The sequence below is a fragment of the Marinovum sp. genome, assembly GCF_048263515.1.
GTDB lineage: Bacteria > Pseudomonadota > Alphaproteobacteria > Rhodobacterales > Rhodobacteraceae > Marinovum.
Genome location: NZ_JBLXEC010000011.1, coordinates 54,758 through 110,986 on the forward strand (window position 1 = coordinate 54,758; position 56,229 = coordinate 110,986).

The window sequence follows — 56,229 nt, forward strand, 5'->3', positions numbered from 1 at the left end:
GCGCCGCCAGCCCACCGTCTCGCCCAGAAACAGCGCCGCGCCCAGCGTCACCAGAAGTGGCGTCGTCTGCATGATCGCCGCCACCATCGGCAGCGGCGTCCAGGCGATGCCGGTCACCATGCCCAGCGCCGCCAGCACCTCGGCCAGATTGCGCGAGATCACGGTGCGATTGAAAAAGGCGCGGTTGAGCAGGGGGATGCCGCGAATTTTTGCCACCAGCATGAACAGCAATGTCCCGCCGAGGCTGAGAAAGAACATCACCTGACCGGGAGGCAGGCTTTGCGAGGCGAGCTTGATGAAAAGGTCACTGAGCGCGAGGCAGGCCATCGACGCCGTCATGAAAAGGATCGCGCGCAGCACCTGCATCGGTTTTCTTTCGATGTGAAGTATCTCGCCCTGAGTAGCGCGCGGCGGACGGGATGCCAAGGTGCCTATTTCTTGATCGGCACACCGTAAAGCTCGAGCCTGTGGCCCTTGAGCCGGTAGCCCAGCTTCTCGGCAATACGCTCCTGCAGTTCCTCGATCTCGGGGTCGACGAATTCGATCACCTCGCCGGAATTCATGTCGATCAGGTGGTCGTGGTGGTCGCGCTCGGCGTCTTCATACCGCGCGCGGCCGTCGCCGAATTCATGCTTGTCGAGAATGCCGGCCTCTTCGAACAGCTTCACCGTGCGATAGACCGTGGCGATGGAAATCGCCGCGTCGCGGGCCGAGGCGCGGGCATAAAGCTCTTCGACATCGGGGTGGTCGTCGCTGTCCTCGAGCACGGCGGCGATCACCCGGCGCTGGCCGGTCATGCGCAGGCCCTTGGCCTCGCAGCGTTCCAGAATGGTGTGGTTCATGATCTCGCCCGGTTGTCGTCCGCGCAGCGAGGTCTAGGCGATTTGCCCCGCGCCGAAAAGACCCGGATCGGAATTCTGCCGCCTTCCGCTGCGCCGGCCCGAGCATTGGACAAAAATGTCTAGACGGAATCGCAGGCCCGTCCTACCGTCGCGGTGACAGCCATCAAAGCCCGGGGAGCGCCTGCCATGAAATCGCACTATCGCGTGGTGGTGATCGGCGGCGGTGTCGTCGGCGCCTCGGTGCTCTATCACCTGGCGCGCTACGGCTGGACCGATGTCTGCCTGATCGAGCGCAACGTGCTGACCGCAGGCTCCAGCTGGCATGCCGCAGGCGGCTTTCACGCCCTGAACGCCGACCCCAATATCGCAGCACTGCAGGGCTATACCATCGACCTGTTGTCAGAGGTCGAGGCCGAGAGCGGGCAGTCGATCGGCATGCACATGACCGGCGGCATGCATCTCGCCGGCACGCCGGACCGCTGGGAATGGCTGCAGGCCAATTACCGCACCTTTCAGTCGATCGGCATCGACGATGTGCACCTCATCACCCCGGAGGAGGCGGCGCAGCTTTCGCCGGTGCTCAACACCGAGGGCATCCTCGGCGGCATGTGGGCCGACCGCGAAGGCTATGTCGACACCACCGGCACCGTGCATGCCTATGCGATTGCCGCGAAAAAGCGCGGGGCCGAGGTGATCGAGCACAACCGCGTGCTCGAGCTGCACCAGACCCCGGACGGCTGGCAGGTGGTGACAGAGAAGGGCACCGTGACCTGCGAACACGTGGTCAATGCCGGCGGGCTCTGGGCCAAGCAGGTCGGGCGGATGGCGGGCATCGAGCTGCCGGTCTCGCCCTTGGCGCATCACTACCTGATCACCGAGGCGATCCCCGAGCTCAAGGACCTCGACGTCGAGCTGCCGATGACCGTCGATCTCGAAGGCTTCACCTATTCCCGCCAGGACCAGCAGGGGATGCTGGTGGGGATTTACGAGTTGAACCCGAAACACTGGATGATGGACGGCGCGCCCTGGGAATACGGCTTCGAGCTGCTGCAGGAGGAACCCGACCGGATCGAGAGCGAATTGTGCCATGTCTTCAACCGCTTCCCGGTGCTGGAAAGGGTCGGGGTCAAGACTTGGGTGCATGGCGCCTTCACCTTTTCGCCCGACGGCAACCCGCTGGTCGGCCCGGTGCGCGGCAAACCCGGTTACTGGTGCGCCTGCGCGGTGATGGCGGGGTTCCTGCAGGGCGGCGGCGTCGGCAAGTCGCTGGCAGAATGGATGATCCACGGCGAGACCGAGGCCGATGTCTTTGGCATGGATGTGGCGCGCTACGGCGATTACGCGGCGAACAAGAGCTATATCCGCCAGACCACTGGCCAGTTCTACGCTCGCCGCTTCGTGATGACCTATCCCAACGAGCAACTGCCCGCCGGGCGGCCGCTCAAGATGGCACCGGCGCATGACGCCATGACCGCTGCCGGCGCGCGCTGGGGGGTGAGCTTTGGCCTCGAGGTGCCGCTCTATTTCGCGCCAGAGGGGTTCGAGGAGACGCCCTCGCTGCACCGCTCCAACGCCTTCGATCTGGTCGCCGCCGAGGCCCGCGCCACGCGCGAGGCGGCGGGACTGCTTGATATTTCGGGCTTTTCCCGCTTCGAGGTTTCCGGCCCAGGGGCGCGCGACTGGCTCGACCGGATGATGGCCTGCACATTGCCCGGCCCGGGCCGCGCGCGTTTGGCGCCGATGCTCAGCCCGTCGGGGCGGCTCAAGGGTGATCTGACGCTGTTCAACTGGGGCGACGGCACCTGGTGGATCATGGGCAGCTATTACCTGCGCGACTGGCACATGCGCTGGTTTGCCGATCATCCCGCGCCGGGCGTTCATGTCGGCGATATCTCCGACACCATCGTCGGCTTCAGCCTGTCTGGGCCGAACGCGCTGAAAGTGTTGGAAAAACTTACCGATGGGCCGGTGGCGGACTTGAAATTCATGGGCTGCGGCGACTTCGACATCGGGCTGATCCGCGCCCGCGTCGCGCGGCTCTCGGTCACTGGCGAGCTGGGCTACGAGATCAATTGCCACGCCGCCGATCACATCGCCCTGCGGCGCATGCTGATGGCGGCGGGGGCCGATCTGGGGCTGCGCGAGATCGGCTACGAGGCGCTCGACAGTCTACGGTTGGAGAAAAGCTTCGGCATCTGGTCGCGCGAATTCACCCAGATCTACACGCCCCGGCAGACCGGCATGGACCGCTGGATCGACTGGGGCAAGGAGTTCGTCGGGCGTGCGGCCGCGCTGGCCGAGCGCGATGGCAATGGCCCGGCGCGGCAGATCACCCCGCTGGTGATCGACGCCGAGGACGCCGACGCCAGCGGCTACGAGCCGATCTGGCAAGGCGAGCGGCTGGTGGGCTACGTCACCTCGGGCGGGTACGGCCATACCCTGGGTCAATCGCTGGCATTGGCGATGCTCGACCGGGAGGTGACAGAGGTCGGCACAGAGCTGACGGTGCATGTGGTGGGCAAGGCGCGGGCGGCGCGGGTGGTCGCGCCGTCACCTTATGACCCGCAGGGCAAGGCGATGAGGGCGTGATGAGCGACGACACCAGACAGCGCCGGCGCAAACGCGCGCCCCGCGGCACCGAGGCGCACCAGAGACAGGTGAATTACACCGAGCTGCGCAGCCCGTTCCCGATCATGAAGGCCTTTTCCGACGACCGGATCGAGGCCATTCACGAAGCCGCGCTGACCCTGCTGGAGACCGTCGGGATCAAGGTGCTGCTGCCCGAGGCGCGGCAAATCCTGCGCGCGGCCGGCGCCTTGGTCGACGAAAACAGCCAGATGGTGCAGATCGGCCGCGAGATCGTGCGCGCCGCGCTGGCCACCGCGCCGCGGCGGGTGGTGGTCAAGGGCGGGCGGCCCGAACGCGACGTGACGCTGGAGCTGGGCCGGCTGGTGTTTCAGCCCGGCGGCGGCACGCCGCATGCCTCTGACCTTCTGCGCGGGCGGCGGCCCGGCACGGGCCGGGATTTCCGCGAGCTGGTGCAGCTGACCCATCATTTCGACGCGCTGCAGATGGTCTCGGCGCTGCTCGAACCGCAGGATGTCGCGCCGGCGCTCCGGCATTACTTCATGATCGAGGCGCAGCTGACGCTGATGGACAAGGCGCCCTTCGTCTATGGCCGGGGGTCTCCGCAGGTCCGTGAGAGTTTCGAGATGATACGTGATTTCAGGGACTTGTCTGACGAAGCTTTTGCAGAACATCCACATTCCTACACCGTCATCAACACCAACTCGCCGCGCCAGATCGACATTCCCATGGCCCAGGGGCTGATCGATTTCGCCCGCCACGGCCAGATGGTCATCGTGACGCCCTTTACCCTGATGGGGGCAATGGCGCCGATCACCGTGGCCGGTGCGATGACTCTGAGCCATGCCGAGGCGCTGGCTGCGATCACCCTCAACCAGCTGGCAAAGCCCGGCGCGCCGGTGCTCTACGGCACTTTCACCTCGAACGTCGACATGAAGTCCGGCGCGCCAGCCTTTGGAACGCCTGAACATTTTACCGCCTCGCTGGTCGCCGGTCAGCTGGCGCGGCACCTCGGGCTGCCCTGGCGCTGCGCCAGCGGCGCTGCGGCGGCGGCCTCGGATGCGCAGGCGGCCAACGAGACGCAGTTCGGGCTCTGGGGCTGTCTGCTGTCGGGCGCGACCGTGGTGATCCATGCGGCGGGCTGGCTGGAGGGCGGGCTGACGCTGGGCTACGAGAAGCTGATCACCGACATGGAGGTGCTGCAGATGGTGGCCGAGCTCTGCACGCCGACCTCGGCCGAGGACGCCGAGCTGGCGATGGACGCCCTGGCCGAGGTGCAGCCGGGCGGGCATTTCTTTGGCTGCGACCACACCATGGCGCGCTACCAGACGCAGTTCTATGCGCCGTTGGTGGCCGATTGGTCGAACTACGGCCGCTGGCAGGAGACCGGCGCCCTGACCGCCACCGAGCGCGCCACCGGTATCTGGCAGAACATCCTGAAAGCGGATAGACGCCCCGAGGTCGACCCCGCGCGGCTCGAGGCTCTGCATGGCTATATCGACCGCCGCAGCGCTGCGGGCGGGGCGCCACCGGAAAGCTGAAGGACGCTGACAAATGCCAAACGGCCCGCTGCTGCACCGCGACGACCCGGACAAGGAACCGCTGGTCGGCCATGTCAAGGTGACCCGCGAAGACTGGCTCAACGTCGCACGAGACATCCTCGTCACCGATGGCGTGGGCGAGGTCAAGGTGCTGGCCATCGGCACGCGGCTCGGCGTCTCAAGGTCCAGTTTCTACTGGTATTTCAAGAGCCGCAAGGACCTGCTGACCCAGCTGCTCGACGATTGGGAGGCGCGTAATACCGCCCGGATCGAGGCCCATTGCGCGCAAGAGGCCGCGACAATCACCGGTGCGGTCTGCAACTTCTTTCGCTGTTTCCTCGACCCGGCGCAATTCGACCAAGGCCTCGATTTCGCGGTCCGGGAATGGTCGCGCCGTGATGGTCAGGTGCGTCGCCGTATCGACTTGGCCGACAAGGCGCGGATTGCCGCCGTCACCGCGATGTTCCGGCGCTATGGCTATGACGCCTACGAGGCCGACGTCCGCGCCCGCATCCTGTATTTCATGCAGCTGGGCTATCACGCGCTCGACCAGACCGAGCCGATGGCCGACCGGATGGCGCGCACCCGAGGCTACCTGCTGGGCTTTACCGGGCAGGAGGCCGACCCGGAAGCGTTGGAGGACTTCCTCGCCTTTGCCGCACGGCTGGCCTGAGCGCATTTCCTGCGAGACGCCACTGCCGCTTCGGGGTAGACCCCGCCCGAGGCAAGGGAGCAGGGCAGATGACACAGGCCGCACGGCTGGCAGGCATTTTCGCGGTGATCGCGGCGGCGGCGCTTTGGGGCACCACCGGCACGGTGCAGGCGCTTCTGCCCGAGGGCAAGCAACCGCTGATCGTCGCCGCCCTGCGGCTGGGTTTCGGCGCGCTGTCGCTGATCGTGCTGGCGCTGGCGCGGACCGAGAGCCGGCGGGCCTTTGGCGCGTTGCCGCTGGGCGGCGTGCTCTTTGCCGGGCTGTCGATCGGGCTTTATAACCTTTTGTTCTTCTGGGCGGTTCTGGAAACCGGCGTTGGGGTCGGCACCGCCATCGCCATCGGCTCGGCGCCGCTCTGGGTCACCGCTTACGAGATCGTCGTCAAGCACCAACTGCCCGCCGGGCTGCGGGCGCTGGGGCAGGGCGTCTCGATCCTCGGCGCGGCGCTTCTGGTGCTGTCTGATGCCAGCGGCGCGGGCGGCTCGGTGTTGGGCGTTACCCTCGCGGCGCTGAGCGGCGCGGCTTACGCCGCCTATTCGCTGGCCACCAGCCGCATCAGCCAGAGCGCGCCTTCGGCCACCGTCGCCGCCGCGACCTTTTCGGTTGCAGCATTTGCGGTGCTGCCGGTGTTCCTCTTCGTGCCCATCGGCTGGCTGGCCGCGCCGCAGGTCTGGCCGGCGCTGATCTTCCTCGGCGTCTTTGCCACCGGGCTGTCTTATGCGCTCTACACCTGGGGGCTGGGGCGGGTCGCGGCCTCGACCGCGGTGACGCTGGCGCTGATCGAGCCGCTGACCGCCTGGGTGCTGGCGACGCTGGTGGTGGGCGAGCCCTTGAGCGCGGTCAAGCTCGCCGGCGCCGCACTGCTGATTGCCGGATTGGCAATCGTGACGATCTTTCCGCGGCGCTAGGCCTCAGGCGAAATCGACGAACTTGGCGAAAGGCATTTCGCGTAGCCGGGTGCCAGTGGCGGCAAAGATCGCGCCGGCCAACGCCGGGGCTGCGGGGGGCACCGGCGGCTCACCGATGCCGCGGATTTTCTCGCCGTTCTCCAACCCGCGCACCTCGATCTCGGGCGTCTGATAGAGCCGCATCGCCGGGTAGCTGTCGTAATTCGACTGCTCGGCGATGCCGTCCTCATAGGTGATCTCGGCGTTGATCGCATGGCCCAAGGCAAAGATCACGCCGCCCTGGACGAGGTTCTCAAAGTTCACCGGGTCGAGCACCCGACCGACCTCGGCCGCGACCCAGACCTTTTCCAGCTTGATGCCGTCGTCGGTCTGGCGCACCTCGATCACCTCGGCGCAGCGCACGCCGAAACTGGTGGTCAGCGCCACGCCGCGGCCGCGACCGGCGCCAAGCATGCCCTGCCACGAGGACATTTCGCCCACCGCTTCGAGCACCTTGCGCGCCAGCGGATCGTTGCAGAGCCTGAGCCTTTCCTCCAGCGGATCGGCGCCGGCGGCATGGATCAATTCGTCCAGCGCGGCATTGTGGAAGAAGCCTGCATGCGAGGCCCCGACCGAGCGCCAGGATGAGATCGGCGCCAGCGGCGCGGCGCGGTAGCCGGTCACCCGGTGGTGCGGGATGGCAAAGGGCGCGTTCCAGGCGCCAGAGACGATCTGGCTGTCGGGACCGGGCACCGAGATGCCCTGACGACCCATCTGGGAAACCATGACCGAGGGGCTGGCAATGGCGAGATCAAGCGCCGTGACCTGGCCGTTGTCCACCGCGCCGCGCAGCCGTGCTATGGCGATCTGGCGGGGAAAGTCATGGGTCATGTCCTCCTCGCGCGAATAGGTCAGCTTGATTGGCGTGCCCGGCATCTGCACCGCGATCTCGGCGGCGCGTTTGACCACCTCGTCCTCGAGCCTGTGGCCGAAGGAGCCGCCCATCATCTGCACATGCAGCGTCACGTCTTCGGGGTCGATCCCGGCGATGCGGGCGACGTTTTTCTGAACGAAACGCGGGACTTGCGTGCCAGTCCAGACCTCGACCTTGCCGCCCTGGATGCGCACCACGGCGCTGATCGGTTCGAGCGGCGCATGGGCGAGGTAAGGCGCGCGGTATTCGGCCTCGATCACCTCGGCATTGTCGAGCGCGTCGTCCACGTCGCCGTCATCGCGCTGTCGGCTGTCCTGTTGGTCGTCATTGAAGGCCTGTGCCAGCGCCTGCCAATGCTCGTCCATCGTGGCCGGCATCTCGGCCGGTCCCCAGGTGGCCTCGACGGCCTGCGCCGCCTGAAAGGCGCGCCAGGTGTTGTCGGCCACCACGGCGACGCCGCCGGTGACCGGCAGCACCGCCTTGACGCCGCGCATCTGTTCGGCGGTGCTGCCGTCGAAATCCACCAGTGCGCCGCCCTGCGCCGGGTTCAGAACCACGGCGGCGTGCAGCATGCCGTCGATCTCGACGTCGATGCCGTAGGTCTGCGTGCCGGTGCATTTGGCCAGCATATCGATGCGCTGCATTGGCTGGCCAAGATAGCGCCATTCGGACGGTGCCCGCAGGGGCACGTCCTGCACCACGTCGACCTCGGCAAGCGCTGCGATCAGCGTTTCGTAGGGCAGGGCGGTGCCGTCGGGCAGGATCACGGCGCCGGCCTCGGTGCGCAGGTCAGCGGCGTTGTGGCCGGTCTGCTGCGCGGCAGCCAGTTTCAGCGTTTCGCGGGCAGAGGCGGCGGCGGCGCGCAGCTTGTCGAACTGGTCGGGCACGGTGGTCGAGCCGCCGGTGATCTGCATGCCCATCATCTTCATCACCGCGCCGACGGCGGTTTCCGCCACGCCGCGCATCAGGCCTTCGGAGGGGACCGAGAATTCGGCCGCCTCTTCGGCCAGGGCGGTGTTCCAGTAGGCCGCGCCCGGCGGGCCGGGATCAACCCGAACCTGTGCGAGGTCGAGGTCGAGCTCTTCGGCCAGCAGCGCCGCCTGGATGTGATAGGCGCCCTGGCCCTTGTCGGCGCGCGGGGTGATCAGGGTCACGCCCTCTGCGTCGAGCCGGAGGTAGGGGGTGAGCGCGGATTCACCCTCAGCGAGCGCCTGTTCCAGCGGATTTTCGTGAGGCTTGCGAATGGCGTAGACGCCAAAGGCAATGCCACCGGCTGCGGCGGCGGTACCCACCAGAAAGGCGCGGCGGGTGAAGGTCTTCAGGCGGCCCATTTCAGCTCTTCTCCAGCGCGGTGGCGGCGGTATGGATCGCGGCGCGGATGCGCGGATAGGTGCCGCAGCGGCAGAGGTTGCCCGACATCGCCTCGTCGATCGCCTCGTCGGTGGGGCTTGAGTTTTCCGCCAGAAGCGCCGCGGCCTGCATGATCTGGCCGGATTGGCAGTAGCCGCATTGCGCCACCTGGTGCGCGACCCAGGCCGCCTGCACCGCGTGCAGGGCGTCCGGCTGGCCGAGGCCCTGGATTGTGGTGATCTCGGTGCCTTCGGCATCCGCCGCCCAGACCTGACAGGAGCGCACCGGCTCGCCGTCGAGATGCACGGTGCAGGCGCCGCATTGCGCGATGCCGCAGCCGTATTTCACGCCCTTGATCTTGAGTTCGTCCCTCAGGACCCAAAGAAGCGGCATGTCGTCCTCGACATCCACCTCATGCGCCACGCCATCCACGGTCAGTTTCATGTGCCCTCCGGCGTTGTTTGCGGTGAAGGTAAGGGCTGGGCGGGGGCGGTGCGAATGTGACGTGGCGTTAGGTGTGTGTGTCGGTTGGGGTCAGGTGCTGTGTCGCGTTAACAGCGGCCAGAGGCCGCCGCGGATCGCCGGGCCGCCTCCACGGCACGGCGATTTGTCTGCCATCAGCGCGCCGATCCGATCTTCTTCGGACTTGGCCGGGATAAAGCACTGCCGAACTCAGGTCAGGTCGCCGCACCGCGGCCCGACAATGCACGGCTTGTACCCGGCGTCACGGGAATTAGCGCTCCGGCGCGTTAACAGCGGCCAGCGGCCGCTGCGCATCGCCGGGCCGCCCCCCGGCACGGCGATTTGTCTGCCATCAGCGCGGCGATCTGTTCATCTTCGGACTTGGCAGGGATAAAGCACTGCCGAACCAAGTGAGGATCGCCGCACCGCGGCCCGACGATGCGCGGCTTGTTCCTGGCGCAACGGGGACGAGCCCCAAGCGCTGCAACCGCGTCCAAACGGCCCGGGCATCGCCGCACCGTGGCCGGACGATGCGCGGCTTCCTACCACGTCACAACCGGTTCAACAGCTCCCGCGTCGGCCAGGCGTCCGCCGGCATCCCCAGCTCCTTCTGCACCTCCTGCACCGCATTGCGGGTGCCGGAGCCGAGAATGCCGTCGATCTCGCCGACGTCATAGCCGCGCGCCTGCAGCTTGCGCTGCAGTTGCTTCATCTCTTCACCTTCAAGTCCGGGCTCGGGGTTGCCGGCATCGAACACCGCCGATCCTTCCAGACGATTGGCGAAATAGGCCGCCGTCAGAACGTAGACAAAGCTCTTGTTCCACTCGAAGTAGACGTTGAAGTTCGGATAGGCAAAGAACGCCGGACCCTTGCGCCCCTGCGGCAGGATCAGCGCGGCGGGCAGGTCGGCGGCGCGGCCTTCGCGCACCTTCACGCCCATCGCCTCCCACTCAGAGGTCGGGCGCGGCTGGTCAAGACCGGTGAGCGACCAGTCGAGGTCGGAAGGCACCGTGACCTCCTGCAGCCAGGGTTCACCCGCCCGCCAACCCAGATCGCGCAGCATGTTGGCGCCCGACAGCAGCGCATCGGGGGCCGAGGTCTTGAGGGTGACCTTGCCGTCACCATCGCCGTCGACACCGTTGGTCAGGATGTCCTCGGGCAGCATCTGCACCATGCCGATCTCGCCGGCCCAGGCGCCGGTGGTGGTGCGGGGGTCGAAGCTGCCTTTTTCGTAAAGCTCGAGCGCGGCAAAGACCTGCGGCCGGAACAACTCGGGCCGGCGGCAGTCATGCGACAGGGTGACCAAGGCGTTCAACGTATTGAAATCGCCTTGAACCTGGCCGTAATCGGTCTCGAAGGCCCAGAACGCCAGAAGCACGCCGGGAGAGACGCCGTAATCGCGCTGCATCCGGTCGAAGATCTCGGAATAGCGGCGCTGGTTGGCCTTGCCATTGTCGATGCGGTTCTGGCTGATCAGCCGGCGGGCGAAATCGACGAAGGGCATCTGGAACACCCCCTGCCGCTGGTCGGCGCGCAGCACCGCCGGGTCCTGACGAACGCCGGCAAAGAAGCCATCGACGGCACTGGCGGAATGGCCCTTGGAGAGCGCTTCGGATTTCAGCCCGTCGACAAACTGCGAAAAGCCGCCGCCGCAGGCCTGGGCCAGGGCAGAAGTGGAAAAGGCGGGCGAGGACAGGGCGAGCGCGCAAGCCAGAACGGAAGCGCTGCGAAAGACGGTCATGAGAGATCCTCTGATGAGCAAGTGTCCAGCGCAACCTAGCAGCCATCGGGCAGGGGACAAGCGCTTAGCCGGCGCGCGGGCGGCCGGGCTGAGCACGAAATCGTGGGCAGAGAGTTACCGACTGGCTTGGGGAAATTAACGGGTTGTTAATAAAATGGGCAGAGGCTGCAGGTCGGGGAGCGCAGTGAACTGTCAGAAGCTGGAACCGGTGGCCCGATCAGGGCCGCCGGCGATTTAGGTCGGGATCATGCACGTACTCATCGTCGAATCCAATCCGTCGCTCGGGCTCTTGTGGACCCGGCATCTCGAGCGTTTCGGCGCCAGGGTCGTGCTGGTCGACAGCGACGCCGGCGCCATTCAGGCGCTCTGCGACACGGTCTTCGAGGTGATCATCCTCAACCTCGTGGTGGGCGACGGGGCGGCGCTGACGGTGGCGGATTTCGCCTCTTACCGACAGCCCGCCGCCCGGATCATCTTTGTCACCAATGCCGGCTTCTTCTCGGATGGCTCGATCTTCCAGTTCTTCGCCAATGCCGCCGCGCTGGTGCCCTCGACCACGCGGCCAGAGGATCTGGCCGCGCTGGTCGAACATCACGCCGCTTTCGGAACCGCCGCGTCGCGCCCGTGAGGCGCATCGAAGTCGATCTCGGGGCCGATCGGGATGATCCGGTGCGGATTGATGGTGTCGTGGCTGTAGTGGTAGTGGCGGCGGATGTGGTCGAAGTTCACCGTCTCGGCCACGCCGGGCATCTGGTAGAGCTCGCGCGTGTAGGCCCAGAGGTTGGGGTAATCGACGATCCGGGCGCGGTTGCACTTGAAGTGGCCGTGGTAGACGTGATCGAACCGCACCAGCGTGGTAAACAGCCGCCAATCCGCCTCGGTCAGCCTGTCGCCCATCAGGTAGCGCTGCGAGGCGAGGCGTTTCTCCAGCCAGTCGAGCGTGTCAAAAAGCGGCGTGATCGCGGCGTCATAAGCCTTTTGCGTGGTGGCAAAGCCGGCCTTGTAGACGCCGTTGTTGACGGTGTCATAGACCCGCGCGTTGACTTCTTCGATCTCGGCGCGCAACCCTTCGGGCCAATAGTCGTCGTGGTTGCCGGTGATCTCGTCGAAGGCGCTGTTGAACATGCGGATGATCTCGGCGCTTTCATTGCTGACGATGGTCTTCTGCACCTTGTCCCAGAGCACCGGCACGGTCACCCGGCCGGACACCTTAGGATCGGCCTTGGTATAGAGATCGCGCAGGAAGGGCAGGTCGTAGAGCCGGTCGCCGGTGGCGGCGGGGTAGTCGTCATCGAAGCTCCAGCCGTCAGACAGCATGTCGGGGTGGACGACGGAGACGCCGATGAACTCTTCCAGCCCCTTGAGCTTGCGGAAGATCAGCGTGCGATGGGCCCAGGGGCAAGCGAGGCTGACATAGAGGTGATAGCGCCCGCATTCCGCCGGAAAGCCGCCGTTGCCAGTGGGGCCGGGGCTGCCGTCCTTGGTGATCCAGTTACGGAATTTCGCGGTCGAGCGCTTGAAGGCGCCGCCGGTCTTGTCGGTGTCATACCATTGGTCGTGCCACTCGCCGTCAATCAGAAGTCCCATGTCAATCTCCTTGAGTTGTGACGGGATATAGCTCTGATCTGCGCACAGAACACCGGTATGACCGCGCATGACCTGCGCATGAGCGAACAGTGGGTGAAGGTCCAGGTGCAAGCCGGGCCAGCGGCTGCCCGCGGGGTGCCGCTGAAACGGGTGTTCGACGGCGCTTTATGGTTGCCTAATCCGGAGAAGACCGGGTCGACGCGTTTACGTCGACAAAGCGGCAGCCCGTTGGGGCGGGCAGCCGCTGGCCCGGCGGCCTGCGGCCTTGATTCCGGGCTTGGGGGGCTCGGATCAGGGGTTGGCAAAGGGGCAATGGCGAAACGTTGATCCGAGGGTCAGCGGCTGCCCGCGGGGTGCCGCTCTGCCAGGTGTTCGGCAGCAATTTATGTTTGCCAAATCCGGAAAGGATCGGATCGACGCGCCTACGTCGACAAAGCGGCAGCCCGTTGGGGCGGGCAGCCGCTGGCCCGGCGGCCTGCGGCCTTGTTCCGGGCTTGGGGGGCTCGGATCAGGTGTTGGCAAAGGGGCGTTGGCGAAACGTTGATCCGAGGGTCAGCGGCTGCCCGCGGGGTGCCGCCCAGCCGGGTGTTCGGCAGCGCTTTATGGTTGCCAAATCCGGAGAAGACCGGGTCGACGCGTTTACGTCGACAAAGCGGCAGCCCGGGGGGCGGGCAGCCGCTGGCCCGGCGGCCTTGCGGCCTTGTTCCGGGCCGGGGGCGCGTCGATCAGGCGTAGAGGCGCCTGCAAAGCCCTACTGCAAATCCCCGAAGGCCAATTGCAGACGTTCCACCGCCGCGATCACCCGGGATCTCGGCGTTGCAAAGTTGAACCGCAGGAAGGTCTCGCCGCCCTTGCCGAAGGTCGGTCCGTGGTTGACGGCGATTTTCGCCTCCTTCTCGACCCGGCGCAGCAGTTCCTCGTGGTCCATCCCGGTGCCCTTGAAATCGGCCCAGGCCAGGTACGTGGCCTCCAGCGGTACCGACTGCACCCCGGGCAAGCTGTTCAGACCCTCGTCGATCACCCGGCGATTGCCGTCGAGATAGTCGACCAACGCATCGACCCATTCAGCCCCCTCGGGGCTGTAGGCCGCCTCGATCATGTTCATGCCAAAGGCATTGGCGCCGATCCCCAGCCCGCCCATCGCGGCGGTATACCGCGCGCGCAGCCGGTCGTCGGGGATGATCGCGTGGCCCACCAGATGCGCGGCCAGGTTGAAGGTCTTGCTGGTGGCGCCCAGCACGATCAGCCGGTCGCGGGCCTCCGGCGCGGCCACGTCGGCGGCGACGAAGCTGTGACCGGGAAAGACGATGTCCTGATGAATCTCGTCAGACACAAGGATCAGGTCGTGGCGCTGGCAGAAGTCGGCCACCGCGCGCAGTTCCTCGGCCGACCAGACCCGTCCGCCGGGGTTGTGCGGCGAACAGAGCAGCAGCACCTTCTCGTGGCCGGTCATCTGCGCGTCCCAGGCCTCGAAATCCATCTCGTAGCGGCCGCCGCGATTGGCCAGCTCGCATTCCACCGGCACCCGTCGGGCGGCGCGGATGATCCGGCCAAAGGCATGATAGACCGGCGACATCACCACGATGCCGTCGCCGGGATCGGAAAAGGCATGGATCGCCAGGGCGGCACCGGTCACCACGCCGGGGGTATAGCGGATCCAGCTCTCCTCGATCTCCCAGCCGTGGCGCTCTTTCATCCACCAGGCAACCGCTGCATTGGTGGCCGAGGCATCGCCGAAATAGCCATAGACACCATGCGCCACCATTGCCTCGAGCTTGTCCTGAACGGCCTGCGGCGGGCGGAAATCCATGTCGGCGACCCACATCGGGATGCCATCCTTGGGCGAGACGCCGTAGTGCCCCTCCATCGCGTCCCATTTCGAGGAATGGGTGCCGCGCCGATCGATGATCTCGTCGAAATTTGTGCTCATTGGCGAACTCCTGTTCTTTGCCCGGACGCTAGCAATTTGCCGGCCGGATGCAAGACCGGCCCCGGCGTGGATTGCCCCCGTGCAGGAGCCGCGCTAGAGGGGGCGCATGCAACTCTCCGATTTCGATTTCGACCTGCCGCAAAGCCATATCGCCACCCGTCCAGCCCGCCCCCGGTCCTCGGCCCGGTTGCTGGTGGCCCAAGGCGAAAAGGTCACCGATGCCCATGTCTTCGACCTGCCGGACTGGCTGCGCCCCGGAGACCGGCTGGTGCTGAACGACACCCGGGTGATCCCGGCACGGCTGGTGGGTACGCGGGCCCGCCAGGGCGCTCAGGGGCTGACCGAGGCGCGGATCAACGTGACCTTGCTGGAACCGCAGGCCGATGGCACCTGGTCGGCGCTGATCAAGCCGCTGAAAAAGGTGGCCGAGGGCGAGGTGATCCGCTTTTCCGAGGCGCTTTCAGCAGTGATGGAAGGGCGGGCTGACGGGCAGGGGCGCTTGCGCTTCAACCTCGAAGGCGAGGATTTCGACGCCGCCCTGGCCGAGGCCGGCGCCATGCCGCTGCCGCCTTATATCGAGGCGCTGCGCCCGGCGGACGAGCAGGACCGCGAGGATTACCAGACCGTCTGGGCCGAACGCAAAGGCGCCGTGGCCGCGCCCACCGCATCGCTGCATTTCGATGCGCCGCTGCTGGCGGCGCTTGAACAGCGTGGCGTGCAGTTCACCAAGGTCACGCTGCACGTGGGGGCCGGCACCTTCCTGCCGGTCAAGGTCGACGACGTGACCACCCACAAGATGCACGCCGAATGGGGCGAGGTCAGCGAAGCGGCCGCCGCCGAGATCGCCGAGACCAAGGCCCGGGGCGGTCGCGTGATCCCGGTAGGCACCACCGCGCTGCGGCTGATCGAAACGGCGGCACGGGACACCGGCGCGATCCGGCCCTGGCAGGGCGACACCGACATCTTCATCTACCCCGGCTTCACCTTCAACGTCACAGATGCGCTGATAACCAATTTCCACCTTCCGCGCTCGACCCTGATGATGCTGGTGGCGGCGCTGATGGGCCGCGAGCGCATCTTGCGGGTCTACGATCACGCGATCCGTGAAGGCTACAGGTTTTTCTCCTACGGCGATGCCTCGCTCTTGATCCCGCAAAGTTAATCTGAGAGGCGTCAGGTCCAGCCCGGATTGAGTCGCAATCGGGCCAGCGTTGACACCGGTCTGGCAGTAGCTTGCCCGAAGATAGAGGGATTAGACGCATGATGGCCGTGGTTTCAAACGCCTGGGCGTTGCTCTTGGGCATTATGCTCCTGATGGTCGGCAACGGTCTGCAAGGCACGCTTCTGGGTGTGCGCGGCGAGATCGAGGGCTTCACCACCCTCGAGATGTCGATCGTGATGTCGGCCTATTTCGTGGGCTTCCTTGGCGGATCGCGCATGGCGCCCGAGATGATCCGCCGTGTCGGTCACGTGCGAGTGTTTGCTGCGCTGGGCTCGTTCATCTCTGCCGTGCTGATCCTCTACCCGGCGCTGACCCATCCGATCGCCTGGACCGTCGGGCGGGTGATCATCGGCTTCTGTTTCTCCGGCGTCTACGTGACTGCCGAAAGCTGGCTCAACAACGCCGCCACCAATGAAACCCGGGGCCAGACGCTCTCGGCCTACATGATCGTCCAGATGGTGGGCATTGTCGCGGCGCAGGGCCTGCTGCTGGTGGCCGATCCTTCGGGCTACGGCCTGTTTGTCATCATCTCGGTGCTGGTTTCGATCTCCTTTGCGCCGATCCTGCTGTCGATCTCGCCGACACCGGCCTTCGACACCACCAAACCACTGAGCCTGCGCGAGCTTTACGGCATCTCGCCACTGGGCTGCATCGGCATGTTCCTGCTGGGCGGGGTGTTCTCGGCGCAGTTCGGCATGGCGGCGGTCTATGGCGCCGAGGCGGGGCTGAAACTTGGCCAGATCTCGATGTTCGTCGCCGCCTTCTACATCGGCGCGCTGGTGATACAATATCCGCTGGGCTGGCTGTCTGACCGGATGGACCGGCGGATGCTGATCCTGGCCGCAGCGCTGATCTGCGGGTTGGGCGCCTTTCTCGGGGCCCTCACGGGGGGCTATTTTCCGGCGCTGCTGGTCGCTGCCTTCATCATCGGCGGCATGTCGAACCCGCTCTATTCGCTGCTGATGGCCTATACCAACGATTACCTCCAGGTCGAGGACATGGCCGCGGCCTCTGGCGGGATGATCTTCATCAACGGCGTCGGCGCGATCTCCGGCCCGCTGATCACCGGCTGGGCGATGGGATTCTTCGGCCCTCCGGGCTATTTCCTCTACATCGGATCGCTGATGGTACTGATGTCTGGCTATGCCGCCTATCGCGCAATGGTGCGGCCGTCGCTGGAAATCGAAGACACCACCAGTTATGCGCCCGTGGCCCCCTCGGCCACCATGGTCGCCGTCGAATTCGCGCAGGAATATGCCGTTGCCGAGGCGGAAGAGAATGAAAAACCCTGATAAAGTGTTAACTCTGTCGCAATTTGTGAAGATCATTTTATCTAAACATTATGTAACGTGAATATAACGGGGGTGAATTTGAGGAGACCAATGATGGTTGCACCCGAAGATATCCTGGCCTTCTGGCTGGACGAAATCGGTCCCGACGGCTGGTACGCCGCCGATGAGGCCCTTGACGCGCAGATCCGGGAGAAGTTTCTTTCGGCCTGGACCAGCGCGATGGAGGGGCGTCACGCGCTCTGGCTGACTTATCCCAGCGGCACGCTGGCCTACCTGATCCTGCTGGATCAGTTCCCGCGCAACATGTTCCGCGGCGAGGCCCGGGCCTTCAGTTCCGACCGGATCGCCCTGGCGGCCGCCAAGGGCGCGATCGACAAGGGCTATGATCTCAAGATCGACCCGCCGGCGCGGCAGTTCTTCTACCTGCCGCTGATGCATTCGGAGAACCTCTGCGATCAGGAACGCTGCGTGCGGCTGATGGCCGACCGGATGCCCGACGCCGAAGGCAACCTGCTGCACGCCCGTGTCCATCGCGAGATCATCCGCAAGTTCGGCCGCTTTCCCTATCGCAACGAGGCGCTGTCGCGCCGGCACAGCCCGTCCGAGCAGGCCTTTCTGACCGAAGGCGGCTATGGCGAGACCCTGCAGGAGCTGCAGCAGGCCAGCTGAGCCTGCGCGCCCCAAGCGGCGATTGAAGCCCGGCCAGCCATCGGCTAGCGTTTCCCGACAACAGACCGGGAGGCGCAGCAATGGCAGGCCAGAGCTTTGACATGATCGTAATCGGGGCGGGGCCTGGCGGCTATGTCTCCGCCATCCGCGGCGCGCAGCTGGGGCTGAAGGTCGCCATTGTCGAACGCGAGCACATGGGCGGCATCTGCCTCAACTGGGGCTGCATCCCGACCAAGGCGCTGCTGCGCTCGTCGGAAGTCTTTCACCTGATGCAGAACGCCAAGGCCTATGGTCTCAAGGCCGAGACGGTGGACTATGATCTCGACGCGGTGGTCAAACGCTCGCGCGGCGTGGCCAAACAGCTCAACGCCGGCGTCGGCCACCTGATGAAGAAGAACAAGGTGACCGTGGTCATGGGCGAGGCGACGCTGCCTGCGCCGGGCAAGGTCACGGTCAAGACCGCCAAAGGCGGCGAAGAGCTGACAGCCAGGAACATCGTGCTCGCCACCGGCGCCCGCGCGCGGGAACTGCCGGGGCTCGAGGCCGACGGCGAACAGGTCTGGACCTACAAGCACGCGCTGCAACCCCCTCATATGCCCAAGAAGCTGCTGGTCATCGGCTCCGGCGCCATCGGCATCGAATTCGCCAGCTTCTACAACACCCTGGGGGCAGAGACGACAGTGGTCGAGGTGATGGACCGCATCCTGCCGGTCGAGGATGCCGAGATCTCGGCCTTCGCCAAGAAGGCCTTCGAGAAACAGGGCATGACGATCCGCGAGGGCTGCATGGTCAAGCAGCTCGACCGCGCCAAAGGCAAAGTCACCGCGCATCTGGACCAGGGCGGAAAGGTCACGAAGGAAGACTTCGATACGGTGATCTCGGCTGTGGGCATTGTCGGCAATACCGAGGGGCTGGGGCTCGAAGACCTCGGCGTGAAGGTCGAGAAGACCCATGTGGTCACCGACAGCCACTGCCGCACCGGTGTCGAGGGGCTTTATGCCATCGGCGATCTCGCCGGCGCGCCCTGGCTGGCGCACAAGGCCAGCCACGAGGGCGTCATGGTGGCCGAGCTGATTGCCGGCGGCGACCCCCATGCCGTTGACCCCGCGGCCATCGCCGGCTGCACCTATTGCCAGCCGCAGATCGCCTCTGTCGGGCTGACCGAGGCGCAGGCGAAAGAGGCCGGTCACGAGATCAAGGTCGGCCGCTTCCCCTTCATCGGCAACGGCAAGGCCATCGCATTGGGCGAGCCGGAGGGCATTATCAAGACGATCTTCGACGCCAAAACCGGCGCTCTGCTGGGGGCTCATATGGTCGGGGCCGAGGTGACCGAGCTGATCCAGGGCTATATCGTCGCCCGTCAGCTCGAGACCACGGAAGAAGACCTGATGAACACCGTCTTCCCGCATCCGACGTTGAGCGAGATGATGCACGAAAGCGTGCTGGATGCCTTTGACCGGGTCATTCACATGTAGGCGTTGCGCCCGCCGCCGATGTGGTGTGGCGTATTTAAGAAAGAGAAGAAGCAGCAGGGTCTTCTTCTCTTTGGCAAATACGCCAAACCGACCGTGACGCCGGGTGCTCCGGTCACGAAAAAGGCGCCCCCGGTGAGGGAGGCGCCCTTGAATTTCCTGGAAAAGCAGATCAGCGCTTTTCGATATCCACGTAGTCGCGCTGGGTCTCGCCGAGGTAGAGCTGGCGGGGCCGGCCGATCTTGTTCTGCGGATCGGTCAGCATTTCCTTCCACTGGCTCACCCAGCCGACGGTGCGCGACAGCGCGAAGATCGGGGTGAACATCGAGGTCGGGAAGCCCATCGCCTCGAGGATGATGCCGGAGTAGAAGTCGACGTTCGGGAAGAGCTTCTTCTCGGCGAAGTAGGGATCTTCCAGCGCCTGACGCTCCAGTTCCTTGGCGGTGGCCAGGATCGGGTTGTTCTCGACGCCGAGCAGGTCGAGCACCTCGTCGGCGGACTGCTTCATCACCGTCGCGCGCGGGTCGAAGTTCTTGTAGACGCGGTGGCCGAAGCCCATCAGGCGGAACGGATCGTTCTTGTCCTTGGCGCGGGCGATATACTCGGGGATATTCTCGGGCGAGCCGATTTCCTTGAGCATTTCCAGGCAGGCCTGGTTGGCGCCGCCGTGGGCCGGGCCCCAGAGGCAGGCAATGCCGGCCGCGATACAGGCGAACGGGTTGGCGCCGGAGGAGGAGGCGAGGCGCACGGTCGAGGTCGAGGCGTTCTGCTCGTGATCGGCGTGCAGCGTGAAGATCCGGTCCATGGCGCGGGCGAGGATCGGGTTGACCTCGTATTCCTCGGCCGGGACCGAGAAGCACATGCGCAGGAAGTTCGACGCATAGTCGAGATCGTTGCGCGGATACACGAAGGGCTGGCCGGTGTGGTACTTGTAGGCCCAGGCGGCAATCGTCGGCATCTTGGCGATCAGCCGGATCGAGGCGACCTCGCGCTGCCAAGGATCGGAGATGTCCGTGGAGTCGTGGTAGAAGGCCGACATCGCGCCGACCACGCCCACCATGATCGCCATCGGATGGGCGTCACGGCGGAACCCGCGGAAGAAATACTGCATCTGTTCGTGCAGCATGGTGTGGTGGGTCACCCGGCTCTCGAAATCCTCGAGCTCGGTGGCGGTGGGCAGGTTGCCGTAGAGCAGCAGGAAGCAGACCTCGAGGTAATGCGATTTGCCGGCCAGCTGGTCGATCGGGTAGCCGCGGTGCAGCAGCACGCCTTCTTCGCCGTCGATATAAGTGATGGTCGAGTCGCAGGCCGCCGTCGAGGTGAAGCCCGGATCATAGGTAAAGACACCCGCCTGGCTGTAGAGCTTGCGGATGTCGAGCACGTCCGGACCCACGGTCGGGCTGTGGATCGGGAGCTCATAGCTCTGATCGCCAATCGTGAGGTTCGCGGTCTTGTTGCTGTCTGCCATGGTCATCCCTTCGTCCTTGTGCCGCGCAATCCTGCAGCGGCCATCTATAAAGTCACGTGACGGTCAATCGGTTAACGAAATCTCAACCGGTGCCTTCAGCGGCCTGGGTCAGGCGCAGGATCGTTTCGTCCTTGCCCAGAACCAGCATCATGTCAAAGACGCTGGGGGTCACGGCGCGCCCGGCCAGAGCGGCCCTCAGGGGGCCTGCCATCTTCCCGAATTTGATCCCGAGCGCCTCGCCAACCTCGGCTGTGGCCGCCTCCAGCTCTTCCCGTGACCAGCTAACATTTTGCAACTGCGGCGTCAATCTCGCCAGTATACCACGGGATACATCGTCGAGGTTTTTCGCGGCCTTCTCGTCCGGCCGGACCGGGGTGTCGGTGAGCGCAAAGTGTGCTTTTTCAATCAGTTCCGGGAATGTCTTCGCGCGTTCCTTGAGGCAGTACATCGCGCTCAGCATTTTTGTTTTCTGCGCCTCGGTCAGCGGGGCGTTACCGGTAACATCGAGATATGCCTGCAATTCTTGCAGCAGCGCAGCATCGTCGGCCACGGCGATGTGCTGACCGCAGAGATTTTCCAGCTTCTTGAAGTCGAAGCGCGCCGGCGATTTGCCGATGCCGTCGAGGCCGAACCACTGGATGGCCTGGGCATCGGTAAAGAATTCATCGTCGCCATGGCTCCAGCCCAGCCGCGCGAGATAGTTGCGCATGCCGGCCGCGGGATAGCCCATCGCCTGATATTCCTCGACCCCGAGCGCGCCGTGGCGCTTCGAGAGCTTCTTGCCGTCGGGCCCGTGGATCAGCGGGATATGCGCCCAGACCGGCACGTCCCAGCCCATTGCCTCGTAGATCATCATCTGCCGCGCGGCATTGTTGAGGTGATCATCGCCGCGGATCGCATGGGTCACGCCCATGTCGTGATCGTCGACAACCACCGCCAGCATGTAGACCGGCGTGCCGTCAGAGCGCAGCAGCACCATGTCATCGAGCTGATCGTTGCGGATGGTGACATCGCCCTGCACCTGGTCGCGGATCACTGTCGCGCCCTCCTGCGGCGCCTTGATCCGCACCACGAAAGGCGCCTCGGGATGGGTCGCCGGATCGGCGTCGCGCCAGGGCGAGCGGAACAGGGTCGATTTGCCCTCGGCCTTTGCGGCCTCGCGGAAGGCGGCGATCTCGTCCTGGGTCGAGAAGCACTTGTAGGCCTTGCCCTCGGCCAGAAGCTGGTGCGCCACCTCGGCGTGGCGGTCGGCGCGGGCATGCTGGCTGATCACCTCGCCGTCGTGGTCGAGCCCGAGCCAGTCCAGCCCGCGCAGGATCGCATCGGTGGCCTCGGGGGTCGAGCGTGCGCGGTCGGTGTCTTCGATGCGCAGCAGGAACTTGCCGCCACGGCCGCGGGCAAAGAGCCAGTTGAACAGCGCGGTGCGGGCGCCGCCGATGTGAAGGAAACCTGTGGGCGAGGGGGCGAAACGGGTCACCACCGGAGAGACGTCGGACATGGGGGCCGTTAACCTTTCGATAACCATGGCGGGATAGCTTGGGGCCTGATTACCCTCCGCAGCGGGCGGGAACAAGCATGAGGATTTTGCAGGCGATCGGCATGGGGGTGCTGGCCCAGCGGGGGGCGCTGATGCCCTGGTCGCCGGTGATGCTGGGCCTGGGGATCGGGGTCTACTTTGCCTTGCGGGTCGAGCCGCCGATCTGGCTGCTTTTCGGCCTCGGCCTTTGTGCCGCGGGGTTTTTTCTGGCGGCGTGGAAGGCCGGGCCTCTGCTCGGGCCCGGCCTTCTGGCGCTGGGGCTGGTGGCGGCGGGTGTGGCGCTGGCCGGGGCGCGGGCCCATGCGGTCAAGGCGCCGGTACTGGATTTTCGGTATTACGGCCCGATCGAAGGGCGCATCGTCGGGATCGACCGCTCGGCCTCCGGCGCCTTGAGGTTGACGCTGGACGAGGTGCGCCTGCGCCGGGTCCGCGACATTCCCGAACGCGTGCGGATTTCCCTGCATGGCCCTCCGGGTGCGGCGCCCCGGCCCGGCATGCGGGTGATGACCACTGGTCACCTTTCGCCGCCGCAGGGCCCGGTCGAGCCCGGCGGCTTCGACTTTCGCCGCCACGCCTGGTTTCTGCAGATCGGCGCGGTGGGCTACACCCGCGTGCCGCTCTTGGTGAGCGCCGAGGCCGACGGGCGCCAGCCGGTCTTTGCCCTGCGCATGCGCCTGTCGCAGGCGGTTCAGGCGGCGCTGCCGGGCGAGGTCGGCGCTTTCGCCGCCGCGATCACCACCGGCGACCGCTCCGGCATGGGGCTGGCGACGCAGCAGGCGCTGCGCGACACAAACCTTGCCCATCTTCTGGCCATCTCCGGCTTGCATATGGGGCTGCTGGCGGGATTTGTCTTCGGCGCGGTGCGGCTGGCGCTGGCGCTGGTGCCGGTGGTGGCGCTGCGCGTCCCGGTCCGCAAGATCGCGGCATTGGCCGCCCTGGCTGCCTCGGCCGGTTACCTCGCGCTCTCCGGCGGCAATGTCGCGACAGAGCGCGCCTTTGTCATGGTCGCGGTCGCCCTGGTCGCCGTGCTCTGTGACCGCCGCGCCATCAGCCTGCGGGCGGTGGCCGTGGCGGCGCTGATCGTTCTGGTCCTGCGGCCAGAGGCCATGCTCGGCCCCGGTTTCCAGATGTCGTTTGCCGCCACGACCGCGCTGGTGGCGGTCTTTTCCCGATTGCGCAGCGCCCCGCAAAGACTGCCACGCTGGCTCTGGCCGGTGCTGGCGGTCATGTTGTCCTCGGCCGTGGCCGGGTTTGCCACCGCACCGGTCGCAGCCGCGCATTTCAACCGCGTCGCGCAATGGGGCCTGATCGCCAATCTCTCGACCGTGCCGCTCATGGGCGTCCTGATCATGCCCGCCGCCGTGGTCGCCGCCTGCCTCGCGCCCTTCGGCCTCGAAGCTCCGGCGCTCTGGGTGCTGGGGCAGGGCCTTGCCTGGGTGCTGGCAGTGGCGCATGAGGTCTCCGGTTGGCAGGGCGCTCTACGTCACGTGGTTGCGCCCGGACCCACGGTTCTGCCGTTGCTGGCTGCCGGCGGGCTGTTCGCCATGCTGTGGCGCGGTCGGCTCGCCTTTCTGGGCGCCTTCCCGATGGCCATTGCCTTTGCGCTCTGGTCGTCGTCGGTCAGGCCAGAGCTTCTGGTGGCCGAAAGCGGTGCTCTCGTCGGCCTTATGGGAAGCGAGGGCCGCGCGCTGAGCCGTGACAGCAGCGCCGGTTTCGTGGCCCGGGTCTGGCTCGAGAACGACGGCGATGGTGCCGACCAAATCAGCGCAGCGGGCCGTTGGCCTGAGTCCGTTCGCGGGTTGGCCCAGATACCCTTGCCGAACGGTGGTATGCTCTGGCACCTCTCCGGAAAAGGCGCGCGCTCGGCATTTCCGGGCTGCAGTTCGGCCGACATCGCGGTCTTCAACACCCCGGGTTTTTATCCCGATGCCTGCGCAGTCCATACGCCCGAAACATTGCGCAGGACCGGTGCCTTGGCGATTGGTTTCTCCAACGGTTTCCCTATCGTCACCACGGTCGCTCAGCGCAGCGGCGACCGGCTCTGGGTGCCCAAAGGTCAATAGGTGCGGATCAACCCGACAAGACGCCCCTGAACCTTGACCTTGTCCTCCGACACCATGCGGGTTTCATAGGCCGGGTTTGCAGCCTCAAGGGCGATGGCCCCGCCGCCGGCGCGCCGATACCGTTTCAACGTCGCTTCCTGGCCTTCGATCAAGGCCACGACGATATCACCATTGTCCGCCGCATCGGTTTCCCGGATCACCACGACGTCGCCATCGTTGATCCCGACGTCGATCATCGAATCGCCTTTGACTTCCAAGGCGTAATGATCTGAGCCCTGCCGCACCATCATACCCGGCACCGCCACGGAATAGGACGCGTGGCTGATCGCCTCGATCGGTACGCCGGCGGCAATCTGACCCATCACCGGCAGCTCAGCCACATGCATTGGCGTGGCCTGCAGACCGTGCGACCCGCCACCACCGCCGTCGGTAACCTTGGGCTGAGTGGCAACCGTCGGTGCGCCGCCCAGCGACTCGGGCAGTTTGACGATTTCCAATGCCCGCGCCTTGTGAGCGAGACGTCGAATGAAGCCCCGTTCCTCGAGCGCCGTGATGAGCCGATGGATGCCCGACTTCGACCTCAGGTCGAGGGCCTCCTTCATTTCGTCGAACGAGGGCGAAACACCATCGCGCTGGATGCGCTTGTTAATGAAATTCAGCAAATCCAGCTGTTTCTTCGTCAACATCCTGTCGCCCTTCGCTGCTGTCGATTTTGTTTTGTTCTACCCATGTTCCCGTTTTGTGTCAATCGCTCTGTGGATAACACCGAAGGAACATCGCTAAAATTGCAGGTGAAGACTTAAGAACTCTTTAACTTCCCAATGCGATATATTCGACCATCTCGCCGGCCTCGCGCGGCCCGTCGTGCGGTGGACGGACCAGCAGCGCATTGGCCTGCGACAGAACATTCAGAAGGGAGGAATCCTGGGCATCGAACGGCGCGATGCCCTCATGCGTCAACCTGGCGCGCATATAGTGCTCTCGTGGGCCATTCGCGGCAATTGCCTGAGCAAGTGGCGCGGAGGTTCGAGGGGCAGGACGGGAAGGCAGCCCGATCATGGCGCGGATGACCGGAGCCAGGAAGACGTGCCCGCACACCATGGCTGAGACCGGGTTTCCGGGCAGCCCGAGCATCATGGCGCGACCCAGACGACCGGCCATCAGCGGCTTTCCGGGCCGCATGGCGACCTTGTAGAAGGCGCGTTCCATACCTCGCTCGGCGGTAACCTTGGCGACGAGGTCATGGTCGCCGACGCTCGCCCCGCCGATGGTGACGATCAGATCGGCGTCGGCGGCAAGGTCGAGGGTCGTGGACAGCGAAGAGACGGTATCGCGCGCAACCGGCAGCAACCGCGGCGCGGCGCCGAGGTTGCGCAACAGGGCATGCAGGCCGAATGTGTTGGAAGCGATGATCTGATCTGGACCAGGCGCTTCGCCGGGCATGACAAGTTCGTCACCGGTCGAGATCAGCGCGACGCTGGGTTGGCGGGAGACGGTCACGCGCGGCACGTTCATCGAAGCCAGAAGGGCGATATCCTCGGGGCTCAAGCGCCGCGGTGCCGAGAGCCGGCTGCCGATGCGAAAATCGCCGGCGGCGGGGCGAATGTGGGGGCCTGTGTCGAGCTGGTCGCCAAGGACTATCTGGTCGCCATCGCGCGTGACGTCTTCCTGGATCACCACGCGGTCTGCGCCCTCGGGCAACGGGGCACCGGTGAAAATGCGCACAGCCTGGCCGCTGGACAGGACGCCGTTGAAACGGTGACCGGCCGCGGCCTCGCCGATCACTGTGAAACGGGCACCGGGGTGTGCCTGGGCACCGATTACTGCATAGCCGTCCATGGCAGAGGCGGCGAAGGGTGGTTGATCTCGGGTCGAGACAGCGTCTTCGGTCAGTATCCGCCCGGCCGCTTGCAGCAGCGGCACCTGCTCCGACGGCATCGGCGCGGCAAGCGCGAACAAGTGATCAAGTGCCTCGGAGACCGATATCATGACGCTTCGTAACGTCCTGATTTTCCGCCGTCCTTCAAGGTCACGCGGATGCCGCCGATGACCATCTCCTTGTCCACGGCCTTGGCCATGTCATAGACGGTCAGCGCCGTAACCGACACGGCGGTGAGGGCTTCCATCTCGACGCCGGTCTGGCCGGTGGTCTTGACCGTGGCGTTCAGGCGCAGGCCGGGCAAATCCGGATCTGGGGCCAGATCGACGGCGACCTTGGTGATCGACAAAGGGTGACAGAGCGGGATCAGCGACGAGGTCTGCTTAGCACCCATGATCCCCGCAAGCCGGGCGACGGAAATCACGTCACCCTTCTTGGCGCGACCTTCGGTAATGATATCAAATGTTTCCCGCGCCATCTTGATGTAGCCTTCAGCGGTGGCGATGCGCGATGTCACCGCCTTGTCGGAGACATCGACCATATGAGCATCGCCCTTGGCGTCGAAATGTGTGAGCTCAGCCATGCGCGGCCACCGGATTGGCCAGCAGGGTGCGGGTGGCGGTTTCGACGTCGTCCTGGCGCATCAGGCTTTCGCCGATCAGGAAGGTCCGTGCGCCGTGTCGTGCCATGTCGGCGAGGTCTTCCGGGCCGGTCAAGCCGCTCTCGGAAATCAGGAGCTTGCCGTCGGGGGCGCGTTTCGACAGCTCACGCGTGGTGTCAAGAGTGGTCTCGAAGGTCTTGAGATTGCGGTTGTTTACGCCGAGAAGCGGTGATTTCAGCGCCAGCGCGCGGTCAAGCTCGGCACCGTCGTGCACCTCGACAAGCACGTCCATGTGCCAGGAAAAGGCGGCGTCTTCGAGCTCCTGCGCCTGGGCGTCTGAGACGCTGGCCATGATGATCAGGATACAATCCGCGCCAAGCGCGCGGGCCTCGGCCACTTGATAGGTGTCGTAAATGAAATCTTTACGAAGTGCCGGCAGGCTGGTGGCAGAGCGGGCTTCGGTCAGGAAGCTCTTGGCGCCTTGAAAGGAGGGTGTATCGGTCAAAACGGAAAGACAGGTTGCGCCGCCGGCCTCATAAGCCTGGGCGAGCTTGGCCGGGTCGAAATCGGCGCGGATCAGACCTTTGGAGGGCGAGGCTTTCTTGACTTCGGCGATCAGCCCGTAGCCGTCGCTCGAGGCGCGCCGCAGCGCTTCGGCAAAGCCGCGCGTGGGGCCCGCCGCTCGGGCGGCCTCTTCAACGGCAGAGCGCGGGGTCGCGGCCTTGTCGGCGGCGATCTCTTCGAGCTTGTAAGCCTTGATCTTGTCGAGAACGGTCTGGGTCATCTGCCTGTCCAGTCTATCGCGGTATCGCCTTGCTTCTTAAGCCAGTCGTTGACGCGACTAAAGGGCCGCGAGCCGAAAAAACCGCGTCGGGCCGACAGCGGCGAGGGATGCGCGGTTTGGATACGAAGGTGATCGGGGTTGGTGAGCCGCGTGCCGAGCTTTTGCGCCGGTTTGCCCCAGAGCAGGAGCGCGCGCGGGGAACTGTCGAGTTCGGCAAGGATATCGGCTGTGAGATCGGCCCAGCCGAGTTTGAGGTGGCCGCCGGCGTCGCCGGCAGGCACGCTGAGCGCGGTGTTGAGCAGGAGCACGCCCTGGCGGGCCCAGAAACGCAGGTCGCCATTGGCCGGGCAGGCACCGAGGTCTTCGGTCATCTCGGCGTAGATGTTGCGCAGGGACCGAGGCAGCGGGCTGACCTCGGGCGCGACCGAAAAGGCCAGGCCGTGGGCGTGGCCGGGGGTCGGGTAGGGATCCTGGCCTAGGATCAGAACGCGCACCTCCGCAGGGGCGCAGGCGTCGAGCGCGGCAAAGGTCTGGCGCGCCGGTGGCAGGACCGCGCGGGTCTCGGCGGCAAGCGCCGCCTCGACCCGGGACCAGGTGGTTGAGAAGAAGGGCAGATGTGCCCAGGCCTGCGGGATCTGTCGGGCGCTCATGCGCCCTGGGTTGCTTGCGCCAGCGCGATGATCCGGGCCTTGGCGGCACCGCTGTCGATCGATTGCGCCGCCAGGTCGACACCGGTTTTCAGGTCGGGAGCCTTCTCGGCCACCACCAGCGCGGCGGCAGCGTTGAGCAGCACGGCGTCGCGATAGGCCGAGGTCTCGCCTTCGAGCAGGGCGGCAAAGGCGCGGCCGTTCTCTTCGGGCGAGCCGCCGAGGATCGCCTCCAGCGGATGCTCGGGCAGGCCGGCATCCTCGGGGTGAATCTCGCGGTCGGTGATCTGGCCGTTCTCGAGCGCGGCAACCCAGGAGACCCCGGCGATCGACAGCTCGTCGGTGCCGTCGGAGCCATGCACCAGCCAGGCGCGCTCGGAGCCCAGCGTCTGCAGCGTCTCGGCCATCGGCCGGATCAGTTCGCGGGAAAAGGCACCGGTGAGCTGGCGTGTCACCCCGGCCGGGTTGGTCAGCGGCCCGAGGATGTTGAAGATCGTGCGGGTGCCCAGTTCCTGCCGGGTTGGCATGACATGGGCAATCGCCGGGTGGTGCATCGGTGCCATCATGAAGCAGATGCCACAGTCGGCCAGGGCGCGTTCGGCCACATCCGGCCCGACCATGACGTTCACGCCCATCTGGGTCAGCGCATCAGCGGCGCCGGATTTGGACGACAGGTTGCGGTTGCCGTGCTTGGCCACCGGCACGCCGGCGCCGGCCACGACAAAGGCGGTGGCGGTCGAGATGTTGAGCGTGCCCTTGCCGTCACCGCCGGTGCCGACGATGTCCATGGCCCCCTCGGGCGCCTTGACCGGATTGCACTTGCTGCGCATCACCGCGGCGGCAGCGGCGTATTCCTCGACCGTCTCGCCCCGTGTGCGCAGCGCCATCAACAGGCCGCCGATCTGGCTCGGCGTGGCCTGGCCCTCGAACAGGATCTCGAAGGCGGTCTCGGCCTCGGCACGGGTCAGCGGGCGGTCGGCGGCGGCGGCGATCAGCGGCTTCAGACGATCGCTCATGCCGGCACCCTCATCAGATCGGTGAAATTGCGCAGCAGGGCGTGGCCATGCTCGGACCGGATCGATTCCGGGTGGAACTGCACGCCGTGGATCGGCAGGGTCTTGTGCTGCAGACCCATGATGGTGCCATCCTCGAGCTCGGCGGTCACTTCGAGACAGTCGGGCAGGCTCTCGCGCTCGACCACCAGCGAATGATAGCGAGTGGCGTCGAAGGGCGAGGGCAGGCCGGCAAAGACGCCCTTGCCGCCATGGTGCATCTTGCCCATCTTGCCGTGAACGATCTCGTGGCAGCGCACCACCTTGCCGCCGAAGGCCTGGCCGATGGCCTGGTGACCCAGGCAGACGCCCATCAGCGGAATGCCGGTCTCGGCCGCGGCCTCGACCAGCGCCAGGCAGATGCCGGCCTGGGAGGGATCGCAGGGACCGGGCGACAGCAGGATGCCGGCGGGATTCAGCGCCATGGCCTCCTGCACGTTGAGCGCATCATTGCGATGGACCTGAACATCGGTGCCCAGTTCGCCCAGATAATGGACCAGGTTATAGGTGAAACTGTCGTAGTTATCGATGAGCAGCAGCATGGAATGAACTTTGCCGTTAGGGGCTGGGAAGGGGGGCCTTCACCGCAGTATAAGGATCGGGGTATACATGTTCAGGCTTGGCCGCCAGCGTCAAGAGGCGCCGGGGGTTGCGGTTGCCCGTGCCCGGTGAAAAAGAGGCGCGGTGAGGTTCGAGGAGAAGGCAGGCATGGCACATAATTTCGTGACGGGGGCACTCGCGGGTCTCGTTGTGGCGGGTCTCGGGGCGGGGACGGTCTCGGTCCTGATGGGGCCGGTGGTCTCGCCGCGCCCGGATGTCGCCGCGGCGGTCGAGCCCACCGCCGGCACGCCGCCACCGGCCGCCGAGCCGGATGCCCTGCCGCGGGCCGGTCTGGGGGATGGTGCCTCGCCGCAGGCGCCCTCGCCGGGCATACCAGAGCCCGACTCCGGCGCCGAAGAGGCCGGCGAAGTGGCCGACACTCGCTCGACCGGGCGGCCGGAAACCGGCGCGGTGCCGGATCTCGGCCCGGTGCCGGACAGCGACGGTGCGGGCCAGGTGGCGGCCGGCAGCGATGCGCCGGTGATGCCGGGCCAGCCCGGGGCACAGCCCGAGCGGCCCGAGGCCGACGAATTGTCGATTTCGAACAACCCGGCGCAGCCGTCGTCACCGGCGGTCGAGGAAGCCGCGCCGCAGTTGGGTCCGGTCGAGGCCGAGGTCGCCGAGGCGCCCATGGCGCCAGAGGCCGAGGCGCCGGTGACGGCCGAAGGCGATCCGGCGCGCACCGAGGCCGCTCCCGCCGACAGCCAGGTGACCCCGGGCGCGCCAGCCGCGGCGCCGGAGGCGGCAGAGGGCATTGCCGGTTTGACGCCCGAGGCTGGCGATCAGCCCGAGACGCCGCTGGCGTCGGTCACCGCGCCGGAGGCGCCGCAGACCGCCAATGCGCCAGAGGCCCCGACCGGCGAACAGACCCCGCCGAGCCCGGTGGTGGTGCCGGAAGAGCCGCCGGTGGTGGCCATGGTCGACGAGGCGCGCCCCGCGCCTGAACCTGCGTCTGAACCCGAGCCCGCCCCGGAACCCGCCGTCGCGCCCGAGCCCGAGCCTGCGCCCGAACCTGACCCCGAGCCGGCCCCGGAGCCCGAATCTGAACCTGCGCCGGAACCCGCCCCCGTGGTCGTGACCGAGGCGCCCCGCGTGCCCGAAACCCCGGTCGAGCCAGCGCCGGAAGTGGCCTCAGAGGAACCGGCCCGCCCGCAGGTCTCTTCGCTGATCGCCCGCGACGCCGACCAGACCGGCCGGCCCAGCATCGGCACCCCGGCAGGAACCCTGACCGACCGGGCGACTGCGGTCACCACCAACCGCCTGCCGACCCTCGCTGAAGAGCCCGACCCCAAGGCCGCCGTGCTGCGCCCGATCGAGGCCTATGCCGCGCGAGCCGAGGTCGAAGAGGACAAGCCGTTGATGTCGATCGTGCTGATCGACGACGGCAGCACGCCGCTGGGCCTCGAAGCGCTCGAGGCCTTCCCCTATCCGATCACCTTTGCCGTCGACACCGCCTGGTCCGGCGCGGCCGAGGCTATGCGCAGCTACCGGGCCGCCGGTTTCGAGGTGATGGCCCTGGCCGATCTGCCCGAAGGCGCGCGGGCGCAGGATGCCGAGGTCACGCTGAGCTCGGCGCTGGCGGCGGTGCCAGAGGCGGTTGCCGTGCTCGAAGGCAGCGCCGGCGGGCTTCAGGCCAACCGCGAGATCGCCGAACAGGTGGCGGGCATCCTCGCCGAGAGCGGCCATGGCCTCGTGCTCTATCCGCAGGGGCTCAACACCGGCCAGGCGCTGGCGTCCCGCGCCGGTGTGCCGGCGGCGACGCTGTTTCGCGATTTCGACAGCAAGGGCCAGAGCGCAACGGTGATCCGCCGGTTCCTCGACCAGGCCGCCTTCAAGGCGGGGCAGGAGGGCGCGGTGATCATGCTCGGCCGGCTGCGCCCCGAGACGATCTCGGCGCTGTTGATCTGGGGTCTGCAGGATCGCGCCAGCCGCGTGGCCTTCGTGCCGGTCAGCCAGGTGCTGTTGCCCGACGGCGCGGACAGCTAGGCGCTGTCAGGCAAGGGGAGGGTCAGGCGAAAAATCAGTCAGGCAAAGGGCTTGTCAGGGCGCAGCAGCGCCTGGTCGCTCTCGGTCAGCTGGCTGTAGGTGCGAAAGCCCGCCGCGCGCCCGACGCGCAGCGCGCCCGCCATGCCGCGGCCCAGGTGCTCCCAGACGATGCGGGTCATGCGGTGGCTGTTCTCGCTCTCGTGGGTGATGCGGGTGGTAAAGCCGGTCCAGGTGTTGTTCTCGAGCGAGGGCACCCGGTGCAGATAGGTGAACGAGCCGCTGGTGGCGCCGCGCCGCGCCACGATGGCCGCCACGCCGCGATCCTGACGGAAGAAGAAACCGCCGAATTCGCGGCCCCGGGGGCTCTCGGGCAGGCCGACGCGCGACATCGCCTCGCGCGCCTCGTGGCCGCGCACGAAACAGAAATCTCCCAGTCGATAGACATAGACCAGCGCCTCGACGAATTTCTGCTGATCCATGAACGACCGGCGGATGAAGCGGTAGAAGCCGTCAGGCAGCAGATCCTGGCTGATTTCGGTGAGATGCGGCCCGAGAAACCCTGCCAGTTCCGGGTGCTGCATCACAAAGCCAGAGGTTGTCGCTATTTGGTCCACCGGCTCGAGCAATATGCGCGCATCAACGTCAAAGAAGGTGCAGATGCGATGCAACACGTCGGGGCGAGGAAAGCTCTCGCCGCTCAGGTAACGGTTGAACTGGGTGCGATTGATGCCAAGATCGCGGCACAAGCCGGAAATCGACGGCGCCTCGCGGCACAGATGCTTGAGATTTGCCCCGAACATGGCCCGCAATTCGGCGGGTGAGGCAGACGGACGGGGCAGGGTTGTGGCAGGGTTCGACAAGTTTTGCATCTCGCAGCATGGGGTCAGGTCGGATCAGGCGCACATCACGGGAAAAACTCACGAATCCGGACGGTTGGACCATGAAATGATGCTGGTTCGCGTCAGCAGACGCGGATTAGCTACAAACCTGACCCAAGCTGGCACAAATTACAAGAGCGGCTGACCCTCTCAGCACATTCGCAAGGGCGAAAATTGTGCCACATTTGTCCCCAACGATACGTAAACGAGACGCAAAAAAGGTGAACGCGATGTCACTTGGACGCATGTGTGGGGTGGTGCTTTGGGCCAATCCGGACGACCAGAAAGCGGTGGTCTGGTGCGAGGATCAGGGCAATCTGGCCTTCTACGTCGAGCCAAAGGAAACCGCGCTGACCGGCGTGGCCCTGGACGCCGGCGACCTGATCGAATTCGAATTGCGCGAAGAGCGTCAGTTCCGCCGGGTGACCAACCCGACGCTGCTGGTGCAGGACCATGCGCCCGAACTGGTGGCCCGGCTGGGCTCCTGCGCCAACTCGGGCGCGCTGGCCAGCAAGCCTGACAATGTCGTGCCTTTCCCGAGGGCCCGGGGCTGGGCCGCCCCGCTCGCCACCACTCACGTCACGGCCTGAAACCGGGGTCGGCCGCGCGTGGGGGTGCGGCCTGCCTGAAAACGCCGCCGCAGGCCAGAGGGCCGCGGCGGCGTTTTTGCGTCTGTCATCGGAGGGTGGGGCGCCCGGCGGTCAGGCGCCCTTTGGCGTCAGTGCGGACCGCGACTGATTGCCGCGACGCCGGTACGCGCCACCTCGACCAGGCCCAGCGGCCGCATCAGGTCGGCGAAGGCGTCGATCTTGTCCGGCGCGCCGGTGATCTGGAAGACAAAGCTCTCGAGCGTCGAATCCACCACATGGGCACGGAACACATCCGCCAGCCGCAGCGCCTCGACCCGGTCGTCGCCCTTGCCGGCGACCTTGACCAGCGCCAGCTCGCGCTCGACCGAGGGGCCCTCGACCGTCAGGTCATGCACCTCGTGCACCGGCACGATGCGGCCGAGCTGCGCCTTGATCTGTTCGATCACCTGCGGCGTGCCGGTGGTGACAACGGTGATCCGCGACAGGTGCCCGGTGTGGTCGACCTCGGCCACGGTCAGGCTTTCGATGTTGTAGCCCCGGCCGGAAAACAGCCCGATCACCCGCGCGAGGACGCCGGGTTCGTTGTCGACGATGAGCGCCAGGGTATGACGCTCCTGAACGTCCGAGAAATTCGGCCGCAGGTTGTAGGCAGAGTGCTTCGACGAGCCCTTCTTGATCTTTAGCGCAGACATGATCTCTTCTTCTCTTTTCAAATACCGCCGGGGGTCCGGGGGCAGAGCCCCCGAACAGCGCGTCGTCAGACCATCACCGCGCCCTTGGCGCCAATGGCATCCTTGGTCGAGGCCGCGCCCAGCAGCATCTTGTTGTGCGGCTCGCCCGACGGGATCATCGGGAAGCAATTCTCGTGCTTCTCGACCAGGCAGTCGAAGATCACCGGGCCGTCATAGGCGATCATCTCCATGATCGCGTCATCCAGCTCTTCGGCATCCTTGACGAGGAAGCCCTTGGCGCCGAAGGCCTCGGCGAGCTTGACGAAATCGGGCAGCGCCTCGGACCAGGAGTGCGAATAGCGCTGGCCGTGCAGCAGCTCCTGCCACTGGCGCACCATGCCCAGGCGTTCGTTGTTGAGGATGAACTGCTTGACCGGCAGGTCGAACTGCATCGCCGTGCCCATTTCCTGCATGTTCATCAGCCAGGACGCCTCGCCCGCGACGTTGATCACCAGCGCCTCGGGGTGGGCGACCTGAACGCCGATCGACGCCGGGAAGCCATAGCCCATGGTGCCCAGGCCCCCGGAGGTCATCCAGCGGTGCGGGTCCTCGAAGCCCAGGTATTGCGCCGCCCACATCTGGTGCTGGCCGACCTCGGTGCAGATGTAGCGGTCATGCCCCTTGGTCAGCGCTTCCAGACGCTCGAGAGCGTACTGCGGCTTGATGCCGGCGCCGTCGTTCTTGTAGCTCAGGCAATTGACGCGGCGCCAATCCTCGATCTGCGCCCACCACTTCTGCAGGCCCTCGCGGTTGACCTTGCGGCCGCGCGCCTTCCAGACCTTGAGCACATCCTCCAGCACGTGGCCGACGTCGCCGATGATCGGCATGTCGACGCGGATCACCTTGTTGATCGAGCTGGGATCGATGTCGATATGCGCCTTGCGGCTGTGCGGGCTGAAGGCATCGAGCCGGCCGGTGATCCGGTCGTCGAAGCGTGCGCCCACGTTGATCATCAGGTCGCAGCCGTGCATCGCCAGGTTGGCCTCGTAGAGACCATGCATCCCGAGCATGCCCAGCCAGGCCTTGCCGCTGGCCGGATAGGCGCCAAGGCCCATCAGCGTCGAGGTGATCGGAAAGCCGGTGGCCTCGACCAGTTCGCGCAGCAGCTGGCTGGCCGCCGCGCCAGAGTTGATCACGCCGCCGCCGGTATAGAACACCGGGCGTTCGGCGGTCTCGATCGCCTCGACCAGTTCGGTGATCGTCTCCATGTCGCCTTTCACCCGCGGCTGGTAGTGGCCGAGGTCGGCCTTGGCCGGCGGGGTATAGGCGGCAGAGGCGAACTGCACGTCCTTTGGAATGTCGATCAGCACCGGGCCGGGGCGGCCCTGGGTCGCCACGTGAAAGCCTTCGTGGATCACCGAGGACAGGTCCTTGGTGTCCTTCACCAGCCAGTTCATCTTGGTGCAGGGCCGGGTGATGCCGACGGTATCGGCCTCCTGAAAGGCATCCGAGCCGATCATGAAGGTCGGCACCTGGCCGGTCAGCACGACGATCGGGATCGAATCCATCAGCGCATCGGTCAGGCCGGTCACCGCGTTGGTGGCACCGGGGCCAGAGGTCACCAGAACGACGCCGGGCTTGCCGGTCGAGCGGGCATAGCCCTCGGCGGCATGCACCGCGGCCTGTTCGTGCCGCACGAGGATGTGGCGAATCTCGTTCTGCTGAAAGACCTCGTCATAAATCGGTAGCACCGCACCGCCCGGATAGCCGAATACCGTGTCAACGCCTTGGTCCTTGAGGCATTGAACCACCATCTTTGCTCCGGTCATCTGACGTGTCATCTTGTTGCTCCGTTCATGACGTCATCATTCTTTCTTCTGCGCACAAAAAAACCCCCGAAAACTTCGGGGGCGCATGGGGTACCATCAGGGTGTCCGTTACCGGCCCATGCGCCACTTCACTACTACGACGACTAGACGTGTCATTCTGCGACCTTCCTTGTGCGTGTGCGCGACACTAGGTGAGGCCAGCGGGAGGGTCAACCGCTGTTTGGCCGGTTTTCTTTGCAAAAGTTGCTGGCGGGGCCAGTTTGGCGACAGGAATGCAAAGATGATCCCGCCGGTCCGACATTTGCACGGCGGTGCGGCAGGAGCCATTTCGGCGGCGAGAACCGCCCCGGGCGGGGGTCGCTGCCCCTGCGTCAGGGGGTGCTGCGGGCCGGAGAGGGGCGGCGCGCATCCTGTGAGCGCTACCGGACGCTTAACAAGGCAAATATGTTTGATTCACAGGCACTTGCCTGCCCCTGCGGCAAAGGGGCAGGGAGCAAGCGGTTGCCTCCAAACCCCTTCGGATGCAAGTCGAAAAAATGGTGAATCCGGGAAATGTGGGTATTTCCACGCGGCACGTCACCCGCTAACCTCCGCCTCGTTACCAACGATCCGTCATGGTCCCGCCGGCGCAAGCCGACAGCCGGGAGCGTGGCACCAAAAAAACCATGGGAGGTATATAATGGATCGTCGTTCATTCCTGAAGAATTCTGCACTCGGCGGCACCGCGGCCGCAGCCACCACTCTGGCTGCTCCGGCCTATGCCCAGGGCAAGCGAACCCTGCGCCTGGTCACCTCGGTGCCCGAAGGCTTTGCCATCTTCGACGATGCGGCACAGTATTTCACCGACGCCGTCAACGCGATGTCGGAAAACATCACCATCCAGAAGAACCCCGCCGGCACCCTCGTGGGCGCCTTCGAGGTGTTCGACGCCGTGACCGCCGGCCAGGCCGACCTCTATCACTCGGCCGACTACTACTTCGGCGGCCAGCACCCGGGCTACTACTTCTACACCGCCGTGCCCTTCGGTGGCACCGGCCAGGAACTGATGAACTGGTACCTGCACGACGGCGGCAAGGAGCTGCATGACGAGCTGGGCGAAATCTTCGGCCTGAAATCCTTCCTCGCCGGCAACACCGGCCTGCAGCCGGGTGGCTGGTTCAACAAGGAAATCAACTCGGCAGAAGACCTGCAGGGCCTCAAGTTCCGCATGCCCGGCCTCGGCGGCCGCGCGCTGGGCCTGACCGGTGCCTCGGTGCAGAACGTGCCGGGTGGCGAGATCTACCAGGCGCTGTCCTCCGGCTCGATCGACGGTGCCGAGTGGATCGGTCCCTTCGCCGACGAACGCCTCGGTCTGCAGGAAGTCTGCCAGTTCTACTACACCGCCGGTTTCCACGAGCCGGGCTCGGCGCTGTCGTGTGCCTTCAACCGCGACGTCTTCAACGAGCTGGATGCAGCCGACCAGAAGATCGTCGAGATCGCGGCGCAGGCGACCCACCACTGGTCGCTGGCACAGAGCTACGCCAACAACGCGGCCGCGCTCGAGCGTCTGCAGTCCGGCGGCACCAAGCTGATGACCTTCCCCGACGACGTCTGGGAAGCCTTCGGCAAGGGTTCGCAGGAAGCGCTCGACGAGCACATGGGTGACGAGCTTTATGCCCGCATCCGCGAAAGCTTCAACGCGTCGCTCAAGAAGTCGTCGAAATGGACCTCGGTCTCCGACGACGCCTATCGCCAGCAGCGTGACCGCGTTCTGGGCTGATCGCCTTGAATTCTGACTGAATGAGGTCCCCGGCACCCGTGCCGGGGGCCTTGCTGTACCGACGGAACGGACCTGAAGGTCCGACCGGACGTGGGGATATCGAAAGGGGACAAGATGCTGGACGGTCTTGTTTGGGCGCTGCAGAACCTCGTTCTGGCGTTTTACAACCTCGCCACTGCATTGATCAACTGGAACCAGTGGATGGGCTGGACCGGAGGTCTGGAAGAGACCGAGGACAAGGAAGCGCTGATGCGCTTCATCTATTACGGTGGGTCGATCGAGCTGTTTTTCGTGGCGTTCACCTTCTTCCTGGTGATCTTCCTCGTCGGGCTCTGGAGCCGCAAGTTCCTCTGGGGCGTGGTGATCGGGCTCGAGGGCTTTGCCAACGGCATCGGCCGCTTCTTTGCCTGGGCCGGGCTGCTGATGGTGATCCAGCAGATCCTGATCGTCTTCAACCAGCGCATCTTCGCCACGCCGGAGATCGCGCTCGGCTTCGGCTCGGTGCTGACCCGCGACATCAGCTGGTGGGCCGAAGAACTCAAGCTTTACAACGCGATGATCGTGGCGCTCTGCGTCACCTACACGTTCGTTCAGGGCGGGCACGTGCGGGTTGACCTGGTCTATTCCGCGATCTCCTTCCGGGCCAAGCGCATTGTCGACATGATCGGCTGCATGATCTTCATGCTGCCGGCGGCGGTGCTGACCTGGATGTACGGCTGGTTCTTCCTGTGGCGCCACCTGGTGGTGCCCAAGCCCTCGGCCTCTGACACGCTGGACCGGCTGGTCACCAAGGCGCGGGCGCTGCGCTGGAACGTCGAGACCATCGGCTTTTCGCCCAACGGCTTCGACGCCTACTTCCTCTTCAAGATCCTGCTCGTGGCCTATGCCGGGCTGGTCTTCATCCATGGGTGGGCGTTCTTCTACCGCTCTTACCTGGAGTGGCGCGAAGGGCCGGAGAGCGAGCACAAATACCTCGACCGGGACGTTCTTGGCAGCGAAGAAGCCGAGCTCGTTCACGCGATCGAAGAACATCACTAAGGGGCAGGGCACATGCTATTCGGACTTGATGGCGTCGAAATCGGCCTGATCATCGTCTTCCTGTGCCTCTTCGGGGGCATTCTTTCCGGCTTTCCGGTGGCGTTTGCCATCGGCGGCGCCGGCATCATTTCATTCGGCATCATTGCCGCGCTCGACAGCGCCGGGCTGCTGCTGCACCAGGCCATCGATACCGGGTCGGCGATGTATGCCGATCTTGTCGCGCAGGGGGTGCGGCCGGATTCGATATCGACCTTCCGCTATCCCGAGCTGCCACGTTACAGCGAACCGGTCTTCCCGAATGGCTGGGAAGTGGCGCTGGACCGCAACATCTCCTTCGTCGTCAACCGGATGAACGAGCGCGTGCTCGCCGGCCAGTCGATCGAGACGCTGCTGGCGGTGGCGATGTTCGTCCTGATGGGCATCACTCTGGAACGGTCGCGGATCGCCAATGACCTTCTGACCACCATGGCGCGGGTCTTCGGCCCGCTGCCGGGCGGTCTGGCGGTTTCGGTGGTCGTGGTGGGGGCCTTCCTCGCCGCCTCGACCGGCATCGTCGGCGCGACGGTGGTGACCATGGGGCTGTTGTCGCTACCGACAATGCTGAGGGCAGGCTATTCGCCACAGCTGGCCACCGGCGTCATTGCCGCGTCGGGCACGCTGGGGCAGATCATCCCGCCATCGATCGTGATCGTCCTTCTGGGTACGCTGGCGGGGGACCTCTATTCCGCCGCCCAGGAAGAGCGCGCCACCCTGGCGGGCTGTAGAGATGCGCTGACCTTCCTCGGCGAGCCCGCGGTTGTCTCGGTCGGCACCTTGTTCCAGGCGGCGCTGCTGCCCGGCATCCTGCTGGCGGCGCTCTACGGGCTCTATGCCTTTGGCTACGCGCTGGTCAATCCGTCCAAGGCGCCGGCGGTGGAGCTTGGCGACGCCAACTCCGAGCCGGTGACCCGTGGCGAGGCGCTGACCTGGTTCCTGGGTGTGCCGGCGCTGTTGATCGTCGGCATGATCGCTCTGGGTCAGGTGGGCGTGATCGGTTCGCAGAACGTCATCGTCGACACCTATTCCGACGCCGGTGAGACCGCGAGCCTGCGCACCAACGTGGGTGCCGAGTGCCGCGAGGCGATGATCGACCTGCACGGGCAAGAGGCCTGGGATCGCGCGGTTTCGCAACAGCAGGACATCGACGCCGCCGGCGGTGTCGAACAGGCCCGCGCGCTGAGCGACGAGGAACGCGACGAGCTGCGCCGTGCCAAGGTTGCCAATGCGCCGGTGATCGGCACCGGCGTGGCGGTGGGCTTCCTGCTGCTGGCGCTGGCGCTGGCGGTGGCCCGGGGCGTGTCGCCCACGGCCGAGCCTTTGCCGCTGGTGGTGGGCGCGGTGGGCGTGGCGCTGGCGCTGCTGTTCGATGCGCTCTTCATCTCGCCATTGACCACTTCGGGCGTCACCTTCCTGATCCTGCTGGTGCCCTTAGCGCTGACCCTCTGGGGCGTGCGCTACGCGGCGGGCATCCTGTCGCAGAACGAGCTTCTGCGGGTGGTCTTCCCGCCGCTGGTGCTGATCATCGCGGTTCTGGGCTCGATCCTCGGCGGCATCACCAACCCGACACCGGCGGCCGCGCTCGGCGCCGGCGGGGCGATCATGCTGGCGGCCTATCGCAAGCTGGCCGATGAAAACCGGTCGGGCAAGATGATCATCTGGACCACGTTCGCCGTGGTGATCATGATCCTGGTCGGGGTCAACTTCGACCTGCGGATCGGCCTGGCCGACGTGGCCTTCGAGAGCTACATCGCCTATCTGGTGGCGCAGGCGGCCTATCTCTTTGCCATCCTGGGGCTGTTCTATGCGCTCTGGGTGCTCTTTGCCGGCGGGGTGCTGACCCCGGTGGTGCGAGAGACGGCCAAGGTGACCTCGATGGTCTTCACCATCCTGATCGGCTCGCAGCTTCTGAACCTGGTGGTGATTTCCTTCGGGGGTGAGCATTACATCCAGACCTTCCTTCAGAGCTTCGACAACGAGTTCAAGGTCTTCCTGATCGTGATGCTGGTGCTCTTCGTGCTGGGCTTCGTGCTCGACTTCCTCGAGATCATCTACATCGTGATCCCGATCGTCGGGCCGGTGATCTATGGCGGCACCTTCGATCCGAAGTGGGTGACGATCATGATCGCGGTGAACCTGCAGACGTCTTTCCTGACGCCGCCGTTCGGTTTCGCGCTGTTCTACCTGCGCGGGGTGGCACCGAAGGAGGTGACCACGGGGCATATCTACCAGGGCGTGCTGCCCTTCGTGCTCATCCAGGTGCTGGGGATCGCCATCCTGTGGTTCTTCCCGGCGATCGTGACCATCGTGCCGGATCTGATCCCGAACTAGGGATTGGGTTAGTTGAGACGGAGAGGCCGGGCCCTGTGCCTGGCCTTTTCTTTTGGGCTGAGAAACACCGATTGGGTCTTGTCCCGGCGCGTTAACAGCGGCTGCAAGCCGCCGCGCATCGCCGGGCCGCCTCCACGGCACGGCGATTTGGTTGGGCTGGGCGCGTTGCTCAGATCATCTTCAGATCTGGCGGGGATAAAGCGCTGCCGAACTGGTTGAGGGTCGCCGCACCGCGGCCCGTCGATGCGCGGCTTGCGGTTGTGCAGGTGGTTGTTTCGGGTCCGTAGCACCTAGCGCGTTAACAGCGGCCGAAGGCCGCCGCGCATTGCCGGGCCGCCTCCACAGCGCGGCGATTGGGCTGCCGTCAGCGCGCCGATCTGAGGCCTTCCGGATTTGGCTGGGATAAAGCGCTGCCGAACCGGTTGCGGATCGCCGCACCGCGGCCCGTCGATGCGCGCACTGAGGGAACCCGCGCAGTTCTCGTGCATTGACCCTCCGAGGGTTCAAACCACGGGACAGCGATCACCCATGCGCGCTTGCATCATTCTCAACCCGGCCTCCGGGCGGGGCGACCATCGGGGCGACGCGGTCCGCGCCGCCGCGGCGAAATTTCCCGACGTCGAGCTGCGCCAGGTGCCCAGCCCGTCGAAACTGCGCGAGACCGTCGACAAGGCGCTGGCCGAGGGCTGCAACCCGATCATCGCCGCCGGCGGCGACGGCACCATCGGCGCCTTGGCCTCGGCGCTTGCCGGCACCAACGTCTCGCTGGGCATCCTGCCGATGGGCACCTTCAACTACTTCGCCCGCAGCCTCGATCTGCCGGAAGACCCGGTCGAGGCGCTGCAGGTCGCGCTCAACGGCGTCGACCGCAAGGTGCCGATCGGCGACGTCAACGGCCGGGTGTTTCTCAACAATGCCAGCCTCGGCGCCTATGCCTCGGTGCTCAGCGTCCGCGAGAACATCTACAAGAGCTGGGGCCGCAGCCGGCTGGCCGCCTATTGGTCGGTGATCGTGGCGATGACCACGATCTACCAGTCGCTCAAGCTGACCATCACCGTCGACGGCAAGCAAAACCGACTGAATTCGCCCATGGCCTTTGTCGCCAACAGCGCCTACCAACTGGACGAATTCGACCTCGAAGGCGCCGAGGAGATCAAGCAGGGCAAGCTCGCGCTTTTTGTCGCCCGCGACGTGGGCCGGCTGCACCTGCTGTGGCGGGCCTTGCGCATCTTCTTTCGCGGCGCGCGGTCTGGGACGGATTACGTGCTGCTCACCGGCGAGGAGATCACCATCGAGACCAAGCGCGCCAAACGGCTGATCGCCTATGACGGCGAGAAGGAGCGGATGCCCGGCCCCTATCATTTCCGCCTGCTGCCCGGCGGGCTGACCGTGCGCGTGCCCGAGGCCGCCGAGGAGGCGGCCTGATGCGGCTGGCGCTCCTGTCCGACCTGCACTTCGGCCGCGCCGACCCGGAGCTTGTCCCGCCCTTGCTCGACGCGCTCGAAGCGGCCGCGCCCGATCACATCGTCATCGCCGGCGATTTCGTCCAGCGTGCCCGCGCCAGCCAGTACGACATGGCGCGCAGCTTCGTCGACCGGCTGCCGGCGCCTTGGATGGCGGTGCCGGGCAACCACGACATTCCGCTCTTCAACCTCTTCGCGCGGGTCTTCTGGCCGCGCCGGGCCTACCGCCAGTGGATCGCCGAAGAGACCGAGCCGATGCTGGTGACCGAGGCCTGCGTGGTGGCCGGTCTCGACACCACCCATCGCTACAACCGCCAGGGCGGCAAGGTCGACGCCGACCAGATCGCGCGCATTGCCGGGGTGATCCGCAAACATGCGTCAGAACGTCTGGTTCTGATCGCGGCACACCACCCGTTCCACCAGGGCGAGGACATCGCCAAGAAGCTGATGCAGGGCGCGCCCAAGGCGCTCGAAGCCTGGGCCGAGGCCGGCCCGCATGTGATTCTCACCGGCCACCTGCACCGCTGGCTGGTCGAGCCCTTCGTGTCGCGCAAGAACCGCTCTGCCACCCTGCAGGTGCATTGCGGCACCGGCCTCTCGACCCGGCTGCGCGGTGAGCCCAACGAATTTGCCCTGCTGGACATGCACGATCAGGCGATCGAGATCCGCCGCATGGTGGCAGAGGATGCCGACACCGGCTTTGCGGAAGCGGGACGCTGGTGTTTCGAGGTCACCAAGGGCAACTGGGCGCTGGCCGACTAGGGATCAGCGCGCCTTGGGGCTGAGGTCCGGCAGCGAGATATTGGCCACCTGTTCGGCAATCGGATCGGTCGAGATCGGATGCTCGTCGAGGTCATAGGCCTCGGGGTCCTGCATCCGGGTCCAGCGGCCCAGGCGATAGACCTCGAGCCCGGCGAACTTGGCCTTGTAGCCCATCTTCGGACTGCCCGGCACCCAATAGCCGAGATAGACGTAGGGAAGGCCGGCCTCGCGGGCGATCTCGATGTGATCGAGGATCATGTAGGTGCCCAGCGACTGCCGCGGCAGATGCGGCTGGTAGAAGGAATAGACCATGCTCAGCCCGTCATCGAGCACATCGGTCAGGCAGACCGCGGTCAGCGCGTTGTCGCGGCGGTCGGTATATTCCACCACCCGCGACCGGATCGGCGTTTCCTCGATCATCGCGGCGAATTCAAAGACATCCATGTCGGCCATGCCCCCCTCGGCATGGCGGCTCTCCAGATAGGTGCGGAACAGGTCGAACTGCTCGTCCGTGGCCCAGGGCGAGGTCGCCCGGCGTTCGAGATGATCATTGCGCTTCAGCGTGCGTTTCTGGCTTTTCGAAGGGGCGAAATCCTTGACCGAGATCCGCGCCGACATGCAGGCGGCACAATCGGTGCAGGACGGCCGGTAAAGCACGTTCTGCGACCGGCGAAAGCCCTGTTTCGACAGGCTGTCATTCAGGGTCTCGGCGCTTTCGCCCTGCAGCGCAGTGAACAGCTTCCGTTCCAGCCGCCCGTCAAGATAGGGGCAGGGCTGGGGGGCGGTCACGTAGAACTGTGGCGCGAGCGGAAGCGTGTGGCGCATCTGGACATCCCTTTGCTGGCAGAAAGATAACAACGAAAAACGCCGCCGCCAAGCGCAAGACTTTGGCAGCGGCGGTCATTTGCACATGGCGGCGGCGCAGTGGGCGGGCACGCCGGTCAGAGCCGGCGGTTCACCATCACCGTGCCAAGCACCATGTCGGTCAGGCCCTGACCGCGTTCCGAGGTCAGCATCAGCACCACGGAGCCCAGCTGCACCAGCGCCATCATGAAGCTCAGGTAATAGCCCAGCGTGTGCAGGAAGGCGGACCCGAGGTCGAGCGTCTCGCCCTGCGCATTGCGCAATTCGATCGACATCACCCGCATGCCCAGCGTCGCCGATCCCCCCGAGATCGTCATCACGCGATAGACGAATCCCACCGCGGCATAAAGAAAGGGCAGGAAAAACAGCCCGATAAAGGCGGTGAAGGGCAGCGCGATCAGGGTCAGCGCCAGGATCAGGGCAAAGTCGATCAGCCAGGCCATCAGGCGCTTGGGCGCGATATCGGCGTAGAACTCGGGCTGATACTGCGGATCGGGCAGGGCGGCGGTATACATCATGTCCTCCGTTGGAAAGGGCGGCCCCCTGCATGGGGCCACCCGGTCGTTGCTGTTGGATCAGGCGTCTGGATCAGGCGTCCTGGCGGGCGTCTTCGTTTTCCTCGTCACGGCGTTTCGCCGCGTCGCGTCCACGCTCGTCCATGAACTGGTCGAACTCGGCCTTGTCCTTGGCGGCACGCAGCCGTTCGAGGAAGGCTTCGAAGTTCTCCTGCTCTTCCTGCAGGCGGCGCAGGGTCTCTTCCTTGTAGGCATCAAAAGCAGTGTTGCCCGAGGGTTTCATCGCGTTCCAGCGCGCCGCGTGGCGGCTGGTCCGGTGGGAAGATTTGCTGCATTTGCCGAACATGCGTTTGCTCCAGATCATGTAAGCGAGAAGGGCGAGGCCAAGCGGCCAGAAGAAGATGAAGCCCAGGACCATCGCAGCAATCCAGGCACCTTTGCCCTTGCTGTCGAGCCAGGCCTCGCTGCGCGAGAACCAGCCCTGGGTGGACCGGATCGGGTGGACTTCGGTGGCGACGGTTGTCATCGGGGCTCTCCGTTGTTTGGGTTCAATGTGAATGCTCTTCACATCGCAACAGATGGGAAGGCCGCCCCCGGCCTGCAAGATCCTATGTGAATGTTTTTTACATTTAATTTGACTCTGCAATGAAATCAGCAGCTTGCGCACCGGTCAGCGGCTGAAGCCGCGCCGAGGGCAGGGCAAAGACATGCCGTGGCGTGCCGCCCGCCGCCCAGATTTCGGCGAAATCCAGCAATCTGGGGTCCAGAAACGCCCGGATCTGGTTCAGATGGCCGATCGGCGCCACCCCACCGATGGCAAAGCCGGTCTGCGCCCGGATCAGCGCCGCATCGGCCTTGCCCAGCGGCTCGCCGGCCAGCGCACTGGCCTTGTCGTCCGCCACCCGGTTGCCGCCGGCGGTCAGAAACAGGATCGCCGCGCCGCTCTCTTCGCCGCGAAAGATGATCGACTTGGCGATCTGGTCGATGTGACAGCCCACCGCATCCGCCGCCTCCTGCGCGGTGCGCGATTGCCCGACCTCGCGGATTTCGGTCTCGATCCCCGCCGCCGCCAGCGCCTGCTTCACACGTTTCAGCGATTTGCTCATGCCATCCTCCGGTCTTTCCGGCCAGAAAGCCAACCCGGCGATCAAGGTCAACCACCCCCCGCTTCTTCTCTTTCGAAAATATGCCACGCCACCGCCCGCCAAAGGCCCCACCACTTGACGAGATTGCGCCCCCATGCACAACGTGGCCGCATGAATTTCGCCAGTCGCATCACCCGCTTGCCCCATCCCTTCGAGCCCGACCGCGGCACCGAGACCCGTGCGCTCTTCCCCGGGGTCGACCCCGGGATCCAGGATGTCATCGAAGGCGCAGGCGGCTGCAGCCCCTATCTCAAGGGGCTCTGCGAAAAGGAACAGGACTGGCTCGCCCCGGCCTTTGACGGGCCGGAAGCGGCGATCGAGGCGCTCTTCGTCGAGCTGCGGCAGGTGCCGCCGGACCAGCTTGCCTCGGCGCTCCGCCGGGGCAAGCGCAGGGTCGCGCTCCTGGCCGGTCTCGCCGATCTCGGCGGCGTCTGGTCGCTGGAAGAGGTCACCGGCACGCTGACCCGCTTTGCCGATCTCGCCACCCACCTGGCGATTCGCGCCTGCGTCGGCCACGAGCTGCGCCGCGGCAAGATCCCCGGCAAGACCGAGGCCGATGCCGAGACCGGCGCCGGCATGGTGGCGCTGGCCATGGGCAAGATGGGGGCAGGCGAGCTTAATTACTCTTCCGACATCGACCTGATCTGCCTGTTCGACGAGAGCCAGTTCGAGCGCGACGATTATCACGAGGCCCGCGCCGCGCTGATCCGCGCCACCCGCAAGATGGCGGCGATGCTCAATGACCAGACCGGCGAGGGCTATGTCTTCCGCACCGACCTGCGGCTGCGGCCAGACCCCTCGGTGACGCCGGTCTGCATGACCATGGAGGCCGCCGAGCGCTACTACGAAAGCCTCGGCCGCACCTGGGAACGCGCCGCCTATATCAAAGCGCGCGCCTGCGCCGGCGACATTGTTGCGGGCGAGAAGTTCCTGCAGACCCTGCGGCCCTTCGTCTGGCGCCGGCACCTCGATTTCGCCGCCATCCAGGACGCCCATGACATGCGGCTGCGCATCCGCGCCCACAAGGGGCTTGGCGGTCCGATCACCCTGCCGGGGCACAACATGAAGCTCGGCCGCGGCGGCATCCGCGAGATCGAGTTCTTCACCCAGACCCAGCAGATCATCGCCGGCGGCCGCGACCCCGACCTGCGGGTGCGCGGCACGGTCGGGGGGCTGGCGGTGCTGGCGCAGAAGGACTGGCTGCCAACCGAACTGGCCGAGGGGCTGACCGGGCACTATCGCTTTCACCGCGAGGTCGAGCACCGGCTGCAGATGGTGGCCGACGCCCAGACCCAGACCCTGCCCAATTCCGACGAGGGCTTCGACCGGATCGCCGCGATGATGGGCACCGACCGCGCCGCGCTGAAGGCCGATCTGATGTCCCGGCTGACCGAGGTGCACGAGAGCACCGAGGGCTTCTTTGCCCCCGATGCCGACCCCGGCGCCGAGACCGAGACCGGCGACGATGCCGACACAGAGACAAGCTTCGACAGCGGCGTCACCAGCCGCTGGCGCAGCTACGCCGCGCTGCGCAGCCCGCGCGCGGTCGAGATCTTCAACCGCATCCGCCCCGAGATCCTGCGTCGCCTGGCCGAGACCGCGCGGCCTGACGAGGCGCTCAATGCCTTTGACGGCTTCCTCTCGGGTCTGCCCGCCGGGGTGCAGCTGTTCTCGCTCTTCGAGGCCAACCCGCAGCTCATCGACCTGCTGGTCGATATCGCCGGCACCTCGCCGGCGCTGGCGCGCTACTTGTCGCGCAACTCGAGTGTCTTCGACGCGGTGATCGGCGGTGATTTCTTCTCGGACTGGCCGGGAGAGGCCGGTCTGACCGCCGAGTTGGCGCAGGTGCTGGCACGCGAGGGTGACTACGAACGCAAGCTCGATGCCGCCCGGCGCTGGGCCAAGGAATGGCACTTCCGCATCGGCGTGCATCACCTGCGCGGGCTGATCGACGCCGCACAGGCCGGGGCGCAATATGCCGACCTGGCCAGTGCCAATCTCGCCGCCCTCTGGCCCGAAGTGGTGGCGCATTTCGCGGGCAAGCATGGCCTGCCGCCGGGCCGCGGCGCGGTGGTGCTGGGCATGGGCAGTCTGGGCGCCGCCCGGCTGACCTCGGCCTCGGACCTCGACCTGATCGTGATCTACGACGCCCAAGGCATCGAGACCTCTGAGGGCCGCCGCCCGTTGGCCGCGCGCACCTATTATGCCCGGCTGACCCAGGCGCTGGTGACGGCGATGACCGCGCCGATGGCCGAAGGCCGGCTCTACGAGGTCGACATGCGGCTCAGGCCCTCGGGCACCCAAGGCCCGGTGGCGACCTCCTGGCAGAGCTTCGAGAGCTACCAGAAATTAGAGGCCTGGGTCTGGGAGCACCTGGCGCTGACCCGCGCCCGCGCCGTGGCCGGCGCCGAGGCGCTGGGCCAGGACGTCGAGACGCTGCGCTGCGCCTTGCTGGGCGCGCGGCCCCGCGACGAGGTGCTGCAGGAGGTGGCCAAGATGCGCGCGCGGATCGCCGCGGCGAAATCGCCCGACGGGCCGCTTGATGCCAAGATCGGTCCGGGCCGGATGCAGGATATCGAGCTGCTGGCCCAGGCCGGCGCGCTGATCGACGGTTGCGCGGCGCGCAGCACCGACGAGGGGTTGGCGGCGGCGGCGCGGGCCGGGGTGATCTCCGAGGCCGAGATGGCAGCGCTGGCCGAGGGCTATGCGCTGCAGGGCAGCCTGCAGATGGCCTCGCGGCTGCTCAGCGACCGGCCGCTCGACCCGGAGGCGCTGTCTGGCGGTGGCGCGGGATTCGTGCTGCGCGAATGCGCGGCAGAGACACTGGACGACCTGATCGGCCGCCTGGCCGAGGTGCGCGAGCGCGCCGATGCGGCGATCACCGGCGCGCTGCCGGCTGTGGAGGAAAAGACATGAGCAAGGGCGATGCGCTGGATCCGCGCGGGCTGATCCACGAGAGCTACCGGATCGACGGGATCACCGAGGGCGAATGCCGGTCGATCTTTCTCGACTGGGCGCTGGCGGTCGAAGGCGATGTGACCAGCATCATCGATGCGCTGCTGGAGCGTCACGGGGGGGACCATCCGGACCATCCGATGACCGGGGTTCTGCGCGAAGGCCGCGCGCCGGCCGGCATACCACGCCGCCGGGGCGGCTGGCGCTCGCGCGACCGCTAGGACGAAACACGGCGCGCCGGGGTCCCCGGGCGCGCCGCCTTGTTTCCGATCCGGTGCCTGGCTCAGCCGCGGGCCAGAGCCGCCGCTTCGCGGGCCAGTTCCTCGATCGCCTTCCAGTCGCCGGCCTGCACCAGGTTCTTGGGCGCGACCCAGCTGCCGCCGCAGCAGAGCACGTTCGACAGGCTCAGGTAATCCGGCGCATTCTTCAGTGAGACACCGCCGGTGGGGCAGAACTTGATCTGCGGCAGCGGGGCGCCGATCGAGCCCAGCGCCTTGGCGCCGCCATTGGCCTCGGCCGGGAAGAACTTCTGCACGGTGTAGCCGCGTTCCAGCAGGCGCAGCGCCTCGGTGGTGGTGGCAGCGCCGGGCAGAGTGGGCAGATCGGCGGCTTCGACCGCGTCGAGCAGCCGGTCGGTGCAGCCCGGTGTCACGCCGAAACGCGCGCCGGCCGCTTTTGCGGCCTGCACGTCGGCCGGCGTCAGCAGGGTGCCGGCGCCGACAATGCCGCCTTCGACCTTGGCCATCTCGCGGATCACGTCCAGCGCCGCCGGGGTCCGCAGGGTGACCTCCAGCGCCGGCAGGCCGCCGGCAACCAGCGCCTCGGCCAGCGGCCGGGCATGCGCCACGTCCTCGACCACGAGCACCGGCACCACCGGCGCACGGCGGCAAAGGGCTTCGGTTTCCTTGGAGGCGTCTTGGGGGGTCATGTCACTTGGACCTTTCTGCTTGGGGCCAGGGTCGGCGCTGCGTATTTTCGAAAGAGAAGAAGCACGGAACCGCCGCCTAGACAACCACCGCCGCGCCATTCGAGGCGAGACCGACGTTGAGGCGGAAGGCCTCGAAGAGCTCGCGTCCGACGCCATGGCCGTTGCCCGAGAGATCGGCGACCACCGGCTCGCGGCTGTCGAAGTCCGGGGCGAGGGTCTCGATCCGGCCGTTGGTGGCATCGACGCGCACCACGTCGCCGTCACGCAGCTTGGCCAGCGGGCCACCGGCGGCGGCTTCGGGCGAAATGTGGATCGCCGAGGGGACCTTGCCGGAGGCACCGGACATCCGGCCATCGGTGACCAGCGCCACCTTGAGCCCGCGGTCCTGCAGCACCGCCAGCGTCGGGGTCAGACCATGCAGTTCCGGCATGCCGTTGGATTTCGGCCCCTGGAAGCGCACGACGATCACCGTGTCGGAGGTGAACTCGCCGTTCTTGAAGGCCTGCTTGACCGAATCCTGATCGTGGAACACGCGGCAGGGGGCTTCGATGATGTGACGTTCAGGCGCGACCGCCGAGACCTTCATCATGCCATGGCCGAGGTTGCCGTACATCTGCCTGAGCCCGCCGGTCGGCTGGAAGGCCTCGCCCACCGGGCGCAGGATCTTGTCGTTCTGGGTGACCTTGGCACCGTCTTCCCAGACCAAGCTGCCGTCCTTGATCTTGGGCTCCTGGGCATAGGCCGCGAGCCCGCCACCGGCGACAGTGGTGGTATCGGGGTGCAGCAGTCCGGCATCGAGCAGTTCGCCGATCATGAAGCCCAACCCGCCTGCGGCGTGGAAGTGGTTCACGTCGGCCAGGCCGTTGGGATAGACCTTGGCCATCAGCGGCACCGCGTCGGAGATCGCGTCGAAATCCGACAGCTCCAGCTCGACACCGGCGGCACGCGCCATGGCGGGCAGGTGCAGCACCAGGTTGGTCGAACCGCCGGTGGCCATCAGCCCGACGATGCCGTTGACGAAGGCCTTCTCGTCCAGCACGTCGCAGACCGGGGTGTAGTCATTGCCAAGCGCGGTGATCGCGAGGGCGCGCTCGGTGGCGGCCTCGGTCAGCGCCTCGCGCAGGGCGGTGCCGGGATTGACGAAGCTGGTGCCCGGCAGGTGCAGGCCCATGAACTCCATCAGCATCTGGTTGGTATTGGCGGTGCCGTAGAAGGTGCAGGTGCCCGGACCGTGGTAGGAGGCCATCTCGGCCTTCATCAGTTCTTCGCGGCCGACCTCGCCGGTGGCGAATTTCTGACGGACCTTGGCCTTTTCGTCGTTGGGCAGGCCAGAGGTCATCGGACCGGCGGGAATGAACAGGCCGGGGATGTAGCCGAAGGTGGCGGCGGCGATGATCAGCCCCGGCACGATCTTGTCGCAGACACCGAGGTAGACGGCGGCGTCATAGGTATTGTGCGAGAGCGAAACACCGGTGGCCAGCGCGATCACGTCGCGGGAAAACAGCGACAGTTCCATGCCGACCTGGCCCTGGGTGACGCCGTCGCACATCGCCGGCACGCCGCCCGAGACCTGTGCGGTGCCGCCGGCGCGGCGGGCGGCGGCCTTGATCAGCTGGGGATAGGTCTCGAACGGCTGGTGCGCCGAGAGCATGTCGTTGTAGGCGGTGATGATCCCGAGGTTGGGCTTCTGCGAGGCGGCAAGCGTGTCCTTGTCATCCTCCATCGCGGCATAGGCATGGGCCTGGTTGCCGCAGGTCAGGTGGCCGCGGCGCGGACCTTCCTCGGCGGCGCGGCGCATCTTGTCGAGATAGGCGGCGCGGCGCGCCTCGGAGCGTTTGCGGATCTTGTCGGTAACATCGGCAATGGTGGCGTTCAGGGTCATGCTGGCTCCTATCGCGGCGACGGCGGCGCCGGGGCTGTTAGCGCTAACTTCCGGTCACTTCTAGCTGTCCGGCCTGGTGAATGCAACCCTCGTCCCATGCGGAGAATATCACACTCGACGGGAATGGCGACGGGTCTTTCCACGGCGCGGTTTTGCGCCTATCAGCGCAGTATGACAGATATACCCGTGATCCGCCTGAAACCCAAAGCCAATGCCCGCGCCATCCGCCATGGCGCGCCCTGGGTCTTTGCCAACGAGGTGGTCACCGACCGCCGCACCCGTTCGATTGCGCCCGGCGCGCTGGCCGTGCTCGAGGATGCCGATCGGACGCCGCTGGCGCTGATCGCGGCCAACCCGACGTCCAAGATCATCGGCCGGGTGTTGTCGCGCGATGTGACCGAAGCCGTCGACCAGGCCTGGTTTGCCGCCCGGCTGGGCAAGGCGCTGGCGCTGCGCGCGCGGCTTTATGACGCGCCGTTCTACCGGCTCGTGCATGCCGAGGCCGATGGTCTGCCCGGGCTGGTAATCGACCGCTTCGGCGATACGGCTGTGGTGCAGCCCAATGCCGCCTGGCTCGAGGTCCGGCTGGACGCGCTGACCGCCGCGCTGCAGGAGGTGACCGGCGTCAGCCATGTGCTGAAGAACGCCGGCGGCCGGACCCGGGCGCTCGAAGGGCTCGACGATGTCTCTGGCGTGTTGGCCGGGCAGGCGCCGGAAGCCGCGCTGCCGGTGAAGATGAACGGCGCGACCTACATGGCCGATCTGACCGGCGGCCAGAAGACCGGGCTGTTCTTCGACCAGCGCGACAATCATGCCTTTGCCGCGCGGCTGGTGGCGCCGGGGGCCAAGGTGCTCGACGTCTTTTCGCATGTCGGCGGTTTCGGCCTCGCCATGCTGGCGGCCGGCGCCGAAAGCGCGCTCTGCGTCGACGGCTCCGCCCCGGCGCTGGCTTTGGCGGAAGAGGGCGCCCGGGCCTCGGGCCATGACGACAGGCTGGCGGTGCGGCAGGGCGATGCCTTTGACGCGCTGACCGCGCTGGCCGAAGAGGGCGCGCAGTTCGACGTGGTGATCTGCGATCCGCCGGCCTTTGCGCCGTCGAAACAGGCGCTTGAGGCCGGCCTCAGGGCCTATGAGCGCATCGCCCGGCTGGCGGCGCCGCTGGTGGCCGAGGGCGGCTACCTCGGGCTCTGTTCCTGCTCGCATGCCGCTGACCTCGGTGCCTTCCGCACCGCCTGTACCCGTGGCATCGGCCGCGCCGGGCGGCAGGCCTCGCTGATCCACACCGGCTTTGCCGGGCCTGACCACCCGCTGATGCCGCAGCTGGCGGAATCGGGCTATCTCAAGGCCCTGTTCTACCGCCTCTGAGGGCTTCTTCTGTTTGAAAATACCTTGAGGTGAGGCCGCAGGCCGAGGGGCAAGGCCCCTCTCGCCCCCGGCCCGGGAGCGCCTGCGATGAAAGTCCTGCTCGACGCCTGCGTGATCTATCCGACGGTGATGCGCGAGATGCTGCTGGGCGTGGCCGGGCAGGGCGTCTTCACGCCGCTCTGGTCGGCGCGGATCCTCGAGGAATGGGCGCGGGCGGCGCGCAAGATCGGCCCCGGAGGCGAGGCCCAGGCGCGCGGCGAGATCGCCTTGCTGGCGGTGAACTGGCCGGCGGCCGAGGTCACCTGGCCGCCCTCGCTCGAGGCGCGGCTGTGGTTGCCCGATCCGGCGGATGTGCATGTGCTGGCGGCGGCGATTGCCGGCTCGGCGGACATGATCTGCACGTTGAATGCCAAGGATTTCCCGAGGCAGATGCTGGCCGAGGAGGGGCTGTCGCGGCAGGACCCCGATGGCTTCCTGCACGGCATCTGGCAGGCGCAGCCGGAGCTTGTGGCACATGTGGCAGGCCAGGTGCTGGAGAAGGCGCGGAGCCTCTCGGAGCATGACTGGCAGATGCGGCCTCTGTTGAAGAAGGCGCGGCTGCCCAGATTGGCGAAGGCGCTGGCGACACCTTAGGTTCACTTCCCTCGCGCGGAATCAAGGCCGCAGGCCGCCGCGCGATCGTCATGCCAGAGGCATGCCTTCGGCATGACCCGCCCCCCGGGGCGGCGATTTGGCTGAGCTTGGCACGTCGATCTGATCTCTTCCGGATTTGGCGGGGATAAAGTGCTGCCGAACGACCGTTGCATCGCCACCCCACGGGTCGGCGATCACGCGGCTTGAGGGCTTTGGCTGGCGATGAGGTCCCGGATCAGGTCCGGGACGGCGATGGTCTTGGGTCTTGGCGCGGAAACTAGGCCGCAGGTCGCCACGTGTTCGTCATGCCAGAGGTATGCATTCGGCATGACCCGCCCCTTGGGGCAGCGATTTGGCCGGGCTTGGCGCGTCGATCCGATCTCTTCCGGATTCGACCGAGATAAAGCGCAGCCGAACTCAGGTAGGACCGCCACCCCGCGGGTCGGCGATCACGCGCCTAGGTCCACCGTCCCTCGAGCTTCTCCAGCGCCGCCACCCGCTCTGCGGTCTTGGGATGGCTCATCAGCCAGGCCGGCGCTGCGCCGGAGCGTTGCGCGGTCAGGGCGTCGAGCTTGTGGAACAGGCTGATCTGCGGCGCCACGCCGATCCCGGCCTTGGTCAGCAGGGCCGCGGCATAGGCGTCGGCCTCGTATTCGTCCGAGCGCGACAACCGCGCCGCCAGCAGCGAGGTCAGCGCCCCGGCGATCATCACGCCGATCCCGGGCAGGAACCGGCTCAGCACCATGCCAAGCGCCGTGCGCAAAGCGTTCTGACCGGAGAAATCGATCATCCGCCGCCGCGAATGGCCCAGCGCCACATGTCCCAGTTCGTGCGCGATCACGCTGGCCAGCTCTTCGGCGGACACCTCGCCGTTGCGGTACTTGCGATAGAAGCCACGGGTGATGAAAATCCGCCCGTCCGGCGCCGCCAGGCCGTTGACCGGGTCGATCTCGTAGATATGCACCCGGATCTTCGCCAGATCGAGCGCCGCCGCCATGCGGTCGGTCAGGCGCTTCAGCGCCGGATCGGCCAGCTCGGTCGAGCGGGCGTCAAGCTCCTTGCGCGTGCGCCAGGCCGAGAAGTGATACATCGCCAGCCCGTAAAGAATGGCAAGGAGGATGGGGGTGAACTTCAGCATGGTTCAGATATGGGGGGCCGGTGCGCTCATGTCGAGAGCGCCCGTGCACGGGCGCGCGCCTTGCGCAGCCGGGCCCGCAGCAGAAAGCCGAAGGCCAGCGCCACCGCCAGCGCCACCAGAAAGCCCGAGGCATTGGTGGCCATGTCCGCCACCAGCGCCAGCTGGTCGGCAAAGGTGTAGCCCAGGCCGATGTATCCGCCGACCCAGATCGCCTCGCCCGCGGCATCCCAGAGCGTGAAGCGCAGCCAGCGCAGGCCGCTCGCCCCGGCGATAAAGTTGACGTAAGGCCCGAGCGGCGCCACCAGCCAGGTGGAGAAGAACACGCCCAAACCGCCGCGCCGCGCCACCAGCGCCCTGGCGCGGGTGATCAGCTCGGCCTGCTTGCGCTTGCGCTGTTCCAGCCGGTCCAGCAGACCGGCACCGCTGCGACCGAGGGCATAGCCCAGCTGATCACCGGCAATCGCCGCCAACCAGGTTGAAAGGAACACCGTGGCAAAGGCGAGATCCCCCGCCGCGACAAAGGCGCCGCCGGCCAGCATCAAGAGCGAGGAGGGGATCGGCACCAGCAGGCAGGACAGGAAGCAGGCCGCCGCCAGCAGCCAGACGCCATAGGTCGCCACAAGCTCGAAGAGGGCGTCGCTCATCCCTTCGGCCCGGGACCGAGGGCGCGGTGCGCGGCGCGCTCGGCCTCGATGGCGGCGACAAGGCGCTCGGCGATCTCGTCAAGGCTCACGCCCTCGCGCTCGGCAATCTCGGCCATGGTGATCCGCCCGCCACCGGGCACGAGGTCGAGCGCCTCGACCACCACCTCGGGCGGCACATGCCAGGAATGGGCGACATAGCGCGGGGTCATCCAGGGCTCGATCTCCTGGTTGCGATGCGCCGGGTCGGCCCAGTAGATCCAGAAGGCGATCGAGCGGATGGCAAAGAAGATCATCACCGCCAGCGCCAGAAGGAACCCGCCGACCAGCAGCTTGTTGTCGCGCCAGAGCAGGCTCAGCGCACCGGTCATGACCTGGTCCCCCGATGCGGGCCGGTCAGGTCTGATGCCCTGTGGAGCGGCAGGGTCATGGCGCGCCTCCTTGCGTGGTCCGCATCCAATCTAGACCTCCGGGCAGGCAGGACCAAGCCCTGATCGAGGTCTTGCCTCGCTTAGCCCTTCTCAGCCGTCCTGTCCGGCTGCCCTGCCGCACTGGCGCGGGTCATGGCGTCGACCTTCTGCCGCAGCTCTTGCAACAGCGGCGTGCGGTCGGTGCGGCTGGTGCCGTAGCCCAGGTTCCACAGGTAATCGAAGTCCGAGACCTGATCGCCGGTGACGTGCTGCACCATGGTCTCGATCTTGTCCAGGCCCTTGGCCAGCACCGCCTCGGAGCTCTGGCCCCTGTCATACTCCTCCCAAAGCGCCAGCAACCGCGCGGTGACATCGTCCGGCAGCCCCTCGCAGAGCGTGACCAGATCGGCGCGCTCCTTGGCGGATTTGTCGTCGGCCGGGTCCTGGTGGATCGCCGGCACGTCACCGGAGATCGCCTCGCCCAGGTCGTGCACGAGGCAGAGCCGCAGGAGCTGCAGCAGGTCGACGCCCGCAATCTCGTCCTCCAGCAGC

At 66.3% G+C, this 56,229-nt stretch carries 50 protein-coding genes (2 of these 50 only partly in view); 21 read left to right on the forward strand and 29 right to left on the reverse strand.

Annotation, left to right across the window (positions count from 1 at the left end):
- Both ACN0SE_RS11860 and ACN0SE_RS11865 read right to left on the reverse strand, forming a co-directional pair.
- Positions 1-366: the start of a DMT family transporter gene (locus tag ACN0SE_RS11860; RefSeq protein WP_417524736.1), read on the reverse strand. It extends 504 nt beyond the left edge of the window; only the first 366 of its 870 coding nucleotides appear in the window; its start codon is at positions 364-366; its stop codon lies off the left edge, out of view.
- A 65-nt stretch (positions 367-431) separates the two neighbouring features.
- Complete coding sequence (locus ACN0SE_RS11865; RefSeq protein WP_417524737.1) at positions 432-842, reverse strand: Fur family transcriptional regulator; 411 nt, start codon at positions 840-842, stop codon at positions 432-434.
- A gap of 186 nt (positions 843-1,028) precedes the next feature.
- Here ACN0SE_RS11865 and ACN0SE_RS11870 point away from each other — a divergent pair, with 186 nt between their 5' ends.
- The 4 genes from ACN0SE_RS11870 (at position 1,029) to ACN0SE_RS11885 (ending at position 6,589) form a co-directional block, all read left to right on the forward strand.
- A complete protein-coding gene (locus tag ACN0SE_RS11870; protein ID WP_417524738.1) occupies positions 1,029-3,431 on the forward strand; it encodes a GcvT family protein in 2,403 nt (800 codons plus the stop codon).
- Positions 3,431-4,969: a trimethylamine methyltransferase family protein gene (locus ACN0SE_RS11875; protein ID WP_417524739.1), complete on the forward strand. Its 1,539-nt coding sequence runs from the start codon at positions 3,431-3,433 to the stop codon at positions 4,967-4,969. Before ACN0SE_RS11870 ends, ACN0SE_RS11875 begins: the two co-directional genes overlap by 1 nt.
- 13 nt (positions 4,970-4,982) lie before the next feature.
- Positions 4,983-5,642 (forward strand): TetR/AcrR family transcriptional regulator, encoded by a 660-nt coding sequence (locus ACN0SE_RS11880; protein WP_417524740.1) that lies wholly within the window; start codon positions 4,983-4,985, stop codon positions 5,640-5,642.
- Between the two features lie 68 nt (positions 5,643-5,710).
- Positions 5,711-6,589 (forward strand): DMT family transporter, encoded by an 879-nt coding sequence (locus tag ACN0SE_RS11885; RefSeq protein WP_417524741.1) that lies wholly within the window; start codon positions 5,711-5,713, stop codon positions 6,587-6,589.
- 3 nt (positions 6,590-6,592) lie between these two features.
- On the opposite strand, the gene ACN0SE_RS11890 is transcribed toward ACN0SE_RS11885, so the two are convergent.
- The 3 genes from ACN0SE_RS11890 to ACN0SE_RS11900 all read right to left on the reverse strand — a co-directional run bounded on the left by ACN0SE_RS11890 (position 6,593) and on the right by ACN0SE_RS11900 (position 11,055).
- Positions 6,593-8,833, reverse strand: a complete 2,241-nt coding sequence (locus tag ACN0SE_RS11890) for a xanthine dehydrogenase family protein molybdopterin-binding subunit (protein WP_417524742.1) — start codon at positions 8,831-8,833, stop codon at positions 6,593-6,595.
- Between the two features lies 1 nt (position 8,834).
- Positions 8,835-9,296: a (2Fe-2S)-binding protein gene (locus ACN0SE_RS11895; RefSeq protein WP_417524743.1), complete on the reverse strand. Its 462-nt coding sequence runs from the start codon at positions 9,294-9,296 to the stop codon at positions 8,835-8,837.
- A gap of 568 nt (positions 9,297-9,864) precedes the next feature.
- Positions 9,865-11,055: a lytic murein transglycosylase gene (locus ACN0SE_RS11900; protein ID WP_417524744.1), complete on the reverse strand. Its 1,191-nt coding sequence runs from the start codon at positions 11,053-11,055 to the stop codon at positions 9,865-9,867.
- A gap of 247 nt (positions 11,056-11,302) precedes the next feature.
- Between ACN0SE_RS11900 and ACN0SE_RS11905 the strand changes: the two genes are divergently transcribed.
- The gene (locus ACN0SE_RS11905; protein ID WP_417524745.1) at positions 11,303-11,683 is read left to right on the forward strand and encodes a hypothetical protein; all 381 of its coding nucleotides are present in this window, start codon (positions 11,303-11,305) and stop codon (positions 11,681-11,683) included.
- On the opposite strand, the gene ACN0SE_RS11910 is transcribed toward ACN0SE_RS11905, so the two are convergent.
- Both ACN0SE_RS11910 and ACN0SE_RS11915 read right to left on the reverse strand, forming a co-directional pair.
- Positions 11,647-12,642, reverse strand: coding sequence for a glutathione S-transferase family protein (locus tag ACN0SE_RS11910; RefSeq protein ID WP_417524746.1), 996 nt, complete (start codon positions 12,640-12,642; stop codon positions 11,647-11,649). The genes ACN0SE_RS11905 and ACN0SE_RS11910 overlap by 37 nt on opposite strands.
- 751 nt (positions 12,643-13,393) lie before the next feature.
- Positions 13,394-14,572 carry a MalY/PatB family protein gene (locus ACN0SE_RS11915; protein WP_417524747.1) on the reverse strand — a complete coding sequence of 393 codons (1,179 nt, stop codon included), beginning with the start codon at positions 14,570-14,572 and terminating at the stop codon, positions 13,394-13,396.
- Between the two features lie 106 nt (positions 14,573-14,678).
- Here ACN0SE_RS11915 and queA point away from each other — a divergent pair, with 106 nt between their 5' ends.
- From queA to lpdA, 4 genes are all read left to right on the forward strand, one after another.
- Complete coding sequence (gene queA, locus ACN0SE_RS11920; RefSeq protein ID WP_417524748.1) at positions 14,679-15,734, forward strand: tRNA preQ1(34) S-adenosylmethionine ribosyltransferase-isomerase QueA; 1,056 nt, start codon at positions 14,679-14,681, stop codon at positions 15,732-15,734.
- A gap of 98 nt (positions 15,735-15,832) precedes the next feature.
- Positions 15,833-17,086, forward strand: coding sequence for an MFS transporter (locus ACN0SE_RS11925; RefSeq protein WP_417524749.1), 1,254 nt, complete (start codon positions 15,833-15,835; stop codon positions 17,084-17,086).
- Between the two features lie 93 nt (positions 17,087-17,179).
- A complete protein-coding gene (locus ACN0SE_RS11930; protein WP_417524750.1) occupies positions 17,180-17,755 on the forward strand; it encodes a DUF924 family protein in 576 nt (191 codons plus the stop codon).
- Positions 17,756-17,835: 80 nt separating this feature from the next.
- On the forward strand, positions 17,836-19,230 hold the full coding sequence (gene lpdA / locus ACN0SE_RS11935; protein ID WP_417524751.1) for a dihydrolipoyl dehydrogenase: 1,395 nt from the start codon (positions 17,836-17,838) through the stop codon (positions 19,228-19,230).
- A 169-nt stretch (positions 19,231-19,399) separates the two neighbouring features.
- Here lpdA and gltA read toward each other — a convergent pair whose 3' ends face one another.
- A complete protein-coding gene (gene gltA, locus ACN0SE_RS11940) occupies positions 19,400-20,695 on the reverse strand; it encodes a citrate synthase (protein WP_417524807.1) in 1,296 nt (431 codons plus the stop codon).
- An 82-nt stretch (positions 20,696-20,777) separates the two neighbouring features.
- Positions 20,778-22,193 (reverse strand): glutamate--tRNA ligase, encoded by a 1,416-nt coding sequence (gene gltX / locus ACN0SE_RS11945; RefSeq protein ID WP_417524752.1) that lies wholly within the window; start codon positions 22,191-22,193, stop codon positions 20,778-20,780.
- Between the two features lie 77 nt (positions 22,194-22,270).
- Between gltX and ACN0SE_RS11950 the strand changes: the two genes are divergently transcribed.
- The gene (locus ACN0SE_RS11950; protein ID WP_417524753.1) at positions 22,271-24,295 is read left to right on the forward strand and encodes a ComEC/Rec2 family competence protein; all 2,025 of its coding nucleotides are present in this window, start codon (positions 22,271-22,273) and stop codon (positions 24,293-24,295) included.
- Here the strand turns inward: ACN0SE_RS11950 and lexA are convergent.
- From lexA to ACN0SE_RS11985, 7 genes are all read right to left on the reverse strand, one after another.
- On the reverse strand, positions 24,289-24,981 hold the full coding sequence (gene lexA, locus ACN0SE_RS11955; protein WP_417524754.1) for a transcriptional repressor LexA: 693 nt from the start codon (positions 24,979-24,981) through the stop codon (positions 24,289-24,291). The genes ACN0SE_RS11950 and lexA overlap by 7 nt on opposite strands.
- A 124-nt stretch (positions 24,982-25,105) precedes the next feature.
- Positions 25,106-26,284 (reverse strand): gephyrin-like molybdotransferase Glp, encoded by a 1,179-nt coding sequence (glp, locus tag ACN0SE_RS11960; protein WP_417524755.1) that lies wholly within the window; start codon positions 26,282-26,284, stop codon positions 25,106-25,108.
- Positions 26,281-26,757 carry a cyclic pyranopterin monophosphate synthase MoaC gene (gene moaC / locus ACN0SE_RS11965; protein WP_417524756.1) on the reverse strand — a complete coding sequence of 159 codons (477 nt, stop codon included), beginning with the start codon at positions 26,755-26,757 and terminating at the stop codon, positions 26,281-26,283. The genes glp and moaC overlap by 4 nt, the downstream gene beginning before the upstream one ends.
- On the reverse strand, positions 26,750-27,559 hold the full coding sequence (gene trpC, locus ACN0SE_RS11970) for an indole-3-glycerol phosphate synthase TrpC (protein ID WP_417524757.1): 810 nt from the start codon (positions 27,557-27,559) through the stop codon (positions 26,750-26,752). The genes moaC and trpC overlap by 8 nt, the downstream gene beginning before the upstream one ends.
- Positions 27,556-28,209, reverse strand: coding sequence for a uracil-DNA glycosylase (locus ACN0SE_RS11975; RefSeq protein ID WP_417524758.1), 654 nt, complete (start codon positions 28,207-28,209; stop codon positions 27,556-27,558). The genes trpC and ACN0SE_RS11975 overlap by 4 nt, the downstream gene beginning before the upstream one ends.
- Positions 28,206-29,222, reverse strand: a complete 1,017-nt coding sequence (gene trpD, locus ACN0SE_RS11980; RefSeq protein ID WP_417524759.1) for an anthranilate phosphoribosyltransferase — start codon at positions 29,220-29,222, stop codon at positions 28,206-28,208. Before trpD ends, ACN0SE_RS11975 begins: the two co-directional genes overlap by 4 nt.
- Complete coding sequence (locus tag ACN0SE_RS11985; protein ID WP_417524760.1) at positions 29,219-29,800, reverse strand: aminodeoxychorismate/anthranilate synthase component II; 582 nt, start codon at positions 29,798-29,800, stop codon at positions 29,219-29,221. Before ACN0SE_RS11985 ends, trpD begins: the two co-directional genes overlap by 4 nt.
- 166 nt (positions 29,801-29,966) lie before the next feature.
- Here ACN0SE_RS11985 and ACN0SE_RS11990 point away from each other — a divergent pair, with 166 nt between their 5' ends.
- Positions 29,967-31,844: a divergent polysaccharide deacetylase family protein gene (locus ACN0SE_RS11990; RefSeq protein WP_417524761.1), complete on the forward strand. Its 1,878-nt coding sequence runs from the start codon at positions 29,967-29,969 to the stop codon at positions 31,842-31,844.
- Between the two features lie 38 nt (positions 31,845-31,882).
- Here the strand turns inward: ACN0SE_RS11990 and ACN0SE_RS11995 are convergent, their stop codons facing one another.
- Entirely contained in the window at positions 31,883-32,644 is a 762-nt protein-coding gene (locus ACN0SE_RS11995) for a helix-turn-helix domain-containing protein (RefSeq protein ID WP_417524762.1), read from the reverse strand.
- A gap of 308 nt (positions 32,645-32,952) precedes the next feature.
- Here ACN0SE_RS11995 and ACN0SE_RS12000 point away from each other — a divergent pair, with 308 nt between their 5' ends.
- Positions 32,953-33,312: a hypothetical protein gene (locus ACN0SE_RS12000; protein WP_417524763.1), complete on the forward strand. Its 360-nt coding sequence runs from the start codon at positions 32,953-32,955 to the stop codon at positions 33,310-33,312.
- A gap of 128 nt (positions 33,313-33,440) precedes the next feature.
- Here the strand turns inward: ACN0SE_RS12000 and ilvN are convergent, their stop codons facing one another.
- Entirely contained in the window at positions 33,441-34,004 is a 564-nt protein-coding gene (gene ilvN / locus ACN0SE_RS12005) for an acetolactate synthase small subunit (protein WP_417524764.1), read from the reverse strand.
- 65 nt (positions 34,005-34,069) lie between these two features.
- Positions 34,070-35,824, reverse strand: coding sequence for an acetolactate synthase 3 large subunit (locus ACN0SE_RS12010; RefSeq protein ID WP_417524765.1), 1,755 nt, complete (start codon positions 35,822-35,824; stop codon positions 34,070-34,072).
- A gap of 667 nt (positions 35,825-36,491) precedes the next feature.
- Here ACN0SE_RS12010 and ACN0SE_RS12015 point away from each other — a divergent pair.
- From ACN0SE_RS12015 to ACN0SE_RS12035, 5 genes are all read left to right on the forward strand, one after another.
- Complete coding sequence (locus tag ACN0SE_RS12015) at positions 36,492-37,571, forward strand: TRAP transporter substrate-binding protein (RefSeq protein WP_417524766.1); 1,080 nt, start codon at positions 36,492-36,494, stop codon at positions 37,569-37,571.
- A gap of 114 nt (positions 37,572-37,685) precedes the next feature.
- The gene (locus tag ACN0SE_RS12020) at positions 37,686-38,609 is read left to right on the forward strand and encodes a TRAP transporter small permease subunit (RefSeq protein WP_417524767.1); all 924 of its coding nucleotides are present in this window, start codon (positions 37,686-37,688) and stop codon (positions 38,607-38,609) included.
- A gap of 12 nt (positions 38,610-38,621) precedes the next feature.
- Positions 38,622-40,976 (forward strand): TRAP transporter large permease, encoded by a 2,355-nt coding sequence (locus ACN0SE_RS12025; protein WP_417524768.1) that lies wholly within the window; start codon positions 38,622-38,624, stop codon positions 40,974-40,976.
- A 528-nt stretch (positions 40,977-41,504) separates the two neighbouring features.
- Positions 41,505-42,401 (forward strand): diacylglycerol/lipid kinase family protein, encoded by an 897-nt coding sequence (locus ACN0SE_RS12030; RefSeq protein ID WP_417524769.1) that lies wholly within the window; start codon positions 41,505-41,507, stop codon positions 42,399-42,401.
- Positions 42,401-43,201, forward strand: coding sequence for a metallophosphoesterase family protein (locus ACN0SE_RS12035; RefSeq protein ID WP_417524770.1), 801 nt, complete (start codon positions 42,401-42,403; stop codon positions 43,199-43,201). Before ACN0SE_RS12030 ends, ACN0SE_RS12035 begins: the two co-directional genes overlap by 1 nt.
- A 3-nt stretch (positions 43,202-43,204) precedes the next feature.
- Here ACN0SE_RS12035 and ACN0SE_RS12040 read toward each other — a convergent pair whose 3' ends face one another.
- From ACN0SE_RS12040 to ACN0SE_RS12055, 4 genes are all read right to left on the reverse strand, one after another.
- Positions 43,205-44,026 (reverse strand): arginyltransferase, encoded by an 822-nt coding sequence (locus tag ACN0SE_RS12040; protein WP_417524771.1) that lies wholly within the window; start codon positions 44,024-44,026, stop codon positions 43,205-43,207.
- A 116-nt stretch (positions 44,027-44,142) separates the two neighbouring features.
- Entirely contained in the window at positions 44,143-44,580 is a 438-nt protein-coding gene (locus ACN0SE_RS12045; RefSeq protein ID WP_417524772.1) for an RDD family protein, read from the reverse strand.
- 73 nt (positions 44,581-44,653) lie between these two features.
- A complete protein-coding gene (locus ACN0SE_RS12050; RefSeq protein ID WP_417524773.1) occupies positions 44,654-45,106 on the reverse strand; it encodes a DUF2852 domain-containing protein in 453 nt (150 codons plus the stop codon).
- 103 nt (positions 45,107-45,209) lie between these two features.
- The gene (locus tag ACN0SE_RS12055; RefSeq protein ID WP_417524774.1) at positions 45,210-45,686 is read right to left on the reverse strand and encodes a YbaK/EbsC family protein; all 477 of its coding nucleotides are present in this window, start codon (positions 45,684-45,686) and stop codon (positions 45,210-45,212) included.
- 150 nt (positions 45,687-45,836) lie between these two features.
- On the opposite strand from ACN0SE_RS12055, the gene ACN0SE_RS12060 reads away from it, so the two are divergent.
- Positions 45,837-48,641: a bifunctional [glutamine synthetase] adenylyltransferase/[glutamine synthetase]-adenylyl-L-tyrosine phosphorylase gene (locus ACN0SE_RS12060; protein ID WP_417524775.1), complete on the forward strand. Its 2,805-nt coding sequence runs from the start codon at positions 45,837-45,839 to the stop codon at positions 48,639-48,641.
- The gene (locus tag ACN0SE_RS12065; RefSeq protein ID WP_417524776.1) at positions 48,638-48,901 is read left to right on the forward strand and encodes a hypothetical protein; all 264 of its coding nucleotides are present in this window, start codon (positions 48,638-48,640) and stop codon (positions 48,899-48,901) included. The genes ACN0SE_RS12060 and ACN0SE_RS12065 overlap by 4 nt, the downstream gene beginning before the upstream one ends.
- 62 nt (positions 48,902-48,963) lie before the next feature.
- On the opposite strand, the gene eda is transcribed toward ACN0SE_RS12065, so the two are convergent.
- Together eda and edd are read right to left on the reverse strand one after the other, a co-directional pair.
- Complete coding sequence (gene eda, locus ACN0SE_RS12070; protein WP_417524777.1) at positions 48,964-49,608, reverse strand: bifunctional 4-hydroxy-2-oxoglutarate aldolase/2-dehydro-3-deoxy-phosphogluconate aldolase; 645 nt, start codon at positions 49,606-49,608, stop codon at positions 48,964-48,966.
- A gap of 76 nt (positions 49,609-49,684) precedes the next feature.
- Positions 49,685-51,490 carry a phosphogluconate dehydratase gene (gene edd, locus ACN0SE_RS12075; protein WP_417524778.1) on the reverse strand — a complete coding sequence of 602 codons (1,806 nt, stop codon included), beginning with the start codon at positions 51,488-51,490 and terminating at the stop codon, positions 49,685-49,687.
- 171 nt (positions 51,491-51,661) lie between these two features.
- Here edd and ACN0SE_RS12080 point away from each other — a divergent pair, with 171 nt between their 5' ends.
- Positions 51,662-52,855: an RSP_2647 family RNA methyltransferase gene (locus tag ACN0SE_RS12080; RefSeq protein WP_417524779.1), complete on the forward strand. Its 1,194-nt coding sequence runs from the start codon at positions 51,662-51,664 to the stop codon at positions 52,853-52,855.
- 87 nt (positions 52,856-52,942) lie between these two features.
- Positions 52,943-53,488, forward strand: a complete 546-nt coding sequence (locus ACN0SE_RS12085; protein WP_417524780.1) for an RSP_2648 family PIN domain-containing protein — start codon at positions 52,943-52,945, stop codon at positions 53,486-53,488.
- A 457-nt stretch (positions 53,489-53,945) separates the two neighbouring features.
- On the opposite strand, the gene ACN0SE_RS12090 is transcribed toward ACN0SE_RS12085, so the two are convergent.
- From ACN0SE_RS12090 to ACN0SE_RS12105, 4 genes are all read right to left on the reverse strand, one after another.
- Positions 53,946-54,626 (reverse strand): M48 family metalloprotease, encoded by a 681-nt coding sequence (locus ACN0SE_RS12090; protein WP_417524781.1) that lies wholly within the window; start codon positions 54,624-54,626, stop codon positions 53,946-53,948.
- Between the two features lie 26 nt (positions 54,627-54,652).
- Positions 54,653-55,270, reverse strand: coding sequence for a DedA family protein (locus ACN0SE_RS12095; RefSeq protein WP_417524782.1), 618 nt, complete (start codon positions 55,268-55,270; stop codon positions 54,653-54,655).
- Positions 55,267-55,638, reverse strand: a complete 372-nt coding sequence (locus tag ACN0SE_RS12100) for a hypothetical protein (RefSeq protein ID WP_417524783.1) — start codon at positions 55,636-55,638, stop codon at positions 55,267-55,269. The genes ACN0SE_RS12095 and ACN0SE_RS12100 overlap by 4 nt, the downstream gene beginning before the upstream one ends.
- Positions 55,639-55,778: 140 nt before the next feature.
- On the reverse strand, positions 55,779-56,229 hold the 3' portion of the coding sequence (locus ACN0SE_RS12105) for an HD domain-containing protein (RefSeq protein WP_417524784.1). It continues 161 nt past the right edge of the window; the window shows 451 of its 612 coding nt (coding positions 162-612); its start codon lies beyond the right edge, outside the window — the gene reads right to left on this strand; its stop codon occupies positions 55,779-55,781.

Coding starts and splice junctions, on each gene's coding strand:
- ACN0SE_RS12085 (WP_417524780.1), top strand. CDS start 52,943: ATGAAAGTCCTGCTCGACGCCTGCGTGATCTATCCGACGGTGATGCGC.
- ACN0SE_RS11890 (WP_417524742.1), bottom strand. CDS start 8,833: ATGGGCCGCCTGAAGACCTTCACCCGCCGCGCCTTTCTGGTGGGTACC.
- ACN0SE_RS11915 (WP_417524747.1), bottom strand. CDS start 14,572: ATGAGCACAAATTTCGACGAGATCATCGATCGGCGCGGCACCCATTCC.
- ACN0SE_RS11925 (WP_417524749.1), top strand. CDS start 15,833: ATGATGGCCGTGGTTTCAAACGCCTGGGCGTTGCTCTTGGGCATTATG.
- eda (WP_417524777.1), bottom strand. CDS start 49,608: ATGACCCCCCAAGACGCCTCCAAGGAAACCGAAGCCCTTTGCCGCCGT.
- glp (WP_417524755.1), bottom strand. CDS start 26,284: ATGATATCGGTCTCCGAGGCACTTGATCACTTGTTCGCGCTTGCCGCG.
- moaC (WP_417524756.1), bottom strand. CDS start 26,757: ATGGCTGAGCTCACACATTTCGACGCCAAGGGCGATGCTCATATGGTC.
- ACN0SE_RS11905 (WP_417524745.1), top strand. CDS start 11,303: ATGCACGTACTCATCGTCGAATCCAATCCGTCGCTCGGGCTCTTGTGG.
- ACN0SE_RS11990 (WP_417524761.1), top strand. CDS start 29,967: ATGGCACATAATTTCGTGACGGGGGCACTCGCGGGTCTCGTTGTGGCG.
- ACN0SE_RS11865 (WP_417524737.1), bottom strand. CDS start 842: ATGAACCACACCATTCTGGAACGCTGCGAGGCCAAGGGCCTGCGCATG.
- ACN0SE_RS11870 (WP_417524738.1), top strand. CDS start 1,029: ATGAAATCGCACTATCGCGTGGTGGTGATCGGCGGCGGTGTCGTCGGC.
- ilvN (WP_417524764.1), bottom strand. CDS start 34,004: ATGTCTGCGCTAAAGATCAAGAAGGGCTCGTCGAAGCACTCTGCCTAC.
- lpdA (WP_417524751.1), top strand. CDS start 17,836: ATGGCAGGCCAGAGCTTTGACATGATCGTAATCGGGGCGGGGCCTGGC.
- ACN0SE_RS12015 (WP_417524766.1), top strand. CDS start 36,492: ATGGATCGTCGTTCATTCCTGAAGAATTCTGCACTCGGCGGCACCGCG.
- ACN0SE_RS12100 (WP_417524783.1), bottom strand. CDS start 55,638: ATGACCGGTGCGCTGAGCCTGCTCTGGCGCGACAACAAGCTGCTGGTC.
- ACN0SE_RS12020 (WP_417524767.1), top strand. CDS start 37,686: ATGCTGGACGGTCTTGTTTGGGCGCTGCAGAACCTCGTTCTGGCGTTT.
- trpC (WP_417524757.1), bottom strand. CDS start 27,559: ATGACCCAGACCGTTCTCGACAAGATCAAGGCTTACAAGCTCGAAGAG.
- ACN0SE_RS12010 (WP_417524765.1), bottom strand. CDS start 35,824: ATGACACGTCAGATGACCGGAGCAAAGATGGTGGTTCAATGCCTCAAG.
- ACN0SE_RS12060 (WP_417524775.1), top strand. CDS start 45,837: ATGAATTTCGCCAGTCGCATCACCCGCTTGCCCCATCCCTTCGAGCCC.
- ACN0SE_RS11880 (WP_417524740.1), top strand. CDS start 4,983: ATGCCAAACGGCCCGCTGCTGCACCGCGACGACCCGGACAAGGAACCG.
- trpD (WP_417524759.1), bottom strand. CDS start 29,222: ATGAGCGATCGTCTGAAGCCGCTGATCGCCGCCGCCGCCGACCGCCCG.
- ACN0SE_RS11950 (WP_417524753.1), top strand. CDS start 22,271: ATGAGGATTTTGCAGGCGATCGGCATGGGGGTGCTGGCCCAGCGGGGG.
- ACN0SE_RS12035 (WP_417524770.1), top strand. CDS start 42,401: ATGCGGCTGGCGCTCCTGTCCGACCTGCACTTCGGCCGCGCCGACCCG.
- ACN0SE_RS11985 (WP_417524760.1), bottom strand. CDS start 29,800: ATGCTGCTGCTCATCGATAACTACGACAGTTTCACCTATAACCTGGTC.
- lexA (WP_417524754.1), bottom strand. CDS start 24,981: ATGTTGACGAAGAAACAGCTGGATTTGCTGAATTTCATTAACAAGCGC.
- ACN0SE_RS12095 (WP_417524782.1), bottom strand. CDS start 55,270: ATGAGCGACGCCCTCTTCGAGCTTGTGGCGACCTATGGCGTCTGGCTG.
- ACN0SE_RS12050 (WP_417524773.1), bottom strand. CDS start 45,106: ATGACAACCGTCGCCACCGAAGTCCACCCGATCCGGTCCACCCAGGGC.
- queA (WP_417524748.1), top strand. CDS start 14,679: ATGCAACTCTCCGATTTCGATTTCGACCTGCCGCAAAGCCATATCGCC.
- ACN0SE_RS11900 (WP_417524744.1), bottom strand. CDS start 11,055: ATGACCGTCTTTCGCAGCGCTTCCGTTCTGGCTTGCGCGCTCGCCCTG.
- ACN0SE_RS11995 (WP_417524762.1), bottom strand. CDS start 32,644: ATGTTCGGGGCAAATCTCAAGCATCTGTGCCGCGAGGCGCCGTCGATT.
- ACN0SE_RS12090 (WP_417524781.1), bottom strand. CDS start 54,626: ATGCTGAAGTTCACCCCCATCCTCCTTGCCATTCTTTACGGGCTGGCG.
- ACN0SE_RS12000 (WP_417524763.1), top strand. CDS start 32,953: ATGTCACTTGGACGCATGTGTGGGGTGGTGCTTTGGGCCAATCCGGAC.
- ACN0SE_RS11910 (WP_417524746.1), bottom strand. CDS start 12,642: ATGGGACTTCTGATTGACGGCGAGTGGCACGACCAATGGTATGACACC.
- gltA (WP_417524807.1), bottom strand. CDS start 20,695: ATGGCAGACAGCAACAAGACCGCGAACCTCACGATTGGCGATCAGAGC.
- ACN0SE_RS12030 (WP_417524769.1), top strand. CDS start 41,505: ATGCGCGCTTGCATCATTCTCAACCCGGCCTCCGGGCGGGGCGACCAT.
- ACN0SE_RS11885 (WP_417524741.1), top strand. CDS start 5,711: ATGACACAGGCCGCACGGCTGGCAGGCATTTTCGCGGTGATCGCGGCG.
- ACN0SE_RS11975 (WP_417524758.1), bottom strand. CDS start 28,209: ATGAGCGCCCGACAGATCCCGCAGGCCTGGGCACATCTGCCCTTCTTC.
- ACN0SE_RS12080 (WP_417524779.1), top strand. CDS start 51,662: ATGACAGATATACCCGTGATCCGCCTGAAACCCAAAGCCAATGCCCGC.
- ACN0SE_RS12045 (WP_417524772.1), bottom strand. CDS start 44,580: ATGTATACCGCCGCCCTGCCCGATCCGCAGTATCAGCCCGAGTTCTAC.
- ACN0SE_RS11930 (WP_417524750.1), top strand. CDS start 17,180: ATGGTTGCACCCGAAGATATCCTGGCCTTCTGGCTGGACGAAATCGGT.
- ACN0SE_RS12025 (WP_417524768.1), top strand. CDS start 38,622: ATGCTATTCGGACTTGATGGCGTCGAAATCGGCCTGATCATCGTCTTC.
- ACN0SE_RS12065 (WP_417524776.1), top strand. CDS start 48,638: ATGAGCAAGGGCGATGCGCTGGATCCGCGCGGGCTGATCCACGAGAGC.
- gltX (WP_417524752.1), bottom strand. CDS start 22,193: ATGTCCGACGTCTCTCCGGTGGTGACCCGTTTCGCCCCCTCGCCCACA.
- edd (WP_417524778.1), bottom strand. CDS start 51,490: ATGACCCTGAACGCCACCATTGCCGATGTTACCGACAAGATCCGCAAA.
- ACN0SE_RS12055 (WP_417524774.1), bottom strand. CDS start 45,686: ATGAGCAAATCGCTGAAACGTGTGAAGCAGGCGCTGGCGGCGGCGGGG.
- ACN0SE_RS12040 (WP_417524771.1), bottom strand. CDS start 44,026: ATGCGCCACACGCTTCCGCTCGCGCCACAGTTCTACGTGACCGCCCCC.
- ACN0SE_RS11875 (WP_417524739.1), top strand. CDS start 3,431: ATGAGCGACGACACCAGACAGCGCCGGCGCAAACGCGCGCCCCGCGGC.
- ACN0SE_RS11895 (WP_417524743.1), bottom strand. CDS start 9,296: ATGAAACTGACCGTGGATGGCGTGGCGCATGAGGTGGATGTCGAGGAC.